This is a genomic window from Pseudomonas simiae, from assembly GCF_900111895.1.
GTDB lineage: Bacteria > Pseudomonadota > Gammaproteobacteria > Pseudomonadales > Pseudomonadaceae > Aquipseudomonas > Aquipseudomonas simiae.
The window spans coordinates 57,371-115,041 of record NZ_FOKB01000009.1; the positions used below are offsets into that span (position 1 = coordinate 57,371).

At 61.7% G+C, this 57,671-nt stretch carries 49 protein-coding genes (1 of these 49 cut by a window edge); 36 read left to right on the forward strand and 13 right to left on the reverse strand.

Going from position 1 to position 57,671, the window contains the following annotated elements; all coding sequences use genetic code 11:
* Nucleotides 1-5: 5 nt before the first annotated feature.
* The 3 genes from BMZ57_RS23825 to BMZ57_RS23835 form a co-directional block, all read right to left on the reverse strand.
* Nucleotides 6-377 carry a translation initiation factor Sui1 gene (locus BMZ57_RS23825; RefSeq protein WP_069672791.1) on the reverse strand — a complete coding sequence of 124 codons (372 nt, stop codon included), beginning with the start codon at nucleotides 375-377 and terminating at the stop codon, nucleotides 6-8.
* Between the two features lie 182 nt (nucleotides 378-559).
* Nucleotides 560-1,096, reverse strand: coding sequence for an NUDIX hydrolase (locus BMZ57_RS23830; RefSeq protein WP_010213483.1), 537 nt, complete (start codon nucleotides 1,094-1,096; stop codon nucleotides 560-562).
* Between the two features lie 2 nt (nucleotides 1,097-1,098).
* Nucleotides 1,099-2,166, reverse strand: coding sequence for a DUF2333 family protein (locus BMZ57_RS23835; protein WP_010213485.1), 1,068 nt, complete (start codon nucleotides 2,164-2,166; stop codon nucleotides 1,099-1,101).
* 298 nt (nucleotides 2,167-2,464) lie between these two features.
* Between BMZ57_RS23835 and BMZ57_RS23840 the strand changes: the two genes are divergently transcribed.
* From BMZ57_RS23840 to BMZ57_RS23900, 13 genes are all read left to right on the forward strand, one after another.
* Nucleotides 2,465-4,135: a response regulator gene (locus BMZ57_RS23840; RefSeq protein ID WP_010213486.1), complete on the forward strand. Its 1,671-nt coding sequence runs from the start codon at nucleotides 2,465-2,467 to the stop codon at nucleotides 4,133-4,135.
* Nucleotides 4,136-5,106: 971 nt separating this feature from the next.
* Nucleotides 5,107-6,150, forward strand: a complete 1,044-nt coding sequence (locus BMZ57_RS30280) for a methyl-accepting chemotaxis protein (protein ID WP_370737451.1) — start codon at nucleotides 5,107-5,109, stop codon at nucleotides 6,148-6,150.
* Between the two features lie 314 nt (nucleotides 6,151-6,464).
* The gene (gene aroQ, locus BMZ57_RS23850) at nucleotides 6,465-6,920 is read left to right on the forward strand and encodes a type II 3-dehydroquinate dehydratase (protein WP_010213488.1); all 456 of its coding nucleotides are present in this window, start codon (nucleotides 6,465-6,467) and stop codon (nucleotides 6,918-6,920) included.
* Between the two features lie 24 nt (nucleotides 6,921-6,944).
* A complete protein-coding gene (gene accB, locus BMZ57_RS23855) occupies nucleotides 6,945-7,409 on the forward strand; it encodes an acetyl-CoA carboxylase biotin carboxyl carrier protein (RefSeq protein ID WP_010213489.1) in 465 nt (154 codons plus the stop codon).
* 17 nt (nucleotides 7,410-7,426) lie between these two features.
* The gene (gene accC / locus BMZ57_RS23860) at nucleotides 7,427-8,788 is read left to right on the forward strand and encodes an acetyl-CoA carboxylase biotin carboxylase subunit (RefSeq protein ID WP_010213490.1); all 1,362 of its coding nucleotides are present in this window, start codon (nucleotides 7,427-7,429) and stop codon (nucleotides 8,786-8,788) included.
* A 279-nt stretch (nucleotides 8,789-9,067) separates the two neighbouring features.
* Complete coding sequence (prmA, locus tag BMZ57_RS23865; protein ID WP_010213491.1) at nucleotides 9,068-9,946, forward strand: 50S ribosomal protein L11 methyltransferase; 879 nt, start codon at nucleotides 9,068-9,070, stop codon at nucleotides 9,944-9,946.
* Nucleotides 9,947-9,976: 30 nt separating this feature from the next.
* Nucleotides 9,977-11,191 carry a DUF3426 domain-containing protein gene (locus BMZ57_RS23870; RefSeq protein WP_010213492.1) on the forward strand — a complete coding sequence of 405 codons (1,215 nt, stop codon included), beginning with the start codon at nucleotides 9,977-9,979 and terminating at the stop codon, nucleotides 11,189-11,191.
* Between the two features lie 185 nt (nucleotides 11,192-11,376).
* A complete protein-coding gene (gene dusB / locus BMZ57_RS23875) occupies nucleotides 11,377-12,390 on the forward strand; it encodes a tRNA dihydrouridine synthase DusB (protein ID WP_010213494.1) in 1,014 nt (337 codons plus the stop codon).
* A complete protein-coding gene (gene fis / locus BMZ57_RS23880; RefSeq protein WP_002555375.1) occupies nucleotides 12,387-12,707 on the forward strand; it encodes a DNA-binding transcriptional regulator Fis in 321 nt (106 codons plus the stop codon). The genes dusB and fis overlap by 4 nt, the downstream gene beginning before the upstream one ends.
* An 82-nt stretch (nucleotides 12,708-12,789) precedes the next feature.
* Complete coding sequence (gene purH, locus BMZ57_RS23885) at nucleotides 12,790-14,397, forward strand: bifunctional phosphoribosylaminoimidazolecarboxamide formyltransferase/IMP cyclohydrolase (RefSeq protein ID WP_010213495.1); 1,608 nt, start codon at nucleotides 12,790-12,792, stop codon at nucleotides 14,395-14,397.
* Between the two features lie 174 nt (nucleotides 14,398-14,571).
* Nucleotides 14,572-15,864 carry a phosphoribosylamine--glycine ligase gene (gene purD / locus BMZ57_RS23890; RefSeq protein WP_010213497.1) on the forward strand — a complete coding sequence of 431 codons (1,293 nt, stop codon included), beginning with the start codon at nucleotides 14,572-14,574 and terminating at the stop codon, nucleotides 15,862-15,864.
* A gap of 100 nt (nucleotides 15,865-15,964) precedes the next feature.
* A complete protein-coding gene (locus tag BMZ57_RS23895; RefSeq protein WP_010213499.1) occupies nucleotides 15,965-18,736 on the forward strand; it encodes a hybrid sensor histidine kinase/response regulator in 2,772 nt (923 codons plus the stop codon).
* 163 nt (nucleotides 18,737-18,899) lie between these two features.
* Nucleotides 18,900-19,496, forward strand: coding sequence for a MarC family protein (locus tag BMZ57_RS23900; protein ID WP_003217330.1), 597 nt, complete (start codon nucleotides 18,900-18,902; stop codon nucleotides 19,494-19,496).
* On the opposite strand, the gene BMZ57_RS23905 is transcribed toward BMZ57_RS23900, so the two are convergent.
* The 5 genes from BMZ57_RS23905 to cobG all read right to left on the reverse strand — a co-directional run bounded on the left by BMZ57_RS23905 (nucleotide 19,493) and on the right by cobG (nucleotide 24,842).
* On the reverse strand, nucleotides 19,493-20,272 hold the full coding sequence (locus tag BMZ57_RS23905; RefSeq protein WP_069672792.1) for a hypothetical protein: 780 nt from the start codon (nucleotides 20,270-20,272) through the stop codon (nucleotides 19,493-19,495). The two genes, BMZ57_RS23900 and BMZ57_RS23905, sit on opposite strands and share 4 nt — an antisense overlap.
* A gap of 236 nt (nucleotides 20,273-20,508) precedes the next feature.
* Nucleotides 20,509-22,146, reverse strand: coding sequence for a precorrin-3B C(17)-methyltransferase (gene cobJ, locus BMZ57_RS23910; RefSeq protein WP_069672793.1), 1,638 nt, complete (start codon nucleotides 22,144-22,146; stop codon nucleotides 20,509-20,511).
* Nucleotides 22,146-22,877 (reverse strand): precorrin-2 C(20)-methyltransferase, encoded by a 732-nt coding sequence (locus tag BMZ57_RS23915; protein ID WP_010213504.1) that lies wholly within the window; start codon nucleotides 22,875-22,877, stop codon nucleotides 22,146-22,148. Before BMZ57_RS23915 ends, cobJ begins: the two co-directional genes overlap by 1 nt.
* Nucleotides 22,877-23,503, reverse strand: coding sequence for a precorrin-8X methylmutase (locus BMZ57_RS23920; protein WP_042570885.1), 627 nt, complete (start codon nucleotides 23,501-23,503; stop codon nucleotides 22,877-22,879). The genes BMZ57_RS23915 and BMZ57_RS23920 overlap by 1 nt, the downstream gene beginning before the upstream one ends.
* Nucleotides 23,496-24,842 (reverse strand): precorrin-3B synthase, encoded by a 1,347-nt coding sequence (gene cobG, locus BMZ57_RS23925; protein WP_069672794.1) that lies wholly within the window; start codon nucleotides 24,840-24,842, stop codon nucleotides 23,496-23,498. Before cobG ends, BMZ57_RS23920 begins: the two co-directional genes overlap by 8 nt.
* 38 nt (nucleotides 24,843-24,880) lie before the next feature.
* Here cobG and BMZ57_RS23930 point away from each other — a divergent pair, with 38 nt between their 5' ends.
* The 11 genes from BMZ57_RS23930 (at nucleotide 24,881) to BMZ57_RS23980 (ending at nucleotide 37,070) form a co-directional block, all read left to right on the forward strand.
* On the forward strand, nucleotides 24,881-26,086 hold the full coding sequence (locus BMZ57_RS23930) for a bifunctional cobalt-precorrin-7 (C(5))-methyltransferase/cobalt-precorrin-6B (C(15))-methyltransferase (RefSeq protein WP_021493217.1): 1,206 nt from the start codon (nucleotides 24,881-24,883) through the stop codon (nucleotides 26,084-26,086).
* Complete coding sequence (locus tag BMZ57_RS23935; RefSeq protein ID WP_021493218.1) at nucleotides 26,083-26,802, forward strand: cobalt-precorrin-6A reductase; 720 nt, start codon at nucleotides 26,083-26,085, stop codon at nucleotides 26,800-26,802. The genes BMZ57_RS23930 and BMZ57_RS23935 overlap by 4 nt, the downstream gene beginning before the upstream one ends.
* Before the next feature lie 262 nt (nucleotides 26,803-27,064).
* The gene (locus BMZ57_RS23940; RefSeq protein WP_010213512.1) at nucleotides 27,065-27,460 is read left to right on the forward strand and encodes a DUF2946 domain-containing protein; all 396 of its coding nucleotides are present in this window, start codon (nucleotides 27,065-27,067) and stop codon (nucleotides 27,458-27,460) included.
* A 47-nt stretch (nucleotides 27,461-27,507) separates the two neighbouring features.
* Nucleotides 27,508-27,990, forward strand: coding sequence for a copper chaperone PCu(A)C (locus BMZ57_RS23945; protein ID WP_010213513.1), 483 nt, complete (start codon nucleotides 27,508-27,510; stop codon nucleotides 27,988-27,990).
* 11 nt (nucleotides 27,991-28,001) lie between these two features.
* A complete protein-coding gene (locus tag BMZ57_RS23950; RefSeq protein WP_069672795.1) occupies nucleotides 28,002-28,391 on the forward strand; it encodes a DUF2946 domain-containing protein in 390 nt (129 codons plus the stop codon).
* A gap of 93 nt (nucleotides 28,392-28,484) precedes the next feature.
* Nucleotides 28,485-30,554, forward strand: a complete 2,070-nt coding sequence (locus BMZ57_RS23955; protein WP_069672796.1) for a TonB-dependent copper receptor — start codon at nucleotides 28,485-28,487, stop codon at nucleotides 30,552-30,554.
* Nucleotides 30,555-30,669: 115 nt separating this feature from the next.
* On the forward strand, nucleotides 30,670-32,052 hold the full coding sequence (locus tag BMZ57_RS23960) for a PepSY-associated TM helix domain-containing protein (RefSeq protein ID WP_021493221.1): 1,383 nt from the start codon (nucleotides 30,670-30,672) through the stop codon (nucleotides 32,050-32,052).
* Between the two features lie 152 nt (nucleotides 32,053-32,204).
* Nucleotides 32,205-34,313 carry a TonB-dependent receptor gene (locus BMZ57_RS23965; RefSeq protein ID WP_069672797.1) on the forward strand — a complete coding sequence of 703 codons (2,109 nt, stop codon included), beginning with the start codon at nucleotides 32,205-32,207 and terminating at the stop codon, nucleotides 34,311-34,313.
* 23 nt (nucleotides 34,314-34,336) lie between these two features.
* Entirely contained in the window at nucleotides 34,337-35,119 is a 783-nt protein-coding gene (locus BMZ57_RS23970; protein WP_069672798.1) for an ABC transporter ATP-binding protein, read from the forward strand.
* On the forward strand, nucleotides 35,116-36,063 hold the full coding sequence (locus tag BMZ57_RS23975) for an ABC transporter substrate-binding protein (protein WP_021493224.1): 948 nt from the start codon (nucleotides 35,116-35,118) through the stop codon (nucleotides 36,061-36,063). Before BMZ57_RS23970 ends, BMZ57_RS23975 begins: the two co-directional genes overlap by 4 nt.
* Nucleotides 36,060-37,070 carry a FecCD family ABC transporter permease gene (locus BMZ57_RS23980; RefSeq protein ID WP_010213524.1) on the forward strand — a complete coding sequence of 337 codons (1,011 nt, stop codon included), beginning with the start codon at nucleotides 36,060-36,062 and terminating at the stop codon, nucleotides 37,068-37,070. Before BMZ57_RS23975 ends, BMZ57_RS23980 begins: the two co-directional genes overlap by 4 nt.
* A 40-nt stretch (nucleotides 37,071-37,110) precedes the next feature.
* On the opposite strand, the gene BMZ57_RS23985 is transcribed toward BMZ57_RS23980, so the two are convergent.
* Nucleotides 37,111-43,005, reverse strand: a complete 5,895-nt coding sequence (locus BMZ57_RS23985) for a DUF4329 domain-containing protein (RefSeq protein ID WP_074900653.1) — start codon at nucleotides 43,003-43,005, stop codon at nucleotides 37,111-37,113.
* Between the two features lie 321 nt (nucleotides 43,006-43,326).
* Here BMZ57_RS23985 and urtA point away from each other — a divergent pair, with 321 nt between their 5' ends.
* The 11 genes from urtA (at nucleotide 43,327) to ureC (ending at nucleotide 53,381) form a co-directional block, all read left to right on the forward strand.
* Nucleotides 43,327-44,592, forward strand: coding sequence for an urea ABC transporter substrate-binding protein (gene urtA, locus BMZ57_RS23990; protein ID WP_010213527.1), 1,266 nt, complete (start codon nucleotides 43,327-43,329; stop codon nucleotides 44,590-44,592).
* A gap of 166 nt (nucleotides 44,593-44,758) precedes the next feature.
* Nucleotides 44,759-46,261 (forward strand): urea ABC transporter permease subunit UrtB, encoded by a 1,503-nt coding sequence (gene urtB / locus BMZ57_RS23995; RefSeq protein ID WP_042570876.1) that lies wholly within the window; start codon nucleotides 44,759-44,761, stop codon nucleotides 46,259-46,261.
* Complete coding sequence (gene urtC, locus BMZ57_RS24000; RefSeq protein WP_010213530.1) at nucleotides 46,261-47,328, forward strand: urea ABC transporter permease subunit UrtC; 1,068 nt, start codon at nucleotides 46,261-46,263, stop codon at nucleotides 47,326-47,328. Before urtB ends, urtC begins: the two co-directional genes overlap by 1 nt.
* The gene (gene urtD, locus BMZ57_RS24005; protein ID WP_029529256.1) at nucleotides 47,325-48,158 is read left to right on the forward strand and encodes an urea ABC transporter ATP-binding protein UrtD; all 834 of its coding nucleotides are present in this window, start codon (nucleotides 47,325-47,327) and stop codon (nucleotides 48,156-48,158) included. Before urtC ends, urtD begins: the two co-directional genes overlap by 4 nt.
* A gap of 12 nt (nucleotides 48,159-48,170) precedes the next feature.
* Nucleotides 48,171-48,869, forward strand: coding sequence for an urea ABC transporter ATP-binding subunit UrtE (gene urtE / locus BMZ57_RS24010; protein WP_010213533.1), 699 nt, complete (start codon nucleotides 48,171-48,173; stop codon nucleotides 48,867-48,869).
* A gap of 31 nt (nucleotides 48,870-48,900) precedes the next feature.
* Nucleotides 48,901-49,740, forward strand: coding sequence for an urease accessory protein UreD (locus BMZ57_RS24015; protein ID WP_010213534.1), 840 nt, complete (start codon nucleotides 48,901-48,903; stop codon nucleotides 49,738-49,740).
* Between the two features lie 161 nt (nucleotides 49,741-49,901).
* Entirely contained in the window at nucleotides 49,902-50,204 is a 303-nt protein-coding gene (locus BMZ57_RS24020) for an urease subunit gamma (RefSeq protein ID WP_010213535.1), read from the forward strand.
* A 9-nt stretch (nucleotides 50,205-50,213) separates the two neighbouring features.
* A complete protein-coding gene (locus BMZ57_RS24025) occupies nucleotides 50,214-50,726 on the forward strand; it encodes a GNAT family N-acetyltransferase (protein ID WP_010213536.1) in 513 nt (170 codons plus the stop codon).
* Nucleotides 50,727-50,731: 5 nt separating this feature from the next.
* Nucleotides 50,732-51,265 carry a GNAT family N-acetyltransferase gene (locus BMZ57_RS24030; protein ID WP_042570875.1) on the forward strand — a complete coding sequence of 178 codons (534 nt, stop codon included), beginning with the start codon at nucleotides 50,732-50,734 and terminating at the stop codon, nucleotides 51,263-51,265.
* The gene (locus BMZ57_RS24035) at nucleotides 51,262-51,567 is read left to right on the forward strand and encodes an urease subunit beta (RefSeq protein WP_042570874.1); all 306 of its coding nucleotides are present in this window, start codon (nucleotides 51,262-51,264) and stop codon (nucleotides 51,565-51,567) included. The genes BMZ57_RS24030 and BMZ57_RS24035 overlap by 4 nt, the downstream gene beginning before the upstream one ends.
* A 113-nt stretch (nucleotides 51,568-51,680) precedes the next feature.
* Nucleotides 51,681-53,381: an urease subunit alpha gene (gene ureC / locus BMZ57_RS24040; protein WP_044286564.1), complete on the forward strand. Its 1,701-nt coding sequence runs from the start codon at nucleotides 51,681-51,683 to the stop codon at nucleotides 53,379-53,381.
* A gap of 73 nt (nucleotides 53,382-53,454) precedes the next feature.
* Here the strand turns inward: ureC and BMZ57_RS24045 are convergent, their stop codons facing one another.
* Nucleotides 53,455-54,393: a DnaJ C-terminal domain-containing protein gene (locus tag BMZ57_RS24045; RefSeq protein ID WP_021493229.1), complete on the reverse strand. Its 939-nt coding sequence runs from the start codon at nucleotides 54,391-54,393 to the stop codon at nucleotides 53,455-53,457.
* Between the two features lie 238 nt (nucleotides 54,394-54,631).
* On the opposite strand from BMZ57_RS24045, the gene BMZ57_RS24050 reads away from it, so the two are divergent.
* Nucleotides 54,632-55,900 (forward strand): Hsp70 family protein, encoded by a 1,269-nt coding sequence (locus BMZ57_RS24050; RefSeq protein WP_044286563.1) that lies wholly within the window; start codon nucleotides 54,632-54,634, stop codon nucleotides 55,898-55,900.
* Nucleotides 55,901-56,034: 134 nt separating this feature from the next.
* Here BMZ57_RS24050 and BMZ57_RS24055 read toward each other — a convergent pair whose 3' ends face one another.
* From BMZ57_RS24055 to BMZ57_RS24065, 3 genes are all read right to left on the reverse strand, one after another.
* Complete coding sequence (locus tag BMZ57_RS24055; RefSeq protein WP_010213545.1) at nucleotides 56,035-57,048, reverse strand: AI-2E family transporter; 1,014 nt, start codon at nucleotides 57,046-57,048, stop codon at nucleotides 56,035-56,037.
* A 193-nt stretch (nucleotides 57,049-57,241) separates the two neighbouring features.
* Nucleotides 57,242-57,544 (reverse strand): PsiF family protein, encoded by a 303-nt coding sequence (locus tag BMZ57_RS24060; RefSeq protein ID WP_010213547.1) that lies wholly within the window; start codon nucleotides 57,542-57,544, stop codon nucleotides 57,242-57,244.
* A 71-nt stretch (nucleotides 57,545-57,615) separates the two neighbouring features.
* A protein-coding gene (locus BMZ57_RS24065; RefSeq protein WP_010213548.1) for an AraC family transcriptional regulator crosses the window boundary here: on the reverse strand, nucleotides 57,616-57,671 show its final stretch. It continues 733 nt past the right edge of the window; the window shows 56 of its 789 coding nt (coding positions 734-789); the start codon falls outside the window, past its right edge; its stop codon occupies nucleotides 57,616-57,618.

Sequence of the window (57,671 nt, forward strand, 5' to 3'; positions counted from 1 at the left end):
GGCTTTCAGCCGCCGGACTTCTTGGCCTTGTACCCGAGCTTGATCAGCTCGGCCAACAGCGACTCGACGTGATCGCCCTGAATCTCAATGACGCCGTCTTTCAACGCGCCACCCGTGCCACAGCGTTTTTTCAGCGTCGTGGCCAGTTCCTTCAGGGCCTCTTCGGCCAACGGCACGCCGGTGATGGTGGTCACCGTCTTGCCGCCACGGCCCTTGCTCTCGCGTCGCACGCGGGCAATACCGTCGCCTTCAGGGATCAGGGTCTGTTTGCAGGTACACGAATCCACGGGCTGACGACAGTCCGGGCAGTGTCGACCTGCGTCGGTGGAAAATACCAGGCCACCAAGGGCGGCGAAGGATGCGGCTTTTTTGGCCACCGGCAATCCTCTTGGGAGGATGAAGACTGATCGGCACCCGCAAAGGGGAGTACCGACCGCGAAGCCCCACTCAGGCAGGGGCAGCGCTACCGAACCGCCAAGGTGGTTCGGGTGAAAAGTCGCGCAGTGTAACCACAAAAAGCCGACTTGCTAAGAGCCAAATGGCGCCAATTTATGCAACTTTAGCGACGCAAGGCCAGATAACGGCGCAACCCTTCCTGGGCATCCGGGCAGTAAGGCTTTTGCGCAGCCTCCTGCAGGACTGTTTCAAGGGGTAAAAAGCGCGCTTCCATGACTTCTTCAGGCTGCAAACGCAGCGGCCCGTCCCAGACGGCGGAGTAGGATTTACACCAGAGCCGGCTGTCGCCATCTTCGAAGTAGAAGTGGTCATGTTCGACCAATTCCACTCCGCTGACACCCAACTCCTCTTCCAGCTCGCGAGCCGCCGACAAGGCATACGACTCACCCGCGGCCACCATCCCGCCCGCCGCCGTGTCCCAGAAACCCGGGTACAAGGCTTTGCTCAGGGTGCGCCGATGCACACACAGCTCACCGTTGGAATTGAACAGGAATATGAAGGTGCAACGGCCGATCAGACCACGCTGGCGAAGATCGGACCTGACGAGGTGACCGAGCAGGTTGTCCTGCTCGTCGACCCAACAGATCAATTCAGCATCGGAAGCCGCGCGGTGCGCGGCCTCCTTTTGAGTAGCGTCCATCATCAACCCTGGTTGAGGAGCTGACGCAAGTCGATCACCGCAGCGTTTGCCCGGGAAATGTAGTTGGCCATCACCAACGAATGGTTCGCCAGTACGCCGAAGCCACTGCCATTAAGGATCATGGGGCTCCAAACCGGCTCCTGCGAGGCTTCCAGCTCACGAATGATCTGGCGCACGCTGACCGTGGCATTCTTCTTGGCCAGTACGTCGGCAAAGTCGACTTCGATGGCACGCAACAAGTGCGACAAGGCCCAAGCCTGGCCACGGGCCTCGTAAAACACGTTGTCGATCTGCATCCATGGGGTTTCCACCACTTCCTCATCGACCTGCGGCACTTCACCCGGCGCCAGGGCTTCGGTTTTCAATGCCGTGTTCAGCTTCACCCGGCCCACGCTGGCCGACAAGCGTTGCGACAACGAACCCAAGCGCGTGGCGACGTCGCCCAGCCAGTTGTTCAGGTTGTCGGCACGCGCATAAAACAGCGCACCGCGCTGGTTAGGGTCAGACAGACGTGCTTCGTAGCGACTCAGGGAGTTGATGCCTTCCTGGTATTCCGACTCACTGGACGGGAGCACCCAGCTCTTGTTGTCGAAGTTGAAACGTGGCTCGGCCTTGGCCAGATCCGCGTCTTCGGCCGACTGCGATTGAGAGCGGGCAAAGTCTTTACGCAAGGCGCGGGTCAGGTCACGCACCTGCACCAGCACGCCGTATTCCCAGCTCGGCATGTTGTCCATCCACAGGCCTGGCGGGAAGCGATCGTTGGAAATGTAGCCACCGGGCTTGTTCAGCAAGGTGCCGACTACGGTCTTGAGGGTTTCGACCGTGGTATAGCCCACCACCATCTGCTTGCCTTCCTTCTCGGCGGCAAGCTGCGCATTCTGCTGCACCGGAAACAGCGCCGGCTCTTCGCTCCAGTACCAGCCCAGGGCGCCGGTGACCAACAAGTACAGGCCGAGCACGCTGAGCACGGCACGGCTCATCAGCACGGTACGAAAATAGCCGCGGTTGGTCGACTTGGGCTCAGGCGCGGGGCCTTTGGCGCTGCCTGCACGGTTTTTCCAGTCCAGCATGGCGATATCCTTTCAATCACTTGAGTTCATGCACTTGAATTGATGGCGTGCGTTCAAACACTCCGACCACAACCCTACCCCATCGTGCCCGCCCATGCGGGGCTTTTCGCCAAACTGGCGCACTGAGGCTGTTCGACTATAAAGGATGCACGCGTTTTACGCTGCGCGACCACCCAGTCAGCAACTGAATGCGACGGGCACGCAGTTTATTGACGTATGACACTCATCCCATTGAAAAGAGGTGCTAGCATAGAGCCATCAGTCGACCTCAGCATGCGCCCTAACTAGTAGTCAGGATATGACCGAGCCAGAAGACCCCAGCCGTGAGCGCCTCAAGCAGCATTTTGCCCAGCGGGTAATTCATCAGGCACGTCAAATTCTTGAGATCTGGCAGCGCCTGCAACGCAGCGAATGGTCCAGTGCAGACCTCGCCGAACTCAGCGAGGCCAACTTGCGCCTGCTGCGCTTTGCCGAGCGCTTCGAACAGCCGGAACACAGCCAGTTGGCGCGACACATCGGCGACTCCCTCAAGGCTGTGGACGAGAACCGTGGCCGCCTGAGCAGCCACCTGATCACCGAACTCAATCGCTTGATGCAGCGCCTGTCCCGCACCGGCCTGCGCCAGGGCGACCAGCTCGAACAAACCTTTCTGCCGCCAATGCGCAAGCCGATCTACGTGATGCTGGCCGATCACGACCGCGCCGAGCGCCTGGCCAAGCAGCTGGAATTCTTTGGCATGAGCGCCCAATCCCTGGACAGCGTGGCGGCGTTCCGCGCATCGATGGCCGAGCGCTTGCCTTCGGCCATCGTGATGGATGTGGATTTCTGCGGCACCGGCCTGGGCCTCAAACTCGCCGCCGAAGCCCAGGAAGGCCTGGAGCACAAGCTGCCGCTGCTGTTTTTCAGCCTGCACGAAACCGATACTCCCACCCGCCTCGCCGCCGTGCGTGCCGGTGGCCAGGAATTTCTTACCGGCACGCTGGAAGCCTCAAGCCTGCTGGAAAAGATCGAAGTGCTGACCTGCGTCGCCCAGTACGAACCGTACAAAGTGCTGATCATCGACGACTCACGGGCCCAGGCGCTGCACACAGAGCGTCTGCTCAACAGTGCCGGCATCGTCACTCGCTCCCTGATCGAGCCGATTCAGGCCATGGCCGAACTGGCGGATTTCCAGCCCGACCTGATCATCCTCGACATGTACATGCCCGCGTGCACCGGCACCGAGCTGGCCAAGGTCATCCGCCATAACGACCGTTATGTGAGCGTGCCGATCATCTACCTGTCGGCCGAGGACGACCTGGACAAACAGCTGGACGCCATGAGCGAAGGCGGTGACGACTTCCTCACCAAGCCAATCAAGCCGCGTCACCTGATCACCACCGTGCGCAACCGTGCGGCACGCGCGCGCCACCTCAAGGCACGGATGGTGCGCGACAGCCTCACCGGCCTTTACAACCACACCCACATCCTGCAATTGCTCGAAGACTGCAGCTTCCGCGCACGCCGCGAGAACAAGCCGCTGAGCTTTGCCATGCTGGATATCGACCACTTCAAGCGGGTCAATGATAGTCATGGCCACCCCATGGGTGACCGTGTGATCAAGAGCCTGGCGCTGTTTCTCAAGCAGCGCTTGCGCAAGACTGACTATATCGGGCGCTACGGCGGCGAAGAATTCGCCATCGTGATGCCCGACACCGATCTGGAATCGGCGTGCCAAGTGCTGGATGAAATCCGCGGGCGCTTTGCCGAAATCCACTATCCCGCCCAACCCCAGGATTTGTGGTGCACCTTCAGCGCTGGGCTGGTGGAGCTGTGCGACGGCTCCGACAGCCTGATGATGGCGGCCCAGGCCGATGAGGCGCTGTACCGCGCCAAGGATGCCGGACGTAACCGCGTGCAGGCCGCGCGCACATCAAAGCAAAGTGCCATCTTTTCACCAGAATCCACCGATTCCGTCATAACCTTGTAATGAAAACGCAATAACTTCAGGCACTTATCTTTTGTCGTCGGTTGAAACCACGCATGCGCCTGAAGCTGCTGACCAATCTCAATACCCTTCTGTTGGTGGCCGTGTGCCTGGCGCTGGGGGCGACGCTGTGGTGGTCGCAGCGCGCGCTGGAGCGGCCTTATCTGCTGATGGAGCGCTACCTGGGTCTGTCGCAGACCTTTCAGAACCAGGCTGCGCGCAATATCGACGACTACCTGGCCAGTGGCGACGCCCTACGCCTGAGCAGTGCCAGCCAGAGCCTCGAAAGCTTGTTGCAGCAGCTGGATGAGCTGCCAGCGGACCTTGCCCAAAACCTGCGCCCCAGCCTGGTGGACCTGGATGCGTTCAGCAAGACCGCCTTGCTGGCAGCCGGCAAACTGGCAGGCGACCCGCAAGCCTTGCTGCTGCAGGCCGAGCGCGAATTGGGCGCGAACCTGGAGCAGTTGAGCCAGTACGCCATCAGCGTGAACTCTCCCGAGGCCGCCCGCTATCTACCGCCTTTGCTGGCAGCGTCCCAGCACCTGGGCAAACTGTCTCTGGCCCGCGACAAACTGGTCACCAGCGGGCGCGCGGAACTGGCCGACGATGTGGAACGCGAAGTCAGCAACATTCGCAGCCAGGCTGACCTGCTGGAACAACTGCCGTTGCTGGGCGTGAAAGCCAGCGCCGAATCCAGCGCCGACGACTTTTCCGCGCTGATGGGCCTGGAAAACACCGGAAAAACCGAAGCCCAGGACACCGGCGTCGACCTCAAGCGTGAGCTCAACAGCCTGCTGACCCGTTACCCGGCCGAACTCAAGCGCACCCGCGAACAGATCCAGCAGCGCACCGACCTGGCCGCCCAGACCCACCAGAAAATCGACACCGTGCAACACGCCATCGCCGGACTGGAACCTGTGGTGCGCGCGCAGCATGGCAAGATCCAGGGCGAAGTGCGCCTGATGCAAGGCGTGATGATCGGCCTGATCCTGCTGATCGCACTGCTGATCGACACCCTGCAACGCCGCTTGGCACGTGTACTGACCAACCTGGCACCGGCCCTGTCGACCTGGGCAGAGGGCGATTTCAGCCAGCCGATCGCCCTGGGCAAGACCAATCGCGAACTGCACGATATTGAAGCCTCCCTGAACCGTCTGCGGGCTTACCTGGTGGACTTGGTCGGCACCATTCGTGGCAATGCCGAGGAAGTTGTCGGCAGCAGCCGTGCGCTGGCCGAACTGAGCAGCGGCCTGCACGACGGCGCCGAACGCCAGGCCGGAGATACCGCGCAGATTCGTGATTCGCTGGGTGAACTGGAAGCAACCATCCAGCAAGTCGCGGGCGATGCCAGCCAGGCAGCAGGCGCCAGTCGCAGCGCCGGTCAGGCGGTGGAACAGGGCCAACGCGTGATCGGCCTGAGCCTGACCGGGCTGCATGCCCTGGTGGGCGAAGTGCAGCAGAATGCGCAGATGATCGAAAAACTCGCCGAAGAATCCGCCACCATCGGCGGCGTGCTGACGGTGATCCGTTCGATTGCCGATCAGACCAACCTGCTCGCCCTCAACGCCGCCATCGAGGCGGCCCGTGCCGGTGAAGCAGGACGTGGTTTCGCCGTGGTGGCCGACGAAGTCCGCTCCCTGGCCCAACGCACCGCTGGCGCTACCGCAGAGATCCAGAGCCTGATCGCCGGCCTGCAAAGTGCCGCCCATCAATCGGTCCAAGGCATGCGCGCCCAGGTCGAACACGCCGAAGCCACTGCCCAGCAAGCCCAGGCAGCAGACGGCGCGCTGGATGAGATCGTCGGCGCGATACAGACCATTTCCGAGACTGCCGTGCGCATCGCTGATGTGACGGCGCAACAGAGTGGGGCTGTGAGTGAGATTCGCGATAACAGTGAGCGGATTCATCAGATGGGTGAGGACAACCTGCTGCGGATTGGCCAAGGGCGTAGCCAGGGCGAGCATCTGTTGGTGCTCGGTGGGCAGCTCAACACTGCGGTGCAGGCCTTCCGCGTGTGACCCGACTTCCCGCCTCATCAATCACAAGCCATGCGCAGATCAGAACTGTGGGCGCTGGCCTGCCTGCGATCGCGGTGGGCCAGTTAACACATCCGGTACTGACACACCGCCATCGCAGGCAGGCCAGCTCCCACATTGAATCTCCATCAGCTTCGAAGACGTGCCACCAATGACCAGATCCTACGACTTGGTCACATACTTTGCGCTATCCTCGCTAATCGTGCCGCCTACTGCATAGAACTGGACAGTCACAAAGGCTTTGCGGCATAGTCGCCGGGTTCTGCCGTACCCACATCAATAACAAGGAACAGCCGATGGCGACCTTACTGGTTCTTCACGGACCCAACCTGAACCTGCTCGGCACCCGTGAACCGGGCGTCTACGGGGCAGTCACCCTGGACCAGATCAACCTCGACCTGGAACGCAGGGCGCGTGAAGCCGGCCACCATCTGCTCTACCTGCAAAGCAATGCCGAGTACGAATTGATTGATCGCATCCATGCCGCGCGTGGCGAAGGCGTGGACTTTATCCTGATCAATCCCGCCGCTTTTACACACACAAGCGTTGCATTACGTGACGCATTGCTGGCGGTGAGCATCCCATTCATCGAAGTGCATTTGTCGAACGTGCACAAACGCGAAGCTTTCCGCCATCACTCCTACTTCTCCGACGTTGCGGTAGGTGTGATCTGCGGCCTTGGCGCCAGCGGTTACCGACTGGCCCTGGAGGCCGCCCTGGAACAACTTGAACAACCGGCCAAGCGCCCCTGACCGACCCTTGGGAGTTGATGATTCATGGATATCCGTAAAGTTAAGAAACTGATCGAACTGCTGGAAGAATCCGGTATCGACGAGCTGGAAATCAAGGAAGGCGAAGAGTCCGTACGGATCAGCCGTCACAGCAAGACCCCGGCCCAACAGTTCTACGCGCCACAGATGCAAGCACCGGCCCCAGCCGCTGCTGCGCCGGCCGCCGCACCTGCTGCTGCCGCGGCACCTGCCGCCCCGGCTGCTCCTGCGCTGAACGGCTTCGTGGTCAAGTCGCCAATGGTCGGTACGTTCTACCGCACCCCGGCACCGACCTCGCCAGCCTTCGTTGAAGTCGGCGCAACCGTGAAAGTGGGCGACACCATCTGCATCGTTGAAGCGATGAAAATGATGAACCACATCACCGCTGAAAAAGCCGGCGTCATCGAATCCATCCTGGTAGAAAACGGTCAGCCGGTTGAGTACGACCAGCCGCTGTTCACCATCGTTTGAACCGCGGAGCGCCTTCGATGTTGAAACCTGCGAAGAAACTGCAAAAAGTCCTGATCGCCAACCGCGGCGAGATCGCGCTGCGTATCCTGCGCGCCTGTAAGGAAGAGGGCATCAAGACCGTCGCTGTTTACTCGACGGCCGATACCGAATTGATGCACGTGAAACTGGCGGACGAAAGCATCTGCATCGGCCCGCCACTGGCCACGAACTCGTACCTGAAAGTCTCGAACATCATCGCGGCCGCGGAAGTGACCGGCGCCGATGGCATCCACCCTGGCTATGGCTTCCTCGCGGAAAACGCCGATTTCGCCGAACAGGTGGAAAAATCCGGGTTTGCCTTCATCGGCCCGAAAGCCGAAACCATTCGCCTGATGGGCGACAAGGTTTCGGCCAAGGACGCCATGATCGCGGCGGGCGTGCCAACCGTGCCAGGCTCCGACGGCCCGCTGCCTGAAGACGAGGAAACCGCTTTGCGCATTGGTCGCGAAGTCGGTTACCCGGTGATCATCAAGGCCGCCGGTGGCGGTGGTGGTCGCGGCATGCGCGTGGTGCACAAGGAAGAAGACCTGATCGAAGCCGCCAAGCAGACCCGCTCCGAAGCGGGCGCCTGGTTCGGCAACCCGATGGTCTACCTGGAGAAGTACCTGACCAACCCACGTCACGTGGAAGTCCAGGTACTGTCCGACGGCCAGGGCCACGCCATCCACCTGGGCGACCGCGATTGCTCGCTGCAACGTCGTCACCAGAAGGTCCTGGAAGAAGCGCCAGCACCGGGCCTGGACGAAAAAGCGCGCCAGGAAGTACTGGCTCGTTGCGTCAAGGCGTGCATCGACATCAACTACCGTGGCGCGGGCACTTTCGAGTTCCTGTACGAGAACGGTCGTTTCTATTTCATCGAGATGAACACGCGCGTGCAGGTAGAGCACCCGGTGTCGGAAATGGTCACCGGTATCGACATCGTCAAGGAGATGCTCAGCATCGCCGCCGGCAACCCGCTGTCCTTCACCCAGGACGACGTGAAGATGCACGGCCACTCCCTGGAGTGCCGCATCAACGCTGAAGACCCGAAAACCTTTATCCCGAGTCCAGGCCTGGTCAAGCACTTCCATGCTCCGGGCGGCAACGGCGTTCGCGTCGATTCGCACCTGTACAGCGGCTACAAGGTTCCGTCCAACTACGACTCGCTGATCGGCAAGCTGATCACCTGGGGCGCGACCCGCGACGAGGCCATGGCCCGTATGCGCAACGCCCTGGACGAAATCGTGGTCGACGGCATCAAGACCAACATCCCGCTGCATCGGGATCTGGTTCGCGATGAAGGCTTCTGCGAAGGTGGTGTGAACATTCACTACCTGGAACACAAACTGGCCAACCAGTAAGTGCTCCGCTCAACAAAGCCGCCTTCGGGCGGCTTTGTTGTTTCTGGATCACCTGGATTTTGTGGTCACACACTCTAAATGTGGGAGCGGGCTTGCTCGCGAATGCGGTGGGTCAGTGATGAGTTTGTCGACTCACACGCCGCATTCGCGAGCAAGCCCGCTCCCACATTTGAACCCTGTGCAGTCAGTGGTGTCGTCTTCTGCCCGCCGCTCGCGTAAACTTGCGCCCTTTCGCAGCCCCACCCCGCTGCACACTCATTTTTTTCAAAGGTGCCCGCCATGCCTTGGCTGCAAGTCCGTCTCGCCATCAGCCCAGAACAAGCCGAAACCTATGAAGACGCTTTCCTCGAAGTAGGCGCTGTCTCGGTCACCTTCATGGACGCCGAAGACCAGCCGATCTTCGAGCCGGAGCTCAACACCACGCCGCTGTGGTCCCACACCCATTTGCTGGCCCTGTTCGAAGACGGCACCGATGCCGCCGCCGTACTGGCCCATATGGAGTTGCTGACAGGTGGGCCGTTGCCGGAGCATCACAGCGAAGTCATCGAAGACCAGGACTGGGAACGCAGCTGGATGGACAACTTCCAGCCGATGCGTTTCGGCCAGCGCCTGTGGATCGTGCCAAGCTGGCATGCCGCCCCGGAGCCGGACGCCGTCAACCTGCTGCTCGACCCAGGGCTGGCATTCGGCACCGGCACCCACCCCACCACCGCGCTGTGCCTGGAATGGCTGGACGGCCAGGACCTGACCGACAGCCACGTGCTGGACTTCGGCTGCGGCTCGGGGATCCTGGCAATTGCCGCCCTGTTGCTGGGCGCCAAGGAAGCCGTGGGCACCGATATCGACGTGCAGGCCCTGGAAGCCTCCCGCGATAACGCCGGGCGCAACAACATCCCTGAGGGCAAATTCCCACTCTACCTGCCGGAGCAATTGCCCCAGGTGCAGGCCGATGTACTGGTCGCCAACATCCTCGCCGGCCCGCTGGTGTCCCTGGCACCGCAACTGTCGAGCCTGGTCAAGCCGGGCGGCCGCCTGGCGCTGTCAGGTATCCTGGCCGAGCAAGGCGAAGACGTTGCCGCCGCCTACGCGAAGGATTTCGAGCTGGATCCGATCGCCAACCGTGATGGCTGGGTACGCATCAGCGGGCGTCGGCGCTAGAATGAGCGCTTGCCTGAATCGGATGGCCGCATGACCGACAGTTTCGTCACCCAGTGCCCGCACTGCCAAGCACGCTTTCGCGTCAACCACGCTCAACTGAGCGTGGCCCGTGGCGTGGTGCGCTGCGGTTCGTGCCTGCAAGTGTTCAACGCCGCTCGTCAATTGCTGGAGCAGCGCGGCAAGGCGTCCGCGCCGGAGCCAGAGGCGCCGCTGGCGCTGACGCCTGAGCCTGCGCGGGCCATCAGCCAGAAGCAGTGGACCGCCGAAGAGCTGGACCTGGACAACCTGGACCTGGACGAAGAACTGGCCAAGCTGGAACGCCGCGAGATTCAGCACACGCTGCCGGCTGGCGCAGATCGTCGCCAGCCCGGCACCGACCGCCGCCAAAAGGAAGAATCCTTCAGCGCCAGCCGCGACACGGTCAAGGCCGAAGAGGAAAAATGGGCGTCGAGCCTGTTCAGCGAGCCGCCTGAAGAGCGCCTCCACGTCACTGAGGACGAGCCTGAACCTGCGACCAGGCAGCGCACCGAACCGTCCATGTCGTTCCACACCGACGAACTCGACGAGGAGCCGCCACTGCGCTCAACGCCAGTCGATGATGACATCGACCCGCCGTTCACCCCGCTGACCAAAGCGGCCGAACCCGAAGATCGCCTGCAACCTCGCCGCAAACGCCCGCGCCCTGAGGCCGGTGTGCATGACGATGTGCTCCAGGACCTGGAAGACGACCCGCTGCACCTGTACGCGCAAAAACGCCCATCGGGTTGGGGCCGCCGCCTGGTCTGGCTGTTGCTGGTGTTGATGGCTGCCGGCGGCCTGGCGGGTCAGTACATCGCTTATCAATTCGACGACCTGGCTCGCCAGGACGCCTATCGTCCGTGGTTCCAGCAACTGTGCCCCACACTGGGCTGCACGGTGCCATCACGGGTCGATATCGCCCACATCAAGAGCAGCAACCTGGTGGTGCGCAGTCACCCGGACTTCGCCGGGGCCTTGGTGGTGGACGCGATCATCTATAACCGCGCGACCTTCTCCCAGCCCTTCCCGCTGCTGGAGCTGCGTTTTGCCGATTTGAATGGCAGCCTGATTGCCAGTCGTCGCTTCAAACCCGCCGAATACCTCAGCGGTGAATTGGCCGGTGTAAGCGAAATGCCATCGCAAACCCCGATCCATATCTCCCTGGATATCCTCGACCCGGGCAATAAAGCCGTGAATTACAGCCTGAGCTTTCACTCGCCCGAGTGAATCGGTGCATGGGTTGAGATTTGACGGCAGGTTATTGACTTTCCCCTGCGCAACCAAACCGGTAGCGATAAAGAAATAACTGTTCAGATTTTATCCAATTCAGCCTTTATCCAGTCATCGAGAGCGGGTATCATGCCAACCCTTTTTCGAACTCTAATGATCCGGCCCCACAACAGGGAAGTCCTATGTCGGCGGTACGCATCGGCCCATATACATTACAGAATGGCTTGATTCTCGCCCCGATGGCGGGCGTCACCGACCAACCCTTTCGTCAGCTGTGCAAGCGTTTGGGCGCGGGCCTAGTTGTCTCGGAAATGGTCACCAGCGACATGAGCTTGTGGAACACCCGCAAATCGCGGATGCGCATGATCCACGAAGGTGATCCCGAGCCCCGCTCGGTCCAGATCGCCGGTGGAGATGCACAGATGCTGGCGGATGCGGCCCGCGCCAACGTGGAGTTGGGGGCGCAGATCATCGACATCAACATGGGCTGCCCGGCCAAGAAGGTCTGCAACAAGGCCGCCGGTTCCGCCCTGTTGAAAGATGAGCAGTTGGTTGCCGAGATCCTGCAGGCCGTTGTCGCCGCAGTGGATGTGCCGGTCACCCTGAAGATTCGTACCGGTTGGGACCGGGACAACAAGAACGGCCTGACAGTGGCGAAGATCGCTGAACAGGCAGGCATTACAGCGCTGGCGGTGCATGGCCGCACCCGCGCCGACCTTTACACCGGTGAAGCCGAGTACGACACCATCGCTGCGATCAAGCAGGCAGTGTCGATGCCGGTGTTTGCCAATGGCGACATCGACTCCGCCGAGAAAGCCCGGCGCGTACTGCACGCCACCGGTGCCGATGGTTTGTTGATTGGCCGGGCAGCCCAGGGGCGGCCATGGATTTTCCGTGAGATCGAGCATTTTCTGCGTACCGGTGAAGTGTTGCCGGCACCGGAGCTGGTCGAGGTGGAACGTATTCTGCTAGAGCATCTGGCCGCCCTGCACGCCTTCTATGGAGACGTGATGGGAGTACGCATTGCTCGCAAGCATGTCGGCTGGTATCTCGCAACCCTGCCGGGCGCCAGGGAGTTTCGCGCCCACTTCAATCGTTTGGATGATACGGAAGCACAGTGCGCCAACGTTCGAGAGTTCTTCAGCGAGCGTTACAAGAGCCTGGGGACAGGGGACGGAGAGGGGGTGGCCGCATGACGATGATGACCGAGACTTTAGTGAGTGGAACAACACCCGTGAGCGACAACGTCAATTTGAAACAGCACCTCAACACGCCGAGCGAAGAAGGCCAGACCCTTCGCGGGAGTGTCGAGAAGGCGCTGCACAATTATTTCGCCCACCTTGAGGGCGCTTCCGTCACGGACGTGTACAACCTGGTGCTCTCCGAAGTCGAGGCGCCCTTGCTCGAAAGCGTGATGAACTACGTCAAGGGCAACCAGACCAAAGCCAGTGAGCTGCTGGGCCTCAACCGTGGCACCTTGCGCAAAAAGCTCAAGCAGTACGATTTGTTGTAAGCATTCAATCAAACCAGAAAGGCGCCCGCGTAAAAAACGGTCGCCTTTTTTGCTGACTCCTTTGCTTTTGATGGAAATTGAAATGACCGACCAGACTACCCGCCTGCCGATCCGCCGCGCCTTGATCAGTGTCTCCGACAAGACCGGGATCCTCGAATTTGCCCGGGAGCTGGAAGCCCTGGGCGTGGAAATCCTCTCCACGGGCGGGACCTTCAAACTGCTGCAGGACAACGGCGTGGCCGCAGTGGAAGTGGCGGACTACACCGGTTTCGCAGAGATGATGGACGGTCGGGTCAAGACCCTGCACCCGAAAATCCACGGCGGCATCCTCGGCCGTCGCGGCACCGACGACGCGATCATGGCCGAGCACGGCATCAAGCCGATCGACCTGGTAGCCGTTAACCTCTACCCGTTCGAAGCCACCATCAACAAGCCAGGCTGCGACCTGCCGACCGCCATCGAAAACATCGATATCGGCGGCCCGACCATGGTGCGCTCGGCTGCCAAGAACCACAAAGACGTGGCCATCGTGGTCAACGCCAGCGACTACGCCAATGTGCTTGAAAGCCTGAAAGCCGGCGGCCTGACCTACGCCCAGCGTTTCGACCTGATGCTCAAGGCGTTCGAACACACTGCCGCCTACGACGGCATGATCGCCAACTACATGGGCACCGTTGACCAAACCGCTGAAACCCTGTCGACGTCCGGCCGCAGCCAGTTCCCACGCACCTTCAACAGCCAGTTCATCAAGGCCCAGGAAATGCGCTACGGCGAGAACCCGCATCAGAGTGCGGCGTTCTACGTGGAAGCCAAGCCAGCCGAAGTGGGCATCGCCACCGCGACCCAGTTGCAAGGCAAGGAGCTGTCCTACAACAACGTGGCTGACACCGACGCCGCACTGGAATGCGTGAAGAGCTTCGTCAAGCCAGCCTGCGTGATCGTCAAGCATGCCAACCCATGCGGCGTGGCTGTAAGCCCGGACGCTGAAGGCGGTATCCGCCAGGCCTACGAGCTGGCCTACGCCACCGACACCGAATCGGCGTTTGGCGGCATCATTGCCTTCAACCGTGAACTGGATGCCGAGACCGCCAAAGCGATCGTCGAGCGTCAGTTCGTTGAGGTGATCATCGCCCCTTCCGTCAGCGAAGAAGCCCGCGCCATCGTGGCGGCCAAAGCCAACGTGCGCCTACTGGCCTGCGGCGAGTGGTCGGCTGAGCGTGCCGCTGCCTGGGACTACAAACGCGTCAACGGCGGCTTGCTGGTACAGAGCCGTGACATCGGCATGATCGGCAGCCAAGACCTGAAAGTCGTGACCCAGCGCGCCCCGACCGAGCAAGAGATCAACGACCTGATCTTCGCCTGGAAAGTCGCCAAGTACGTTAAATCCAACGCCATCGTCTACGCCAAGAATCGCCAGACCATCGGCGTCGGTGCCGGCCAGATGAGCCGCGTGAACTCGGCGCGTATCGCCGCGATCAAGGCCGAACACGCGGGTTTGCAAGTGGCGGGTTCGGTAATGGCTTCCGACGCATTCTTCCCGTTCCGTGACGGCCTGGACAACGCCGCAAAAGCCGGCGTCACCGCCGTGATCCAACCGGGTGGTTCGATGCGTGATGCTGAAGTCATCGCTGCCGCTGATGAAGCCGGCATCGCCATGGTCTTCACCGGCATGCGCCACTTCCGCCACTGATTGATTAGATCGCCTGTGGGCACCGGCTTCATGTGGGAGCTGGCTTGCCTGCGATAGCATCACCCGGGTCTGACTGCACGACCGAGGTGCCTGCATCGCCGGCAAGCCCAGCCCCCACAGAAAAGCACCGTCCACAGTGCTCTCCCTGATTCAGCGTCATCCGAGGTTTTTGAAATGAATGTTTTGATCATTGGCAGCGGTGGCCGTGAACACGCCCTGGCCTGGAAAGTTGCCCAAGACCCGCGTGTCCAGAAAGTGTTCGTTGCACCCGGCAACGCCGGTACCGCCATTGAAGCCAAATGCGAGAACGTTGCTATCGACGTGCTGGCCCTTGAGCAACTGGCCGATTTTGCTGAAAAGAATGTATCCCTGACCATCGTCGGTCCGGAAGTGCCATTGGTTGCCGGCGTGGTAGACCTGTTCCGCAGCCGTGGCCTGGACTGCTTCGGCCCAACCGCGGGCGCTGCGCAGCTGGAAGGCTCCAAGGCGTTTACCAAGGATTTCCTGGCACGCCACAAGATCCCGACCGCCGACTATCAGAATTTCACCGAGATCGAGCCGGCCTTGGCTTACCTGCGTGAAAAAGGTGCGCCGATCGTGATCAAGGCCGATGGCCTGGCCGCCGGCAAAGGCGTGATCGTCGCCATGACCCTGCAGGAAGCCGAAGACGCCGTGCGCGACATGCTTGCCGGCAACGCATTCGGTGACGCCGGTTCGCGCGTGGTGATCGAGGAATTCCTCGACGGCGAAGAAGCCAGCTTTATCGTGATGGTCGACGGCAAGAACGTCTTGCCGATGGCCACCAGCCAGGACCACAAACGCGTCGGCGACGGCGACACCGGCCCTAACACCGGTGGCATGGGTGCCTACTCCCCTGCCCCGGTGGTCACCGCCGATGTGCATCAGCGCGTCATGGACCTGGTGATCTGGCCAACCGTGCGTGGCATGGCCGACGAAGGCAACGTGTACACCGGTTTCCTGTACGCCGGCCTGATGATCGACAAAGCCGGCAACCCGAAAGTCATCGAGTTCAACTGCCGCTTCGGTGACCCTGAAACCCAACCGGTGATGCTGCGCCTGCAATCGAGCCTGGTGCTGCTGGTGGAAGCCGCCCTGGCCCAGGCCCTGGACAAGGTAGAAGCACAGTGGGATCCGCGTCCGAGCGTTGGCATTGTGCTGGCGGCCGGTGGCTACCCTGCCGATTACGCCAAGGGTGACGTGATTGAAGGTCTCGACGCGGCTGCTACGCTGGAAGGCAAAGTCTTCCATGCAGGCACTGCGCTCAAGGATGGCCAGGTCGTGACCGCCGGTGGCCGTGTGTTGTGCGCCACCGCCATGGGCGCCAGTGTCGACGCCGCGCAGCAACAGGCTTATCAGTTGGCTGCGAAGATCGACTGGAAAGGCTGCTTCTATCGCAAGGACATTGGCTATCGCGCCATTGCTCGGGAGCGTGGCGAGAGCCAGTAAGCAGCTATCCGTTCGGCTAGGCAAGGGCCTCTGGCCCTTGCCGTATGCAGGTCTACCCGCGCATAGTTAACTGTGCATCAACCTACGAAGGGATTTCGCCGTGCGCTGGCTCAGGATCGCCATAGGTTTCACTGTCAGCCTGCTGACACTGCTCTGCTTGTTCCCGGCCCAGGCCGCCGCGCAAGGCAGTGGCTGGGCAGTATTGCTTGACGAACAGGCCGACCTGCAACTGAGCGACATCCGTTCCTCGCGCTACACCAATCAATTCAGCCCCACCGAACTGGACCGCATTACCGCCGCGGAACCGGACGGTGCGTTGTGGGTGCGTTTCAAACTGCAACCCGGCAAGCACGAACAAGTGCTGCGGGTCTTTGCCCCGGACCTGTCCCACCTGAGCCTCTATGTACTGGACGGCGACACCCTGGTGGAACAACAGAGCACCGGCACACGTCAGCCCCAGGCCGAGCGTCCGTTGCCCAGCAGCGACTTCATGCTGCCCATGCCCCAGAGCCAGAAGCCTTTAGAGGTCTACCTGCGCCTGGTCTCGGAACACGAACTGCGCCCCTATATCACCCTGGAACCGGCCGTGCTCGCCGCCGCCGACCAGACCCAGACGCTGATCTACGGCCTGCTGTTCGGCTGTCTGCTGATGCTGATCCTGCACAACCTCACCCGTTTCGCCTACCACCGCTCGCGCAGCAGCCTGTGGTTGGCCGCCTGCGAAATCCTGCTGATGCTCAGCCTCGCGCTGCTGCTGAACCTGATCGGCCCGTGGCTGCCGAACTGGCACGCGATCCAGACGCCGGGCGCCTACCTGGCGCTGCTGCTGACGGCGCCGTGCGGATTGATGTTTGCCTATCGGTTCTTCATGCCTTTGGGCCCACATCCGCTGAACAAGCTGTTGATGGCGGATATCCTGTTCATCGTGCTGTGCGGCCTGCTGCTGTTGTTCGTCAACACCCTGCCGCTGAACATCATCACCTATGCCCTGGTGGCTCTGGCCGGCTTGAGCATGCTGTTCGTCTCGGCTTATCACTGGCAGAAAGGCTACCGTCCGGCGCGCCTGTTCGTGGCGGCGATGGTGGTGTTCAACATCGGTACGTTGATCATCCTGCCGGCGCTGCTGGGCCTGACGATGGTCTCGCCCCAGGGCCTGATCGTCACGCTGCTGGCGTTTATCTGCCTCAGTGGTCTGTTGATGAGCCTGGCGCTGGGCGAACGCCAGCGCGCAATTGTCGAAGCGCGCTTCAGCCTCAGCCGCGACCTGGCGGCAAGCAATGCCGAGATTGCCGCCAAGGCCGAGTTCCTGGCCAAGATCAGCCACGAAATCCGCACCCCCATGAACGGCGTGCTGGGTATGACCGAGCTGCTGCTGGGCACGCCCCTCTCGGTGAAACAGCGTGACTACGTGCAGACCATCCACAGCGCCGGCAATGAACTGCTCACGCTGATCAACGAAATCCTCGATATCTCCAAGCTGGAATCCGGCCAGATCGAATTGGATGACGTGCAGTTCGACCTCAATGCACTGATCGAAGACTGCCTGAGTATCTTCCGCGCCAAGGCTGAACAACAGAACGTCGAGCTGATCAGTTTTATCCAGCCCCAGGTGCCTCGCGTGATCAGTGGCGACCCGACGCGCCTGCGCCAGGCCATGTTGAGCCTGCTGGAAAACGCCCTGCAAAAGACCGACGAAGGTGAAGTGCTGATCGTCGTCGCGCTGGACGACCGCAGCACCAAGCCGCGCCTGCGCATCGCCGTGCAGGACAGCGGTTTGCCGATGGAAGCCGCCGAGCGTGACGCTCTGCTGCACAGCGAACTGCACAGCAAGAACTTCTTCTCCGCCACCCGACTGAACGGCCACCTGGGCCTGGTCATCGCCCGCCAATTGATCCTATTGATGAACGGCGAATTCGGCATCAAGAGCGGCAGCCACCAGGGCAGCACCTTGTGGCTGACCTTGCCGCTGGACCCGGAACGCCTGGAACACCCCACCTCCGACCTCGACGGCCCACTCAAGGGCGCACGGGTGCTGGTGGTGGACGACAACGACACCTGTCGCAAAGTATTGGTGCAGCAATGCTCGGCCTGGGGCCTCAACGTCAGCGCCGTGCCTTCGGGCAAGGAAGCCCTGGCGTTGCTGCGCACCAAGGCGCACCTGCGCGATTACTTCGACGTGGTGCTGCTGGACCAGAACATGCCCGGCATGACCGGCATGCAACTGGCGGCGAAAATCAAGGAAGACCCAAGCCTGAACCACGACATCCTGCTGATCATGCTCACCGGCATCAGTAATGCGCCGAGCAAGATCATCGCGCGCAATTGCGGGATCAAGCGCATCCTCGCCAAGCCCGTGGCCGGCTATACGCTCAAGACCACCCTGGCCGACGAACTGACCCAGCGCAGCAAGGGTAACGTCCCACCACGCCCCGTCCTCAACACGCCGGCGGCGATCACCGTGCCAACGGATTTCCGCATCCTGGTGGCAGAAGACAACAGCATCTCCACCAAGGTGATCCGTGGCATGCTCGGCAAGCTCAACCTCAACCCGGACACCGCCAGCAATGGTGAAGAAGCCCTGGAGGCGATGAAGGCCCAGCGCTATGACCTGGTGTTGATGGATTGCGAAATGCCGATCCTCGATGGTTTCTCGGCCACCCAGCAATTGCGCGCGTGGGAAGTCAGCCACCAGCGCGTTCGTACGCCGGTGGTGGCGCTGACGGCGCACATTCTGTCCGAGCACAAGGAGCGCGCACGCCAGGCCGGGATGGACGGGCACATGGCCAAGCCCGTTGAGTTGTCACAGTTGCGTGAGCTGGTGGAGTTCTGGGTGGCGCAGCGGCAACAGCGACCAGAGCACGCCCCCTCCTGACGTGTAATGCAGACCCCATGTGGGAGCGGGCTTGCTCGCGAATACGGTGTGTCAGTCAATGCATCCTTAACTGATCCATCGCATTCGCGAGCAAGCCCACTCCCACATTTGGTCTCTGCCGCCTGATAGACTCTCAACACTTCCTCCGCCGCGAGCCGCCCCCATGCTCCACGTGTTATTCAGCGTCTACCTGAAAATGCTGGTGCTCTACAGCCCGTTCTTCGTGCTGTCCTGCTTTATCAGCCTCACCCGTGGCTACTCCAGCAAAGAGCGGCGGCGCCTGGCGTGGAAGGTGGCGTTGGCAACCCTGGTATCGAGCGTGTTGCTCTACCTGTTCGGCCGCGTCATTTTCAGCGTGTTCGGCATCACCGTCGACGCGTTCCGCATCGGTGCCGGCAGTGTGCTGTTCATTTCCGCCTTGGGCATGGCCCAGGGCAAGTCCGCAGTGCAGACCGACAACGTACAGCAGGACGTGACCATCGTACCGCTGACCATTCCCCTCACCGTCGGCCCCGGCACCATCGGTGCGTTGCTGGTGATGGGCGTGAGCCAGCCGCATTGGGATGACAAAATCACCGCCATCCTCAGCATCGCACTGGCCAGCCTCACGGTGGGCGTGGTGCTGTACCTGTCCAACCGGATCGAACGCATCTTGGGCGACCAGGGCTTGCAGATTGTCAGTCGGTTGATGGGGTTGTTCGTGTGTGCCCTGGCCGCGCAAATCATCTTCACCGGTGTGCGCGGTTACCTGGTGCCTTAAATCCGGTACTTGGCGATCGCCAATTGCACCTTGTCACCCGCACTCTCGCGCATCAGTTGGATCGTCTTTTCGTTGACTACCGAGGTGTTCAGCACCAGGCACGTCTGCCCGCTGAAGGCCTCGAATGAGGAACTGTCCCATTCCAGAAATGGCAACCCTACCTGCTTGCTCACTCCCTGGGTGCTGTAGGTCACCAGCACCATCATCAGTTCCCCCTCTGTTTGCGCACAGGACGCCAGGCCGAAGTCGCCGCCCTGGTGTACGGCACTGTTGCGTTTGAACAGCTCGAAAGTCCCAGGTGTCTGCTTCAACGCCTCCACTGCATCGGCCGCCAGTTTCGGCAATACGCTGAGCAAGTGCGCAGACAACGATGTCGACGCCAGCAGGGCCGCGATGATATTCAGCGCCGCCGATTGCACGGTCAGGCCCTTGCCGGAACGTGAAATCCGTTCGAAGCGGCTGCGCACCGGCAACCACCCCAGGCTGACCATCACCCTGATGAATTCGTCGTACCAACGTTCGGTGCCGCGTGGGACTTTCAACACATCGCTGACATAGCTGCTGGCCAGCAAATAGCTCTTACGCACGTATTCTCGATTTAAACCGGACAAGCCTTCGGCAAACGAGATGACGCTGTTGTTGACCACCGCGGCGTTGAAGTCGTCCTCGATGTCCAGCGGCAAGGCCGCGCGCTTGCCTGACGCTCCCGGTAGTGTGTAGGCGGCAATCAACTTGCGCCTTTTTGTACTGCTGATCCTTCTGTGATGTCGCTCCATTTTAGTTCTCCACAAGCACCCCGACTCGGGGCTTATGTCCACCCTAGTTCACTGACTGAAGCGTTTTCCAGACGACAAACATTCCTTGGCGCAGCGCATCAAACCGTACAGCCCAGCAATAACGCGGCGCGCCTGGCGGGCTTCCGGATTTCGCCGTAGAAAGAAGAAAAAGCCCCGGACAACGCCAGGAAAATCCCTGGGTCATTCGGAGCTTTCAGGCACCTGAGGGGCGGTTTTCAGGAGGCCGGTTTCTCGCCGTACCAGCGCGGCGTGTACACCCACTCACCGCCACCGGCACGCGGGAAGGTGACGGTGGTGGACGAGCCGATCAGCACCATGGTGCGCATGTCCACCTGATCCGGCGTCAATTGCCCCAGCGTGGTGACACGCAGCGTCTGACCCGGCCGACCGATATCACGGCCCAGCACCACCGGCGTTTCAGGCGTGCGATGCCGCGCGACGATTTCCAGGGCACGCCCCAGCTGCCACGGCCGCGAGCGCGAGATCGGGTTGTAGAACGCCAGCGCCAGGTCGGCCTGGGAGGCAAGGTCCAGGCGTTTTTCAATGATCGACCAAGGCTTGAGGTTGTCCGACAGCGACATCACGCAAAAGTCATGGCCCAACGGTGCACCGGCCTGAGCGGCGGTGGCGAGCGACGCTGAGACCCCTGGAAGGATTTGCAGGTCGACCTGATGCCAGGTCGGGTCGCTGGATTCGTGCAGGGCTTCGATCACGGCAGCGGCCATGGCGAACACGCCCGGGTCGCCGGACGACACTACGACGACCGAGCGACCTTGGGCCGCCAGCTCGAAGGCATGGCGGGCACGCTGCATTTCTTCGCGGTTATCGGTGCAATGCTGCACCTGGTCGTCTCGGAACGGGCCGGCCATGCGCACGTAGGTTTCGTAGCCGAGCACATCGGTGCAGCGCGCCAGTTCGGTTTTTACCGCAGGCACCATCAACTCGGCAGCGCCAGGTCCCAGGCCGATCACGGCAAGGCGGCCACGCACGCGACCGACTTGCGACAGGTCCAGGGGGAGTTCGGCAACATTGATGACGATATCCGCGTCCTGGGCCACGCTGGCAAAACGCAGCGGTACACCCAATTCCAACGCTGCTTCATGCAATGTGGCTTCGGCCATCTGCGTATCACTGGCCAGCAGGCACGCGAGGGATTGCAGAGCGATGCCCGCCTCATGCAACGCCGCGCGCACCCGTTCAGCCAGTTGCGCGCCTGGCTTGCAGCTCACGCTGACGTTCTTCGGGTAGATCAACAATTCATGGGCGGTAGGCGTGCGCTCGGCACTGCCCACATGAATCGCCAGGCGTGCCTGTTGATCCTGGGGCAGATTGGCCTGGTCCAGCCACGGCGCAGCGCCTTCGATGCGTACGCTTTCGCCGGCCAGCAAGTCAGAGACGAAACGCTTGCCCAGTTCCAGATCGGCCAGCTCATAACCCGCAGGCGGCTTGAGCAGGCAGGTGCCGAAGCGCAGCTCGCCACTGGTGGTGATCGCAGCAGCCACGTTCAACGCAGCGGCGATTTCGCGAGCCATCACGTTCACACCGCCAAGGCCGCCAAGCAACGGCACCACGGCGCTACCGTCTTCGGCGACGGCCAGCACGGCGGGCTCTTCGCCTTTTTCCAGCAGCAGCGGCGCCAAGGTACGAATAACGATACCCGCGGCGCACAGCGCGATCAGCGGTGTGCCTTGCTGATACAACTGACGCAGGGTCGCGCCGAATTCACCGTAGACCTGGTCCGCCCCGTCGACCCGTCCGGCCAGGCCGTGGACCGTCGCGTCGGGGTACACACATTGGATCTTGCGTGCCATGGCCAGGCTGCCCTGACCCAAAATAACAATCGCCGGGCTCATCAACCTTGCCACCGTTCACCGGGCACGATGATCAGCGAGAAGTACGGGGACGACGCTGGATCCACCTGATCCAGCGGCACGATCTTTTGATTCGCCATGGTGGCGCGTTCGACATACAGCGCTCGCTCGGCCAGGCCGAGTTCTTCCAGCACCTGGCGCACTTTCGGGAAGTTGCGGCCCAGCTTCATGATCACTGCCGCGTCGGCATCCGCAAGGCGGCGCTTGAGGTCGTCATGGGGCAACACGCCCGAGAGTACCGAAAGGCTCTGATTGCGATAGACCAGCGGGGCGCCCAGCACCGAGGCGCCGCCGAGCATCGAACAAACGCCCGGAATCACGTGGGCTTCATAGCGCTCGGCGAGGCGGTCGTGCAGGTACATGTAGGACCCGTAGAAGAACGGGTCGCCTTCGCAGATCACCGCCACATCACGACCGGCGTCCAAATGTGCGGCGACATCCACGCTGGCGGCGTCGTAGAAATCGCTGATCACCTGCTCGTAGGACATTGGCGCCGGCAACACTTCGGTGGTCACCGGGTACACCAGCGGCATCAAGGTCTGTTGCGGCACCAGATGGTCTTCGATGATGCCGAAGGCGTTGCCCTTCTTGCCCTTGGCCACGAAGTACGCCACCACTGGCGACTCGCGCAACAGGCGCAGGGCCTTGAGGGTGATCAGTTCCGGGTCACCGGGGCCTACGCCCAGGCCGATCAAACGTCCACGTGCCTGCATTATTCGACCTCCGTGGCCAGCGCATTCACCGCAGCGGCGGCCATGGCGCTACCGCCCAGACGGCCCTGCATGATCACGAACGGTACACCGCGACTGTCGGCGGCCAGCATCGCCTTGGATTCGGCGGCGCCGACAAAACCAACCGGGAAACCGAGGATCAACGCCGGTTTCGGTGCGCCGGCGTCAAGCATTTCCAGCAGATAGAACAAGGCCGTCGGAGCGTTGCCGATCACCACCACACTGCCTTCCAAGTACGGGCGCCACAGCTCAAGGGCGGCAGCGGACCGGGTGTTGCCCAGCTCACGCGCCAGCGCCGGTACGCTGTCATCGCGCAGGGTGCAGATCACTTCGTTGTTGGCTGGCAGGCGTGCGCGGGTCACACCTTCGGAGACCATCCGCGCATCGCACAGGATCGGCGCACCTGCGGCCAGCGCATCGCGCCCAGCCTTGCCCGCCCCTTCGGAGAACTGCAGGCCGTCGATCGCGTCGACCATGCCGCAGGCGTGAATCACCCGCACCGCGAGTTTTTCCAAATCAGCCGGGATACGGTCCAACTTGGCTTCCGCGCGAATGATGGCGAAGGAGTTGCGATAGATCTCCTGACCGTCGCGGATGTAATCAATCATCGGTGTTGCTCCGTGGGCGAGCGCGCAGCAGGGCGCCCGTCGCTTCAATAGAAAGGTTGCGCGCGTGCAGCCTGCCGAAACCGGGCTGGGCTGCCTCGCGAAAGTAGAGGTCGTAGTGGCCGGGGCTCACGGCCAGCAAGGTGACCGGCGCCGTGTGCGCGGCGGCGCAGGAGCGCGGGCAGCCGGACAGGTGCACGTCGTGACCGGTGTCCAAAGCGGCGAGTTGCACCGCGTCGGCCTTGGTGTCGGCCAGGGCTTTGCCGCAGCCGCTGGAACCGGTGCAGGCGGTCATGCGCGCCAGGGGCTGGTCGATTGAGCAGAGGAAGCCCAATTGCGCCAGGCGTTCGGTGACGGCGTGAGGTTTTTCAACGCTGGGCAACAGCACGCCCTGCCAGGGGGTAAAACGCAAGGTGCCGTCGCCGTATTCGCTGGCCAGTTGTGCGGCGCCCTTGAGCATCGTCGCATCGAGGCGACCCAAGGGTGCAATGGCGGCGACGTAGAACTGATTCTTTTGTGCTTGTGGATAACTGCCGAGGTGCAACAAAGCGCCGCTGGGCGGGCGTTTGAAGCCATCCGCCGGCAGCAGCGGCAGTTTTAGACGACTCAACACGTTATCCACAGGCAGGTGGCGCATGCGGGTCTGTTCAGGGGTGGCGATGTCCAAAAACCCTTCCAGCACAGCCACCACCAATGCATGCCCCTGGTCCAATGGCACGGCGGCCAGCGGTGCATCCAGACCCGGACACCCGGCCAGGCCAAACGCGAGGAGTGTTTCGCCCTTGCGCACGAACGCCGACAGCCACAGGTCATGGTGATGTTCGAGCATTGCCAGCGCCTCGCCCCCGTCCAGCTGCACCGCGAACTTGGCCGACAGTTCATGGAAACGCGGGTGATTCTGCAGGGTGGCGAGGATCTGCTCCGCCAACGGCCGGGTGTCGAACAGCATTTGCGGGTCGATACCGGCGCTGGGGCTGAGCATCAGGTTGCGCACGTCGTCGCCGGCAGCGTTGTTGGGGCCCAGATCGGCAGCCAACAGCATGGCAATCAACGCGCCCTCTTCGGCGCCGATCCCGCGAATCTGCAAATTGGCGCGGTTAGTCGCCTCGATCACCCCGCCCGCATACGTCTGGGCGGCGTCCGCCACTGCGCAGGCTTGGGCGGCGCTGATCGAACCACCGGCCAATTTGATCCGACAAATGCCACCGTCCAGCGCCTGGACAATACGCAGCAACCCCGGACAAGCCGAGGGGCGCAAGGTATTCACAGCGGGCGTTGGGTTCACGGGGCTACCGGTTGATGGGTAAAGGCGCGGTATTATGCCTGCTTTGTCCGGCGGCATGAAAAGCCTGCCCGTCGGATGTCGTTCAAGGAATATTTATGTCGCCCTGGCTGACGGTTGTAGGCATCGGTGAAGACGGCTTCAAGGGGCTGGGCAGGAATGCCCGGCATGCCCTGTTGCGCGCCACGCGGATTATAGGCGGCCAGCGCCAGTTGGACCTGCTGCCGGTGTGTATTCGGGGTGAGCGCGAGTTGTGGCCGAGCCCGTTTTCCCTGGAACCGGTGCTGGCGCGGCGTGGCGAGTCGGTGTGTGTGTTGGCCAGTGGTGATCCGATGTTCTATGGCGTGGGCGCGAGCCTGGCGCGGCAGGTGGCGGCTGAAGAGTTGCTGGTCTTGCCGGCGCCTTCGTCGGTGTCGTTGGCGGCGGCGCGGCTGGGCTGGCCGTTGCAGGAGGTGGTGACGTTATCCGTGGTGGCCCGGCCGCTGGCGGCGCTGAATGCGCATCTGGCCAGTGGGGTGCGGCTTTTGGTGTTGAGTAATGACGGCCGAAGTCCGGCGTTGATTGCTTCTTTGCTGGCTGAATCCGGTTTCGGCCCGAGCCGGCTGAGTGTGTTTGAGCACCTGGGCGGCACGGATGAGCGACGCATCGACGGCGTGGCGAGTGATTGGCGTCCGGCTTGCGTCGCCGATTTGAATCTGGTCGCCATCGACTGCGTGGCCTCTGGCGATACGCCCCGTCTGTCGCGTCTGGCGGGCCTGCCAGATTCAGCTTTCAAACATGACGGCCAATTGACCAAACGCGATGTGCGCGCCCTGACCCTGGCCCGTCTTGCGCCGATGCCCGGCGAACTGCTGTGGGACGTGGGTGCAGGCAGCGGCTCCATCGGTATCGAGTGGATGCGGGCTCACCCGAGCTGCCGGGCAGTGGCGATTGAAGCGGATGAAGGTCGCCAAGGCCTGATCGAACACAACCGCGACGCCCTTGGCGTGCCGGGCCTGCAACTGGTTCGCGGCAAAGCGCCGGATGCGCTCGACGGCCTGGAAGCCCCGGACGCCATCTTCATCGGCGGCGGCGTCACCCGTGACGGCGTGCTCGACACCTGCTGGCACCATCTGCGGCCGGGCGGGCGGTTGGTCGCCAACGCCGTGACGCTGCAAAGCGAAATGACCTTGATGGACTGGCGTACGCGCTATGGCGGAGAACTCACGCGTATCCATGTCGCCCAGGCCCAGCCGCTGGGAGCGTTCGACACGTGGCGCCAGGCATTGCCGATCACACTGCTGGAAGTGGTCAAGCCGCGATGAAACGCATCCTGCTGCTGGGCGGCGTGACTGAAGCGCTGGCCATCGCCCGTACATTGGGCCCGGAACATATCTACAGTTTGGCCGGTGTTGGGCGCGTGCCGACTGACTTGGCGTGCCAGGTACGGGTCGGTGGGTACGGCGGGGCCGAGGGATTAGCACAGTTTGCTCGACATGAGCAGATCAGCCTGATTCTCGACGCGACCCATCCGTATGCGGCGCAGATCAGCCGCAACGCGGCCGAGGCGGCAAGGATTTGCGGGGTGCCTTGCTGGGCGCTACGACGCCCGGCCTGGCAGCCACAGGCGGGGGACGATTGGCGAGAAGTCAGTGATTGGGCCTCGCTGATTGAAGCACTCAAACCTTTCAAGCGCCCGCTGTTCACGCTGGGCCGTGAGCCGTTGCAGCACCTTGATGAAATTCCGCCGGAGCAGTTCTGGACACTGCGCGCCCTGGATGTGTATCCGGGGAATGAGCGTTGCGAAGTGATTGGCGCGCGAGGCCCGTTTCTGATCGAAGACGAACGTGGGTTGTTTGAACGACGCCAGATCGACGTGTTGATCAGCAAGAACAGCGGCAGCACAGCCACCGAACCGAAGCTGGAAGTGGCACGGGAGCGGGGCGTGCCGGTGTTGGTATTGAAGAGGCCAGTGTTGGCGCCGGTAGATCGGGAGTTCACCACCTTGACGACGCTGCAACAGGCAATCACCTCTCTTTAAGCTCCATCGTTCCAATGTGGGAGCGGGCTTGCTCGCGAAAGCGGAGTGTCAGTCACCGGATGAGTTGGCGGGTCTTTCGCCTTCGCGAGCAAGCCCGCTCCCACATTTAGAGCTGCGTTGCCATTTGAGATCTGCAACCGCTCAGTTCCCGTCTATCCTCAAACCCAGCACTGCGACACCAAACCACACCCACCCTTTTTACTTATCCCCACCGATCAGGCTAAATACCCCCCTGATCGTTTAACCCTACGGATTGTCCGCCATGGCCCGTCAACGCTTCGCAATTGCCTGGATCGCCTGCCTTGCAGTGCTGTTCAACGCCTTTGTCATGCCGATGGCCGGTGCGATGCAACAGTCCCAGGACCCGGTGCAGCAATTGTTATGGGGCGGTTTCTGCTCCTCCAATGGTGCGAGCCTGAAGACCATTGCCCTGGGCAAGCTGGAGATTCCGGCGCCACAACAGGACGATCATTCCACCATGCAGCATTGCTGGTGTTGTTCGGGTGCTGCGCCGTTGGTGGCGTTGCCGGGGCATGTGCCACAGTTGTACCTCACCCAATTCAATACCTCACAGCGCTTGCCGCCCGCCCAGCTGCAAAGCCCTACTCCGCGCCAGCAATGGCCGAGCCTCAACCCGCGCGCCTCTCCCACGGTCTGATGTCTTCGCAAGTGAACTGCGTTTTAGAACCGTTCTGGAGAACTGCCATGCTCAAATCTTCCCTGCTTCTGGCGGCGTTGCTGCTGCCGGTGTTCAGTGCTGCCAACGCCGAGGACTACAAGGCCGGTGACCTGATGGTCAGCGAACCCTGGTCCCAGGAGTTGCCGCCGAATGCGCCGACTGTCGCGGCTTATTTTGTGATTCATAACAGCAGCGAAACCCCGGACCGCCTGCTCAGCGTAGAGACGCCCGTGGCGGACAAGGCCGAGTTGCATGAACACGTCATGCAAGGCGACCTGATGAAGATGCAGCAAGTACCGAGCGTCGCCGTGCCGGCCAAGGGTGATCTGACCTTCGCGCCGATGGCGTACCACGTGATGCTGTTGGGCATCAAAGACCGCAGCCTGTTGGCCGACGGCAAGCAATTCCCGCTGACCCTGACCTTCGAAAAAGCCGGCAAGGTCGAGGTGGAAGTGTCGGTACAGAAAGTGCCGCCAATGGCCGGCCACGGGCACAAGCACCCTCAGTAGACTGACAGTCGATGGGCGCCCCACGCGCCAGGTGCTCCCCACGCGCGCGCGTAAGACGCGGCGGTTGGATCAGCCTGTTCGCCATGCTGATGATCTTTATCGGTCCGCTGATTTCCCAAGCGATGCCGATGGATTATCACGCAGGTATGTCGATGGACATGCCGATGGACCATGGCGAATCCCATCACAAAAAGGCCCCTGACGAACACCACGCCCTCTGGTCCAAGTGCGGCTATTGCGACCTGCTCTACAGCTGCCCCGCCCTGCCCGGCGGCGTTTCAACCTTCACCCTGAGCAGCCCGCCCCCCGCCAACGCCCTCACCCCCGACACGCGCCTGGGCCATGCCCGGCAGAGCATCTTCCCCGGCGCCCGCAGTCGCGCGCCGCCCATCGCTTCGTAAGCACTTCACAGCGTTACTTCACCCCGGCCGACTTTAGACAGACAGCCGCAGGCTGCTGGCCGTGTTGTTTACGATTGATTGATGGAATTTGTCATGTCCAGGTTTTCTGCTGACACCCGTTTGGGATATACCCCTGTGCTCGCTGCCTTTTGCGGCGCGCTGCTTGCCCCCCATGTTCAGGCCGATGAACACACCGAGCATGAGCTGACGCCCACCGTGATCACCGCGATCGCCCCCAGCTCACCGCTGACCGTGATCACCAACCCGAAAGACCCACGCCAACCGGTACCCGCCAGCGATGGCGGCGATTACCTCAAGACCATCCCCGGCTTCGCCCTGGTGCGCAATGGCGGCACCAATGGCGACCCGGTGCTGCGCGGCATGTTTGGCTCGCGCCTGAATATCCTCACCAACGGCAGCATGATGCTCGGCGCCTGCCCCGGCCGCATGGACGCGCCTACCTCGTACATCTCACCGGAAACCTACGACAAGCTCACCGTGATCAAAGGCCCGCAGACCGTGCTCTGGGGCCCTGGTGCGTCAGCCGGCACCATCCTGTTCGAGCGCGAGCCAGAACAGTTCGGCGAGCTGGGCACACGCCTCAACGCCAGTGTGCTGGCCGGTTCCAACGGGCGCTTCGACAAAGTCATCGACGCTGCCGCCGGTGGTCCGCTGGGCTACGTGCGGGTGATCGGCAACCAAGCCCACGCCGACGACTACAAGGACGGCAATAACGACACAGTCGCCTCGCGCTACGACAAATGGAACGGCGACGTGGCCGTCGGCTTCACCCCCGACGCCGACACCCTGCTGGAGCTCACCGCCGGCCGTGGCGATGGCGAAGCGCGTTACGCCGGGCGCGGCATGGATGGCTCACAGTTCCTGCGCGAAAGCCTGGGACTGCGTTTCGAAAAATCCAATATCGGCGACGTGCTGGACAAGGTTGAAGCCCAGGTCTACTACAACTACGCCGACCACGTGATGGACAACTACAGCCTGCGCACGCCCTCGGGCACCGGCATGATGGCCGGGCCCATGGCGTCCAACGTCGATCGCCGCACCCTCGGCGCGCGGATCAAGGCAACCTGGCGCTGGGCCGACGTGCAATTGATCAGCGGCCTGGATGCACAGACCAACGAACACCGCCAGCGCAGCAGCATGGGTATCGATACCTACAAGGACCTGCCACGGGTCAAGGACGCCAACTTCCACAACTATGGCGTGTTTGGCGAACTGACCTGGTACGCCGCCGACCGCGACCGCCTGATCAGCGGCGCCCGGCTGGACCGCGCGTCGGCCAAGGACTTCAGGCAAACCAGCGGCTCCGGAATGATGAAGCGCCCCAACCCAACCGCCGACGACACGCGTGCCGACACCTTGCCCTCGGGCTTCGTGCGCTATGAGCACGACCTGGCCGACAGCCCCACCACCCTCTACGCAGGGCTGGGCCACTCAGAACGTTTCCCCGATTACTGGGAGCTGTTTTCGCCCAACACCGGTGCGACCGGTTCGGTGAATGCCTTCGACGGCGTGAAGCCGGAGAAAACCACCCAGCTCGACTTCGGCGCGCAGTACAAAGCCGACGATCTTGAAGCCTGGGCTTCGGGCTATATCGGCCGGGTGCAGGACTTCATCCTGTTCGACTACAGGCCCGGGATGATGGGCACCACGTCCCAGGCCCGCAACGTCGACGCGCGCATCATGGGCGGTGAACTGGGCGCGGCGTACAAGCTGACCCAGAACTGGAAGGCCGACGCCACCCTCGCTTACGCCTGGGGCAAGAACAGCAGCGACGGCAAAGCGCTGCCGCAAATGCCGCCGCTGGATGCTCGCCTGGGCCTCACCTACAGCGAGGATGACTGGAGCGCCGGCGCGCTGTGGCGTGTGGTCGCCGCTCAAAACCGCATCGACCAGAACAAGGGCAACGTGGTCGGCAAGGACTACGACAAAAGCAGCGGCTTTGGTGTGTTCTCGCTGAATGCGGCGTATCGCGTCAATAAACACTTCAAGGTCAGCACCGGCGTCGACAACCTGTTCGGCAAGGCCTATGCCGAGCACCTGAACCTGGCCGGCAACGCTGGGTTCGGCTACCCGGCCAGTGACCCGCAAGCCATCAAGGAGCCGGGGCGCACCCTTTGGACCAAGGTCGATATGACCTTCTAAAAACATCGGGGGCAAGCCCCCCCACACTTGAAATGCATTCCAACTGTGGGAGGGGGCTTGCCCCCGATGGCGGCCTACCAGACACAAAAAAACCAAAGCCTTGCGGAGCCCAATGATGACCCCTCAAAAGATTTCCTTCTACAACCTGGCCTGGCGCTGGCACTTCTACGCCGGCCTTTTCGTCGCCCCCTTCATGGTGCTGCTGGCCCTGACCGGCATCATCTACCTGTTCAAACCTCAGTTGGACCCGCTGATGTACGGCGACCTGCTCAAGGTCCAGACCGCCGAGCACGCCCTGAGCGCCGACGAGCAACTGCAGCGCGCCAAGGCCGCGTATCCCAAGGCCGCGATCAGCAAATACCTGCCGCCTGCCGACAGCACCAGCAGCGCGCAATTCGTGATGCACAACCAAGGCCGCGAAGTGACCGTCTTCGTCGACCCGTATCGCGGCAACGTCCTCGGCGAGCAGGACGCCAAATACAACCTGCAAGCCATCGCCCGCGCCCTGCATGGCGAGTTGATGATCGGCACCGTCGGCGATCGCCTGGTGGAACTCGCCGCCGGTTGGGGCGTGATGCTGGTGGTGTCGGGCCTGTACCTGTGGTGGCCGCGCGGCAAGTCCTCGGCGGGGGTGCTGTGGCCGCGCTTCAACAGTCGCGGCCGGGTGTTCTGGCGCGATATGCACGCGGTCACCGGTTTCTGGGGAGCATCACTGCTGCTGGTGATGCTGCTCAGCGGCATGACTTGGACCGGCTTCTGGGGCAAGCAATACGCTGATGTGTGGAACACCTTCCCGGCGGCGATGTGGAACAACGTGCCGCAGTCCGACCAGCAGGCACGCGTGCTCAATACGGCCCGCCAGCAGACCGTGCCCTGGGCCATGGAAAACACGCCGATGCCGATGTCCGGGGACCATGCCGAACACATGAACCACGGCGCCATGCACTCGGCTCCAGCTGCGCCCACGCTGCGCCTGCAACAAGTGGTCGACCTGGCCACCGCACGCCACGTCGAGCCCGGCTACAGCATCACCTTCCCCACCACCGCTGAAGGCGTGTTCACTGTCGCGGTGTTCGCCAACGACCCGCGCAATGACGCCACCTTGCATGTGGACCAGTACACCGGCAAGGTGCTCGCCGATGTGCGCTGGGAACACTACAACGCGGTCGCACGGGCCACCGAGACCGGTGTGATGCTGCATGAAGGCAAGATGTTCGGCTGGGTCAATCAACTGATCGTGCTGCTGATCTGCCTGATGATTCTGCTCAGCGCCGTCAGCGGCGTGGTGATCTGGTGGAAGCGTCGGCCTCAAGGCGGACTTGGTGTTCCGCCGCTGCGCCATGACTTGCCAAAGTGGAAAACCGCGATGGCGATCATGCTCGCATTGGCGATCATTTTCCCTCTTGTGGGCGCCTCTTTGATCCTTGTGTGGGCGTTGGATCGCCTGGTGCTATCTCGCCTTTTGGGGCAACGTGAATCCGCCTCAGGTTCAGCATGAAACAGGCGAGATGCCCGGCACAGAGCCGTTCTGTAGCCTTGCGCGGACTTTTTCCGCGCAGCGAATAAGTGTTAACTTATAACACTTTCTGCGTTATCGTTGCTCGCCGCGCCCTGCGGCGAGCACCTCCCCAAGAAGCGATTGATCGACCGATGAACAAGTACCTTGCGTCCGGCCTGTGCCTGCTCGCCCTGCACAACAGCGCCCAGGCCCTGACCCTGCCCGCCAGCCCAATCACCGCGCCTGCGATGGATGACGAACGCGTCGACCTGAACACCCCGACCACCGCCGGCTCGCGCCTGAACCTCAGCGCCCTGCAAACCCCCGGCAGCGTCGAAAGCCAAACCGGTACGCAGATCCGCGAACGTGGCGATGCCAGCGTGCAGGACGCGATTGCCCGCGCTACCGGTATCAGCCGCACCGGCACCCCGGGGGATGGCGGCACTTCGTTATCGGCGCGTGGTTTTACCGGCCAGGGCTCGGTGATGCAGCTGTATGACGGCAACCGCATGTACATGGGCATGGGGACTTCGACATTTCCGGTGGACACTTGGTCGGTGGAGCGCGTGGACGTGCTGCGTGGCCCGGCCTCGGTGCTGTACGGCGAAGGTGCTACCGGCGCGGTGATCAATACCGTGGCCAAAAAGCCGTTTGAAGGCGAGATCGAAAACCACATCCGACTGGGCTACGGCACTTATGATCGCCAGCAACAGGCCCTGGACAGCGGCGGCTCGCTGACTGACACCCTGAGCTATCGCCTGAACCTCAACCGCCTGCACAGCAACGGGTTTATCGACCGTGGCGACTCCAGCAGCGACTTCGTCAGCGGCGCCCTGCGCTGGCAAGCGGCGGACAACCTGAGCTTCACCCTGGCCAGCGACTACGGCGACCAGCGCCCTCAAAACTACTTCGGCACCCCGCTGATCAACGGCCAATTGCACAAGGGCCTGCGCGACAAGAACTACAACGTCAGCAACGACACCCAGCACTACAACGACCAGTGGACGCGCCTGACCAGCGCGTGGCAGATCAACGACAACATCAGCGCCACGAATGAACTGTACTACCTGAAAAACCAGCGTCGCTGGCAGAACGCCGAGAACTACAACTTCACCAACGGCCAGCTTACCCGCAGCGGCAACTTCGGCATCAAGCACAACCAGGAGCAGGTGGGCGACCGCCAGACCTTTACTTTCAAGCACACCCTGTTCGGTCTCGACAGCCAGACCCTGGCCGGCGTGGAATACAACCGCATCCGCTTCCGCCTGGCCAGCAACTCACCGTTCAACGATGTGTTGGCGGGCGGTCAGCCGATCGACATCCTTCACCCGGCACCCGCCGCGTTCAACAGCCAGAACGCGTTCGCACCGCTGTTTTCTACCACCACTAAAACGGTCGCCGGCTTCGCGGAAAACCGCCTGCAACTCACCGATAAACTGTCGCTGGTCACCGGAATCCGCCGTGACTACGCCCATGTCGAGCGTGATGATTTGCGCAACGGCGGCCAAACCGACAAGACCCTCACCGGCAATAACGGGAAGGCCGGCCTGGTCTACGCGATCACGCCTGACACCTCGATCTATGGCCAGTACGCTACCAGCACCGACGGCGTCGGTGGCCTGATCTCCCTGAGCCCAGGCCAGCAGCAGTTCGACCTGTCCACCGCCAAGCAGACCGAGATCGGTATCAAGCAAGCCTTCTGGAACCAACGGGGCGAATGGACGCTGGCGGCCTACCACATCGTCAAAAAGAAACTGCTCACCGACGTGCCGGGCGACCCGGACCTCAAGCAACAAGTCGGCCAGCAATCCTCTAGGGGCCTGGAAGCCAGCCTCGCCCTGCAACTGCCGGATGCCTGGCAACTACAAGCCAACGCGGCCATCGTCCACGCGCAGTACGACGACTTCAAACAGGACGTCGGTGGCGTGCAGGTTTCCCGCGACGGCAACCGCCCGGTGGATGTGCCGCGCCGTACCGCCAACCTGTGGCTGAGCAAGGCCGTGACCGACGATATCCGCGCCGGGGCCGGGGTGCGCTATGTCGACGCACGTTACGCCGACATGGCCAACCAAAATGAGCTACCGAGCTACACCGTGGTCGACGCCACGGTGTCGTGGAAGGCTATGCGCAACACCACCCTGGGCCTGCAACTGAACAACCTGTTCGACCGCACCTACGCCGTCAGCCAATACAACGACGGGCAGCAGTGGATTCTGGGTGAGCCGCGCTCGTTCTTTGTCACTGCGGACTACACCTTCTAACGGTGTTGGACTTGAGAGACTCGATGACTTCGCTAACCCTCACCGACCTCACCTGGTCCCCCGCAGGCCACTGCCATCACCAATTCCACCTGCGTGACGCCAACCTGCAGGTCGGTGCAGGCGAGTTTGTAGGGCTCATAGGGCCCAATGGCAGCGGCAAGACCAGCCTGTTGCGCTGTGCGTACCGTTTCAGTAAGCCGGCGCGCGGTGACGTGTTGCTCGACCACCAGAATGTGTGGAAGCAAAACGCGAAGTGGTGTGCACAACGCGTCGCCGTGGTGCTGCAGGAATTCCCCGAGGCGTTCGGCCTGCGTGTCGATGAAGTGGTCGCCATGGGCCGCACGCCCCACAAGGGGTTGCTCGATGGCGATACGTTGCACGACCAGCAACTGATCCAGCAGGCACTGGAATCGGTCGGCATGCAAGGCTTCGAAGACCACGCCTTCGCCACCCTTTCCGGCGGAGAAAAGCAGCGTGTGATCCTCGCCCGCGCCTTGGCCCAGCAGCCGCAACTGCTGATCCTCGACGAACCGACCAACCACCTCGACCCGCGCTATCAGCTTGAGCTGTTGAAGTTGGTCAAGCGCTTGAACATCGGCACCCTGGCGAGCATTCACGACCTCAACCTGGCTGCCGCATTCTGTGATCGCTTGTACGTGATAGACCACGGGCGCATCGTTGCCAGCGGCACGCCCCATCAAGTGCTGACCGCCGAGTTGCTGCGTGACGTGTTTGACGTGGACGCGTTGATCGACACCCACCCCTTGTCCGGCTACCCCCGAATTACCTGGATAACCCAACCATGATCCTGCGCGCCCTGCTGCCCCTCGCCTTGCTGTTCGGTACTGCACAAGCGTTCGCCGAAGCGACGCATTACCCGGTCACTATCAAGAGCTGCAACCGCGACGTGACCTTCCAGGAAGCGCCGAAGCACGCGGTCAGCCACGACATCAACATGACCCAAATGATGCTCGCCCTGGGCCTCAAACCGCGGATGGCCGGCTACAGCGGCGTCACCGGCTGGAAGTCGGTAACCCCGGAAATGGCCGAGATCCTCGCCGGCCTGCCGGAACTGGCCAGCAAGTACCCTTCGGTGGAAACCCTGCTCAACGCCAACGTGGACTTCTTCTTCGCCGGCTGGGACTACGGCATGCGCGTGGGCGGCGACCTCACGCCGAGCACCCTGCAACCGTTGGGCATCAACGTGTATGAGCTGACCGAGTCCTGCGCTTTCGTGATGAAGCGCCCGGCGGCCACCCTGGAAGACACTTATAACGACCTGCGCAACCTGGGCAAGATCTTCGACGTGCAGGACCGCGCCAGTACCTTGATCGCGCAGATGCAGGCGCAGGTCGACGAGGTGCAAAAACACCTGCCCGCCGACAAACCTCGCGTGTTCCTCTATGACAGCGGTGAAGACCGCGCCATGACCTCCGGGCGCCTGGGTATGCCGCAAGCGCTGATCGACGCCGCCGGTGGGCGCAATATTCTCGATGACATAGATGCCAGCTGGACCCGAGTCAATTGGGAAACCGTGGTGGAGCGCAACCCGCAGGTGATCGTGATCGTCGACTACAGCGAAGTCACCGCCGAACAGAAGCAAGCGTTCCTGATGAACAACCCGGCATTGCAAGCGGTGGACGCGATCAGGAACCAGCGCTTTATCGTGATTCCCTACGTGCAGGCCACGCCGGGCATCGATAACGTGCTCGCAGTGGAGACCCTGGCGAAGGGGTTCCACGGCGAATGATTACGCGTCGCTACGCCTTACTACTCGCTGCCCTGGGGGCGGTGTTGCTGGTCTCTTGCGTCCTCTCACTGGGCTTTGGCCCGGCGCGGGTGCCGGTAGAGGTGGTGTGGCGAATCGTGTTGTACAAGGCCTTCGGGGTCGGCGAAGTGAATTGGCCGGCCGGGCAGGAACATATCGTCTGGCTGATCCGCGTGCCACGCATGCTGCTGGGGGCGCTGGTCGGCGCCGGGCTGGCGCTGATCGGCGCGGTGTTGCAGGCGGTCACGCGCAACCCGCTGGCCGACCCGCACCTGCTGGGCGTGACCTCCGGCGCCACCCTTGGCGCGGTGATCGTGGTGCTGCACGTGGGTGAAGTCATCGGCCTGCTGACCTTGCCCCTCGCTGCCTTCATCGGCGCGCTGCTGAGTATGCTTGTGGTGCTGGCGGTGGCCAGTCGCAATGGCCGGCTGGAGAGTGATCGCCTGCTGCTCTGTGGCGTGGCGGTGTCCTTCGTGATGATGGCGGCGGCCAACCTCTTGCTGTTCATGGGCGACCATCGTGCGGCGTCGGCGGTGATGTTCTGGATGCTCGGCGGCCTGGGCCTGGCGCGCTGGGAACTGCTGGCGGTTCCCACCGCCACCGTGCTGTTGGGCTTGGGGTTGCTGCTGGGCATGGCGCGGCCCTTGAACGCGTTGATGGCCGGCGAGCAAACGGCTGTCACCTTGGGGCTCAATGCGCGCAACGTGCGGCTGAAGGTGTTCCTGGTCGCCTCCTTGATGACGGGCGTGCTGGTGTCCATCAGCGGCTCCATCGGTTTTGTCGGGCTGATGGTGCCGCACATTGCCCGTCGCCTGGTGGGTGCCGAACATCGCCGTCTGCTGCCGGTGTGCGTGTTGCTCGGCAGCCTGTTCCTGGTGTGGGTGGATGTCGCAGCGCGCACGCTGATCGCCCCCGAGGACTTGCCGATTGGCGTGGCCACGGCGGCGATTGGCGGGCTGTTTTTTATCGGGCTGATGCGCAGGCGCTGACACGTCTTCAGCTGACAGAAGGCCCCCCTCACCCTGCTAGTTAGAGTTCGTCTTTGTCTCGACCGTACTGAACAACCTGCGGATCAGGTGCGGCTTGCACGTCCTTGACTTGCCACTCGGCCCCCAGCGTCCCCCGGCGCGTCCAAAAACTGTCGGTTTCCAGAACGGAAAGCTTACCGGCCTCTCGCAAACCACTGACCAACACAGTGGGCAGAGGTGACGAGTCGACGCTCAGCAAAAGCGTCTCGCCTGCCGTAAAACCCGGCACGTACTTGAGCAGCGCGCCGCCTCGGCACGACAGGTACAGGCTCTCGGCAACCGGACGGTTATTCTTCACGATCGTTATGTAGGAACGCAGATCATCCTTGGAGGCAAAATTCCCCAGCAACTGCAAGTCAAGCGACATCGGGTTACCGACCCTGGGAGCCACTTTGTAAAATGCGTGGACCGCGTTGAGGGTGTAGAGGAACAGCGGATGTACGGACGTGACATCAAGCCCGATACCGTGAAACAAGAACACTGACGAAACCGTACTCTCCCAAAAGGTGCGTTGGTCCAGCACAGGATCAAGCCCCACAAACCCTGGAATACTAGGCGGCACCAATACCGCCCCAAGGTATTCCTGCCCCATGAACCCACCCAGCTGTTTTTCGGTCCAGCGCGCGGCGTCGTCGGCATGACTGAACAACGGCCCACAGAATGAAAGAAGGTGTGGGTTGTCAGCGAAATCCCAGGGAGTGAGCTTGGGCCGCCACTGCGCCGTTACGGCTTCCTCCCTGGCCCATACGGTGCTCCTGACACGCACGTAAAGTTCGCCCCTGGCCGCGAGCCCCCGCACGTAGTAAGCGACGGTCAAGGACCCATCGAGCAACTTCGGTTCGATGGTTTTCATCTCGGAGTTCAAGGCATGCAGCGATTGCGCTCCGTTTTTTCTGAATAAGTACCTGAGCAGCGCACCGTCGGCACACAGCAGGTAAAGGGGCAGCACACCGTTTTTGGCCATATTGCTGACAAAATTGACGCCCATCGCCAGAGACACGGGGGAGAAGAAACAGGTCGCCATTTCATCGCTTGCTGGAGCAATCGCCAACGTGGAGGCGCACAAGTACAAGCCATCCAAGGCATAACCCTGAGGCAACTGCCCCTCGACAAACACCTGCTTGAAATCGGAATAATCGGCGCGCATCAACGGCACGGTGGTCATGTAAGCATTACGTTTTACCGACTTGAGCACATACCCGAACTGCACCTGCGCCTGGGGCGATGACAAACGCTGCGCATACCGTACCGCGTCACAGGCTTGGGTAAAGATCGGGCTGCAGGGCGCATCGGCAAAAACCTGCTTGATCTCCAGGGCCGGCGCGCGCGTCACGTACGGTACGAACGGCCCACTCAGTGGCCGTGCGAAGCCCCACAGCGCATCGCCCTTGACCACCTGCAAATCGCCGGCCTTGGCCACCTGCGTCACGAAGTCGACTGGCAGCAGGGTGCCGGCGCGCAGTTGTCGTTCAATTTCATTGTCAGCGGCATCCCCCCTGGCCAGGTTCAACGGCGCCAACTGCTGCTTGAGTTCCTCCTCTTCAGCGGAACCGCTCAATTGGTAACGCAGGATCAAACCCTCTGGACCAAACAGGTATTCGCGCTTGACGTGAACTTCCCGGCGCAACAGGTTCGACAGCACGTGGGTGGGCAACATGCTCTGGTAGACCGCTTTTTGAGTGACCGACAACAATATCTGCGTCTCTTGCCTGACCACCGACCGGTAACGGGCGACGATGGTACTTCCTGGCGGATACAGCCCTTGCGCAATCGCCGCATCAGGGTAAATCCAATTCAGTGCAAAACCCTGGGGAGGCACCACCAGCGGATCAGTCGCCGCAAAACTGCCACCGGGCAGCCGTAGCAGCACACCGCCATAGGTACGATGACGGCCCTCTCCGACAATGGCCGCCGCATACCGAGCAGCATCGTCCGGGTTGGCAAAGGCGGGGCCCACATGTCGCCGGCTCAGGTTTTCGTAGCCGGACCACGTGCGCGGCACCAGCCCTAGTTTGTCCCAGCATTGGCTGGTGCGTACCACGCTGAGTTCACCCGCGTTGGCCCAGTCCCTGACAAACTCTTGCGGCGTTTTTTTACCTGAGGCCAGCGCGACCTCGATCTCTTCGAACGCGTGGTCTACCAGGCCGCCGCTTCCCACGTTGAATGGCAGCGGCAAGTACCTCAACAAGGCTCCCTCTTCAGTTGAAAAGTAGATCGGCAGGTTGTTCCCGTTGTTGTATTTCGCCCCCCTGTGCTTGCTGTCCACAAGCGCACCATACAAAACCATGGGCATCACAAAGTAACGGGTTAACCAGGTGCTTGAAGCGGGTAACCCCACCGGTTGCCACTGCTGCGAACGAAACAATCCGCAGAGTACAAACCCATCCGGAAACCGGTAGCTATTGTCTTCTGTCGCTGCAAACACGCTGTTGAGGTTGAACAGCTTGACGCGCTCATTGACGCCCACCACCTCGCTGGCGAGGTAATGGGCCTTATCCTTGTGCTTGAGAATAAAACCAAAGTAGGCCTGTTCCGCAAGATTGCGGCCATGAACCCTGGCGTGAAGGTCGCGGGCAGCTTCATCGGCGCTGCTGAACACGGCCCCGTAGGTGGCATAGTCGGGCGGGCCGAATCTTGGTGCATAAGCAAAATTGGGGGTCCAGTCGGCGTACACCGGCGAGCGCGGTCCCCACAAAGGGTTGCCCTGAACAATCCGCAAGTCTCCCGCCTCGGCCAAGATGACAACCCACTGCGCGGGCTTCATCAGTCCGCTGTCGAGCCGCATCTGGGCCAGGCTGCCGCCAGTCTGTGGCGCCGTGCCGTTCAGCAGCAATGCCTCCTGACTGGACGCGCTGGGCGTGTACGCCAGTAAACAGTCTTCACTCCCCGACAAATACGCCGGACGCTGCTGTTGGATCACGGCGCGGATCTCTTCGACAGTAAAAGCCTGCAGGTTGATTTCGGCCTCTTCACGCGTCCAGCGTCGCTGTGCGACCCATCTCGGCTCGACCATGGACAAGGCCGGGTGAGAACCGTAACGCCCATGGATCATGTAGGGTTCGGGGGGGATCAACGGGTTTAGATCATCCGCTGGAAAAAACAGCGCCGCCGCAAAGGGGTTGGTTCCGGCCTCCATCGGCTCAGTGACGATAAAGCGGCCATCCTCACCCTTGAGGATGTAACCGCCATAAGCGCGGTCGCGCCGCTCGCCGATTTTCTCGTGGGCATACACCGCCGCGTCGGTGGCCGAGAGAAACGCCGGGCTCAGCACCGCTCGATGAACCGGCGCAAGCAGCGGGGATCGACTGTCCACACGACCGGAACGACGCCAGACCTGACCGGAAACCACCACCGACAGGTCCCCTGCCGCCAAGACCCGCCTGACATAGTGACGGGGTGTCAGGGTGCCGGCCCTCATCGCAGCCTGGGCACCGTTGTCATCCAGAACGCCGGGGACGGTTTCGTTGACCAGCTCGGTGACCGTCTGCGCGTCGGGCAATTTAAACCGCAACACCGCATCGTCCTCAGACAACAGGTAGAGCGCCAGGCCACGGGCCTTGTCTTGCAGCTCAAGCGTCGCCCGCGCTTGAGTAATGGCGTCGGTTATTTGTGCCGGAGAGAAGAACAAAGGCTGCAACCAGCTTTCATGGGCAGGAGCGTCGGCTGTAGCGGATGTTGAGCGGCAGTAGATCGCCTCCAGCCGAAAGTTGGAGGGCAGCCTCAGCTTGCCCGGTGCTCGTTCAGGAAATAGCCCTGCTGGAGCAAATCGTAACGGGCCCGGTGGCTCGGGATAGGTCGCAACATAACTGTCGCTTTGGATGTGTTTGAGCACAAAGCCGAATGCTTGCTCGGAGGTTGGCAGAGCAAGCGCGGCCAGTATCGCCAACTCAACGCGTTCAAATACCGGTGTAAAAAACGGCTGCTCCTCTGTCACTTGCGTCACGGCCGCGTTGACTTTCCAACCTTGTTTTACCCGCCCGCGTACGCCGCCCCAGCGAGCGTTGGGTACCACCACCCGCAGGTCGCCAGCCTCGGCAGCCATCCAGATCAATGACTCCCGATGCTCGGACGCCGGGAATGGTGCCTCGCCAAGAATGCGCTTTCTCAGCAGGACCTCAGTCGCCGAGCCACTGCTCACGTACTTGAGTAACGAGCCCTCGGGGCCGCACAGGTAATGAGCGGGCACCGAACCTCGATGTTCGATGATAAAACTCAGGTCTGCGGGCGAAAAAAAACTGATCATCATCCAGGCATGATCATCGCTGATCCCCGGATTGCTCAGTTTTACCTGTTCGACGTGTGCCGGATGGGAATGGTAGAGCGCCTCGCAGGTGTAACCGCCGGGCGCGATGAAGTTGTCGTCGGCATCGGTAGCCAGCATGATCCGATGATCGAAGGTGAGTTGCTCGCCAGCTATCGGCGTCGTAGCAAAGTAGCGACTGTCTTTTTTTAGGATCGCGCCGCCGTACTCTTTGTCAGCCTCCAGAAGATTGATCCACTCGTGGGCCCATCGAGCCGCATCGTCGGCCGTGATAAAAGGGGGGCCCAGCGTCGGTTGCGGGATCTTGCTGAAGGGACGCCATTGCGGTCCCACTTCCCCGACCTGATCCCAGAGGCGGCTGGTGTCGATGACTGACAGTTGCCCCGCCGCCGCGACCTGCAACACAAAGTCATGGGGGGTCAGCGTGCCAGCCATCAGCGCGGCCTGTTGACCGTTGTCGGTTACCGGACCGCCCGGCGCCTGGGCAAACAGCTGGGATTCGAGCGCCGAGCCAGAAAAGCGGTAGCGCAGCAGCGCTTGATCGCGCATACGAATGTACAGCGTTGTTCCCGCCCTGGGTTGTGGGCTGTAGCGGCGAAACTGCGCAATGTGAGTCGCCAGCTCAAGCGGGCTGATGAAGTTCTGATACAGCCACGATTCCACGGTGGGATATTGCGAGGGCGAGGGCTGAGCATGGAAATAGACACCCTCCACATGAAAGCCAGGAGGCAGCCGCGAAAGCAGCCCCCCACTCGGCCAGCCGCTGAGTTCGGCGAGTTGCGGTTCACAGGTGACGTATCGCCCCTGAACAGCACCTTGCAGAATCAACACGTGCAGCCTGTTCTCAGGCTGGCGCTTGATACGAGTGGCTGCGTGGTTGAGTACTTGGTCCCTGGAGGGAAACACTGGCCCGCAGTTGAGTTGCATGGGGGGCGCCTTGAACGGCTTGTAAGGTTCCCAATCACCAGGAACATCGCCCACCGATCCACCCCATGCAGCGTTGGATAACACAAAGCGTATCGAACCCACCGAAGCCAACGCTTTGTAAGCGCCCTCCTCTGTGCCTTCAGCGTCGTACACAGAGGTCCATCCGCCCTCTCCGCGAAGCCAGCCCACGCGCTGGTCTTCGGCGTTGGAGAAACGGGTTTGGTACCTGAGCAATTCTCCGTTGGGACCCGACAAATAAGCGAGCGGCAGCTGAACCCCGACGCGATAATTGACGATGATGTCGTCCGTAGAAAAAAAACCCATGAAGGCCTTTACCTGCTGTGGCGACCACGTTGGGTTCGCCCGTTGGGTTCCGGCAAAATCATCGGGGTGCGAATGCAGCGCCCCGACGAGTTTATAGCCCTGAGGCTCTACAAACTGGAAAGTGCTGCCTCTTTCACGCTCAAGTATCAGGTTGAGATCGAAATTCTTTGCCTGCCCCAGAGCCGGCTCAGTCGCCACGTACAACTGATCCGAAAGGCGCTGCATGATCACACTGCCGTACTCGATATCCCCCGTAGTACCGATGCGCTCATGTACATAACGCGCGGCATCATCGGCGCTGATAAACGCCGGCGTCAGTGGGGGGAGCTTGGTGTGACCTGGAGGGATGGCGGCACGCTTGTCGCGGTTTGAATGTTCATCCATGAGTGCACCTGCTAATCAGAATTTGATGAATCGGTCAGTGCCAGTGAAGGCCGAACACTGAAGATTCATCATCTTCAAAGGGGGACGCTCCTCAGGGGTGCTACATATTGTTGAAGCACCGCTAAAAAACAGGCACCACAACAGCACACCGCCGTGCCCCGCCCCGCAATCAAGCATCACATTGGTGCAAGGCGCCGTTTCCGACGCCTATCCATCCCCGTCCCTCCAAGGCTTTGAGACTTCGGCACACCCCTTGCAATCAGCTCTGCAACGTCCCTCACCTGCCACCCATAAAAAAATACCGGTCACGGAGATCGCACCATGAAGCGTCGCAGCTTGATCAAGGCTTTCACACTCACCGCATCGATTGCCGCCATGGGCATGACCTGGACCGCGCAGGCCGCCGAGACTATCAAGGTCGGCATCTTGCACTCGTTGTCCGGCACCATGGCGATCTCCGAAACCTCGCTCAAAGACATGGCGTTGATGACCATCGACGAGATCAACGCCAAGGGCGGGGTGAACGGCAAGATGCTCGAAGCAGTGGTGGTCGACCCCGCGTCAAACTGGCCGCTGTTCGCAGAGAAAGGCCGACAATTGCTGACCCAAGACAAGGTCGCCGTGGTGTTCGGCTGCTGGACCTCGGTGTCGCGTAAATCGGTATTGCCAGTATTCGAAGAACTCAACGGCCTGCTGTTCTACCCGGTGCAATATGAAGGCGAAGAGATGTCGCCAAACGTGTTCTATACCGGTGCAGCGCCGAACCAGCAGGCCATCCCCGCCGTGGAATACCTGATGAGTGAAGAAGGCGGCAGCGCCAAGCGCTTCTTCCTGCTTGGCACCGACTATGTGTACCCGCGCACCACCAACAAGATCCTGCGCGCGTTCCTGCACGCCAAAGGCGTGGCGGATAAAGATATCGAAGAGGTCTACACCCCGTTCGGGCATGCCGACTACCAGACCATCGTCGCCAACATCAAGAAGTTCTCGGCTGGCGGCAAGACCGCGGTGATCTCCACCGTGAACGGCGACTCCAACGTGCCGTTCTACAAAGAACTGGCCAACCAGGGTTTGAAGGCCACCGACGTTCCGGTGGTGGCGTTCTCGGTGGGTGAAGAAGAGCTGCGCGGCATCGACACCAAGCCGCTGGTGGGCAACCTCGCGGCCTGGAACTACTTCCAGTCGGTGGAGAATCCGGTGAACACAAAATTCGTCGCAGACTGGAAAGCCTACGCCAAGAAACACAACCTGCCGGGCGCGGACAAGGCCGTGACCAACGACCCGATGGAAGCCACCTATGTAGGCATCCATATGTGGGCGCAGGCGGCGGAAAAAGCCAAGTCAACCGACGTCGACAAAGTGCGCGAAGCGCTGGCCGGCCAGACTTTCGCCGCACCGTCCGGTTTCACCCTGACCATGGACAAGACCAACCACCACCTGCACAAGCCGGTGATGATCGGCGAGATCCAGGCCGACGGGCAGTTCTCTGTCGTGTGGCAGACCCAGGAGCCGATCCGGGCGCAGCCTTGGAGCCCGTACATCCCTGGCAATGACAAGAAGCCGGATTACGCCGTGAAGAGCAACTGAGCCCCACCGAACCCAGATGTCGGGCGCGGTCAATGTGGGCGCTGGCTTGCCTGCGATGCAAACAACTCGGTGTACCTGACACACCGCAGCGATGCTATCGCAGGCAAGCCAGCTTCCACACAGAGCCAGTGCCCACACCGTCCGCGCATGATCAGGACATTTTTTTATGCTCACTGCCCTCTACCGATACATCCTCGCCGCCCTGCTGTTGCTGCCCTTAGGCGCGCACGCCAGCGACGCCGAAGACTTCATCAACGCCAATCCGACGCAACAAGCCAAGCTCCTCCAGGACTGGGCCGCCCAACCTGACCCGGCACGCATCGAGCTGGTGGACGCTCTGCAACAAGGACAACTCATCGTCAACGGTGAAACCAAAACCGTACGCCTGAACAACCGTCTGCGCGGCCTGATCGACAACGTACACGCCAGCCAGCAACTGCTCGCCGCCGACCCCAAGGTGCGCCTGGCTGCCGCACAGACCCTGCAAAAAAGCGCACAACCTGCGCAACTGAAATTCCTCGACCAGCGTGTCGCCGCCGAAACCGACGAAGGTGTCCACACCGCCCTCAGCCTGGCCCTGGCCAACCTGCAACTGGTGGACACCGACCCAGTGGTGCGCCTGGCCGCTGTGCGGTTGCTCGGCAGCACCGGCGACCCGCTGGCGCGCACGCGGCTTGAAGCCTTGCTCGCCCCCGGCGTTGAAACCGATGCCGCCGTGCACACCGCCGCGGAAACCAGCCTGGCCCAGGTCAAACGCAAATTGCTGGTCGGTGAAATCCTGGGCCAGGCCTTCAGCGGCATGTCCCTGGGCTCGATTCTGTTGTTGGCGGCCCTGGGCCTGGCAATCACCTTCGGCCTGCTCGGCGTGATCAACATGGCCCACGGCGAGATGCTGATGCTCGGTGCCTACTCCACCTATATGGTGCAGTTGCTCATGCAGCGCTACATGCCGCAGGCCATCGAGTTCTACCCGCTGATCGCGCTGCCGGTGGCGTTTTTTGTTACCGCCGCTATCGGCATGGCGTTGGAGCGCACGGTGATCCGTCACCTGTACGGCCGGCCGTTGGAAACCCTGCTGGCCACCTGGGGCATCAGCCTGATGTTGATCCAGTTGGTACGCCTGGTGTTCGGTGCGCAGAACGTCGAGGTGTCCAACCCCGAATGGTTGTCCGGCGGCATTCAAGTGCTGCCCAACCTGGTGCTGCCGTACAACCGCATCGTGATTATTGCCTTCGCGCTGTGCGTGGTGGTGCTGACCTGGTTGCTGTTGAACAAGACGCGCCTGGGCCTCAACGTGCGCGCCGTCACGCAGAACCGCAACATGGCCGCGTGCTGCGGCGTGCCTACAGGACGCGTGGATATGCTCGCCTTTGGCCTGGGCTCCGGTATCGCCGGGCTGGGCGGCGTGGCACTGAGCCAGATCGGCAACGTCGGCCCGGACCTGGGCCAGAGCTACATCATCGACTCGTTCCTGGTGGTGGTGCTCGGCGGGGTCGGCCAGTTGGCCGGCAGCGTGATGGCGGCGTTCGGTTTAGGCATCGCCAACAAGATTCTCGAACCGCAGATCGGCGCCGTGCTCGGCAAGATTCTGATCCTCGCGCTGATCATTCTGTTTATCCAGAAACGCCCGCAAGGACTCTTCGCACTGAAAGGACGGGTGATCGACTGATGAACCAGCCATTGATGCTTACGGCCGCGCAAAAGGCCGGCCCCAAGGTGACGATTGCCCTCGGCGCGCTGATCCTGATCGTGCTGCTGGCGCTGCCGCTGTTGTCGTTGTTGCCACCGGACAACGCCTTTCATATCTCGGCCTACACCCTGACGCTGGTGGGCAAGATCCTCTGCTATGCAATCGTCGCCCTTGCGTTGGACTTGGTGTGGGGTTATGCAGGCATGCTGTCCCTCGGCCACGGCCTGTTCTTTGCCCTGGGCGGTTATGCCATGGGCATGTACCTGATGCGCCAGGCGTCCGGTGACGAGTTGCCGGCGTTCATGACCTTCTTGTCATGGACCGAGCTGCCCTGGTACTGGGTCGGAACGCAGCACTTCGTCTGGGCCATGTGCCTGGTGGTGTTGGCACCAGGCTTACTGGCGCTGGTGTTTGGTTTCTTCGCCTTCCGTTCGCGGATCAAGGGCGTGTATTTTTCGATCATGACCCAGGCCCTGACCTTTGCCGGAATGCTACTGTTTTTCCGCAACGAGACCGGCTTTGGCGGCAACAACGGCTTCACCAATTTCCGCAGCATCCTCGGCTTCGGTATTACTGAACCAGGCACCCGAGCGGTGCTGTTTGTCGCCACAGTGGCGCTGCTGGTCGCGAGCCTGTTCATCGGCTGGCGCTTGGCACGCAGCAAGTTCGGCCGGGTATTGACCGCCTTGCGTGATGCGGAAAATCGCCTGATGTTCTGCGGCTACGATCCGCGTGGCTTCAAGCTGTTCGTGTGGGTGTTGAGCGCGGTGCTGTGTGGTTTGGCCGGGGCGTTGTATGTGCCGCAAGTTGGCATCATCAACCCCAGCGAAATGTCGCCGACCAACTCGATTGAAGCCGCGGTGTGGGTGGCCTTGGGCGGGCGTGGCACGCTGATCGGCCCGCTGCTCGGCGCCGGAGTAGTTAATGGCATGAAGAGCTGGTTCACCGTGGCTTTTCCGGAATACTGGCTGTTCTTCCTTGGGGCGCTGTTCATCATCGTCACCCTGTACCTGCCCAAGGGCGTCATCGGCCTGCTGAAGAAATGAGGAACGTCATGCTTGAACCTATTTTCGATGCAGGCGCCGGCCGCGATGCCATCGGCCTCGGCCAGGCCGCCGGCAAGGGCCTCGACACCCGCCACGGCACCATCCTGAGCCTGGAAGACATCAGCGTCAGCTTCGATGGCTTCAAGGCGCTCAACAACCTGAACCTTTACATCGGCGTCGGTGAGCTGCGTTGCATCATCGGCCCCAACGGCGCCGGCAAGACCACGCTGATGGACGTGATTACCGGCAAGACCCGGCCCAGCCACGGCACCGCCTGGTTTGGTGAAAACCTGGACCTGACCAGCCTGAGCGAAGTGCAGATCGCCCAGGCCGGCATCGGCCGTAAGTTCCAGAAGCCCACGGTGTTCGAAGCCCTCAGCGTGTTCGAAAACCTGGAACTGGCGCAGAAGACCGACAAGTCGGTGTGGGCCAGCCTGCGTGCACGCTTGAGTGGCGAGCAGAAAGACCGTATCGATGAAGTCCTCGACACCATCCGCCTGACCGCTTCGGCACAGCGCCAAGCGGGGTTGCTGTCCCACGGCCAGAAGCAGTTCCTGGAAATCGGTATGTTGCTGATGCAGGACCCACAACTATTGCTGCTGGACGAACCGGTGGCGGGCATGACCGACGCGGAAACCGAATTCACCGCCGAACTGTTCAAACGCCTGGCGGGCAAGCACTCGCTGATGGTGGTGGAACACGACATGGGGTTTGTCGGCTCGATTGCCGATCATGTGACCGTGTTGCACCAAGGCAGCGTACTGGCCGAAGGGTCACTGGAACAGGTGCAGGACAATGAGCGGGTGATCGAGGTTTACCTCGGCCGCTAAGGAGAACCGAACATGCTGCAAGTCGACAAGTTGCACCAGTACTACGGCGGTAGCCACATCCTGCGCGGGCTGTCTTTTGACGTGAAGGTCGGCGAGGTCACCTGCCTGCTCGGCCGTAACGGCGTGGGCAAGACCACCCTGCTCAAATGCCTGATGGGCTTGCTGCCCTCCAAGGAAGGCGCGGTGAACTGGGAAGGCAAGGCCATCACCGGGTTCAAGCCGCACCAACGTGTGCAGGCAGGGATCGCCTACGTGCCACAGGGCCGGGAGATTTTCGGGCGGCTGACGGTGGAAGAAAACCTGCTGATGGGGCTCTCGCGCTTCCCCGGTTCGGAAGCCAAGGAAGTGCCCGCGTTCATCTACGAGCTGTTCCCGGTTTTGCTGCAAATGAAGCACCGCCGTGGCGGCGATCTGTCCGGCGGGCAGCAGCAACAGCTCGCGATCGGTCGGGCGCTGGCCAGCCGCCCACGCCTGCTGATCCTCGATGAGCCCACGGAGGGCATCCAGCCGTCGGTGATCAAGGAGATCGGCGCGGTGATCAAGAAGCTCGCGGAGCGCGGTGATATGGCGATCCTGCTGGTGGAGCAGTTCTACGACTTTGCCGCCGAGTTGGCCGACCACTACCTGGTGATGTCCCGTGGTGAGATCGTGCAGCAAGGCCGAGGTGAAAATATGGAAAGCGAAGGTGTACGCGGCTTGGTAACCATCTAATCTGTAGCCTCCTAACGATAAGCACTCTGCCATGAACCTGCCCGTTACTCCTGCGCTGTTCACCCCCAGCTGGCATGCCGAGCTGGAGCTCGGCTATGCGCGTTTCGGCGACACCACGCGGCCAGTGATGCGTCGCCACCTCGGCCCCTTGCGCGTGCAAAAGCACCTGTATGCCGAAGGCCCCGAGGTGTGCCAGCACATCATTGTGCACCCGCCCGGCGGCATTGCCGGCGGTGATCGCCTGGACATCAGCGCCCATGTCGGCGCAGGTGCCTGGGCGCAACTGACCAGCCCCGGCGCCGCCAAGTGGTATCGCGCCAAGGGTCCTGCGTTTCAGCAGTTGGACCTTACCGTGGAAGCCGGCGCTACGCTGGAATGGCTGCCCCAGGAAACCATCGTATTCAGTGCCGCCCAGGCTGAACTCACCACGCGCATCGAGCTGCACGGCGATGCACGCCTGTTCTACTGGGACGTGGTCGCCCTCGGCCGCCCCGCCAGTGGCGAGCGCTTTGACCAGGGCCACTTTCAATCCCACTTGGATATCCGCCGCGACGGCCAATTGCTCTGGCATGAACGCCAGCGCATTGTGGGTGCCGACGGTTTGCTCGACTCTCCCATCGGCCTGGACGGGCAACCGGTGTTTGCCACGTTGCTGCTGACGGCTGATATCGACCCTGAGTTACTCGACACCTGCCGCGCCCTGCCCCACGCGGTGCGCGGCGACCTGACCCAACTGCCAGGCTTGCTGGTCGCCCGTTGCCTGGCCAGCGAAGCGCTGCTGGCGCGAGGTTGGTTGATTGATCTATGGAAACTGCTACGCCCAGCCGTACTTGAACGCGCAGCTGTTCCACCCCGAATCTGGAGCACATGAAGATCAAAATGTGGGAGCGGGCTTGCTCGCGAAAGCGGCGGATCAGAAACAGATGCATTGACTGACGCACTGCATTCACGAGCAAGCCGGCTCCCACATAAACCCATTCAACATTGATCTCTGGTGTTTTTAAGCATGCAATTTATGAAGGACCTTGAACCATGGACCTGACCCCACGGGAAAAAGACAAACTGCTGATCTTCACCGCAGGCTTGGTGGCCGAGCGTCGCCTCGCACGCGGCGTGAAGCTCAACTACCCGGAAACCATCGCCTACATCTCCGCCGCCCTGATGGAAGGTGCCCGCGACGGCCGCACCGTGGCCGACCTGATGCACTTTGGCACCACGCTGCTCAGCCGCGAACAAGTGATGGAAGGCATCCCCGAAATGATCCCGGATATCCAGGTGGAAGCCACTTTCCCCGACGGCACCAAGCTGGTCACCGTCCACCAGCCGATTGCGTGAGGCCTGATGATGATTCGTGACGCGACCCAAAATGATTTGCCGGCGATCCGCGATATCTACAACGACGCAGTGCTGAACACGACCGCGATCTGGAACGAACAACCGGCGGACCTGGGCAACCGCCAGGCGTGGTTCAGTGCGCGACATGCCCTGGGCTATCCGATCCTGGTATCGGTAGAAAACGGTGAAGTCACTGGTTACGCCTCGTTTGGCGATTGGCGGCCGTTCGAAGGTTTTCGCTACAGCGTCGAGCACTCGGTGTACGTGCGCAGCGACCAACGCGGCAAGGGCCTGGGCCCGTTACTGATGGAGGCGTTGATCGAGCGTGCACGCGCTTGCGGCAAACACGTGATGGTCGCCGCCATCGAGAGCGGCAACCAGGCCTCGATCCGACTGCATGAGCGCCAGGGATTCATCACCACCGGGCAGATGCCCCAAGTGGGTATCAAGTTCGGCCGCTGGCTGGACCTGACCTTCATGCAACTGGCGTTGAATCCGGGCGCCGAACCGCCCAAGGAGTGACACCAATGAATAGCGCGCAAGTGCGTCGAGTCAATGCGGAAAGTTTTGCCCACTATCGTCTGGGCTTGATCGAGTTGTTGCTGGACGCGGTCAGGCACGGCGCTTCCGTCGGCTTCATGGCCGACTTCGACGAGGCCCAGGCCCGCGAGTATTTGCGCGGCGTGCAGGCCAGCATCGAAGACGCCGGCCTGTTGCTCTGGGTGGTGGTGCGCGACGAACACGTGATCGCCAGTGTGCAATTGGCGCTGTGCCAGAAAGCCAACGGAGTCAACCGCGCCGAAGTGCAAAAGCTGCTGGTACACAGCAGCGCGCGACGCCATGGCCTCGGCCAGCAACTGATGAACACCCTGGAACTCGCCGCCCGCCAGCACAAGCGCGGCTTGCTGTACCTGGACACTGAAGCCGGCTCACCCGCCGAAGCCTTCTACCAGTCGCTGCGCTATATCAAGGTCGGTGAACTGCCCGACTACTGCCAAAGCCCGGACGGGCGCTACAGCCCGACCGCCATCTACTTCAAGACCCTGGGGCAACCTGCATGATTCCTGGCGAATATCAGATCCAGCCTGGCGACATCGAACTCAACGTGGGCCGCCGTACGGTCACCCTCAGCGTGGCCAACAGCGGCGATCGGCCGATCCAGGTGGGCTCGCATTATCATTTTTTCGAGACCAATGACGCACTGACGTTTGATCGTGCCTCAAGCCGTGGCATGCGCCTGAATATTCCAGCGGGCACGGCGGTGCGGTTTGAGCCGGGGCAAAGCCGTGAGGTTGAGTTGGTGGATTTGAGCGGCGGTCGCCGGGTGTTCGGGTTTGCAGGTCGAGTCATGGGTGATCTTTAGGCCCTCTTCGTGAGCAAGCCCGCTCCCATATTTAGTAGGCATTTCAACATGTGGGAGCGAGCTTGCTCGCGAAAGCGGATTCACATTCAACACACATTTCTCAGGGCACACACATGAAAATCAGCCGCCAAGCCTATGCCGACATGTACGGCCCCACCGTCGGTGACAAGGTCCGCCTGGCCGACACAGAGCTTTTCGTCGAAGTCGAAAAAGACTTCACGGTCTACGGCGAAGAAGTCAAATTCGGCGGCGGCAAGGTCATCCGCGATGGCCAGGGCCAAAGCCAATTGCTCGCCCATGAGGTGGTCGACACGCTGATCACCAACGCGCTGATCATCGACCACTGGGGCATCGTCAAAGCCGACGTGGGCCTGAAGAACGGCCGTATCCACGCCATCGGCAAGGCCGGCAACCCGGACATCCAGCCTGGCGTGACCATGGCCATCGGCGCCAGCACCGAAGTGATTGCCGGCGAAGGCATGATCCTCACCGCCGGCGGGATCGACAGCCACGTGCACTTCATCTGCCCGCAGCAGATTGAAGAGGCGCTGACCAGCGGCGTCACCACCATGATCGGCGGCGGTACCGGCCCGGCGACGGGCACCAACGCCACCACCTGCACCTCCGGCCCGTGGCACCTGGCGCGCATGCTCCAGGCCAGTGACTCGTTCCCGATGAACATCGGCTTCACCGGCAAGGGCAACGCCAGCTTGCCGGAGCCTCTGATCGAACAGGTGAAGGCCGGCGCCATCGGTTTGAAACTGCATGAAGACTGGGGCACCACCCCGGCGAGCATCGACAATTGCCTGAGCGTTGCCGATCAATACGATGTGCAGGTAGCGATCCACAGCGACACCCTCAACGAGTCCGGTTTCGTCGAGACCACCCTGGCCGCGCTCAAGGGCCGTACCATCCACACGTATCACACCGAAGGTGCAGGTGGCGGTCACGCACCGGACATCATCAAGGCCTGCGGCTTCCCGAACGTGCTGCCGAGTTCCACCAACCCGACGCGGCCCTTCACTCGCAACACCATCGACGAACACCTCGACATGCTGATGGTCTGCCACCACCTGGACCCGAGCATTGCCGAAGACGTGGCCTTCGCAGAAAGCCGCATCCGCCGCGAGACCATTGCCGCCGAAGACATCCTGCACGACCTCGGCGCGTTCTCCATGATCAGCTCCGACAGCCAAGCCATGGGCCGGGTCGGTGAGGTGATCACACGTACCTGGCAGACCGCCGACAAGATGAAAAAACAGCGCGGCGCCTTGCCTGGCGATGGTCCCGGCAACGACAACTTCCGCGCCAAGCGCTACATCGCCAAGTACACCATCAACCCGGCGATTACCCACGGTGTGAGCCATATCGTCGGTTCGATCGAAGTGGGCAAGTGGGCCGACCTGGTACTGTGGCGCCCGGCGTTCTTTGGCATCAAGCCGACCCTGATCCTCAAGGGCGGCGCGATTGCCTCAAGCCTGATGGGCGACGCCAACGCTTCGATCCCCACGCCGCAGCCGGTGCACTACCGCCCGATGTTCGCCAGCTTCGGCGGCTCGTTGCATGCCACCAGCCTGACCTTTATCAGCCAGGCTGCGCAGGATGCCGGTTTGCCCGAAGCCCTGGGGTTGAAGAAACAGATCGCGGTGGTCAAAGGGTGTCGCGACGTGCAGAAAACCGACCTGATCCACAACGATTACCTGCCGGATATCGAGGTGGACCCGCAGACCTACCAGGTCAAGGCCGATGGGGTGCTGCTGTGGTGTGAGCCGGCGGATGTGTTGCCGATGGCGCAGCGGTATTTCCTGTTCTGACTCGAACCAACAGGCCACGACTTGTGGCGAGGGAGCTTGCTCCCTCGCCACAAGGACAGTGTTCGCTTTCGCCTTAGAACTGCTCTCGCGGATTAAAAGCAGCTTTCTGCGCCAGCTCCTGCCACAAGGCTTTCACCTCGTCATTGCCTGCCGGTGGCATCACGGCCTTGAGCTGCACGTACAGGAAGCCACGCTGCCCGGCCTTGTTCAACAAGCCATGGCCCTTGGCGCGCATGCGCTGGCCGTTCTGGCTGCCGGCTGGCACCTTGAGGTTGATCTTGCCGGTCAGGGTCGGCACGGCCACTTCCGCGCCCAGCGCCAATTCCCACGGCGCCAGCGGCAGGTTGATGATCAGGTTTTCGCCATCCACTTCAAACTTGGGATGCGGCGCAAACTTGACGATCAGGTACAGGTCACCGTTGGCCCCACCGCCAACACCTGGTGCGCCCTGGCCTTTGAGGCGGATACGCTCACCGTTGACGACACCGGCGGGGATCTTCACGTTCAAGCTCTTGGTGGTGTTGCTCACATGCCGGCCCGAGGCGTCGTATTGCGGCACCTGGAAGCTGATCTGCTTGGACTCGGTTGACAGCGTCTCCTCAAGGAACACCGACAGCTGCATCTCCACGTCCTGGCCTTTACGTCCGGCAGGGCGGCGCTGGCCGCCACCGAAGGCATCGCCACGGGAGCCGAAGATCGAACTGAAGAAGTCCGAGAAATCCTCACCGCCACCGCCGCCGCCAAAGCCGCCACGGCTCTGCCAGCCCGGTGGTCCCTGGAACGGCTGGCCATGCTGGCCGTATTTGCGCAGCTCGTCGTATTCGGCGCGCTTGTCGGCGCTTTTGAGCGCTTCATAGGCTTCGGACGCATCCTTGAACTTGGCTTCGGCGTCTTTCTCCTTGCTCACGTCGGGGTGATATTTGCGCGCGAGCTTGCGATAGGCCGCCTTGATTTCCTTGTCGTCGGCCGTCGGCTCTACGCCCAATATCTTGTAGTAGTCTTTGAAATCCATCGGCGGTTCACCATCCTTAATCGAGATCGCACAGTCCGGGGCACAACGTGCGCTGCATTGCACTTGTTGAGTCTTGTGGCCTGGGTATGCGTCAAAGTGTTATCGGCACTTGCCGTATGCAACAGATGTTGGGGCAAATACCCAACTTTCAAGCGCGATTTAGCGGATAGTCGGCCTACGCATCCGCCTTCGACTGGCATACACTGCGCGGCCGTTTTTCAACCGGAACCCGATAGACATGAAAAACCCATCCCCAGCCCGTGCCTGCGGTATCGACTTTGGCACGTCCAACTCCACCGTCGGCTGGATCCGCCCCGGCGAGGAGACGCTCATCGCGCTGGAGGACGACAAGATCACTCTGCCGTCGGTGGTGTTCTTCAACTTCGAGGAGCGCCGCCCGGTGTACGGTCGCCTGGCGCTGCATGAGTACCTGGAAAACTACGAAGGCCGGCTGATGCGCTCGCTCAAGAGCCTGCTCGGTTCCAAGCTGATCAAGCACGACACCAGCGTGCTCGGCACAGCGATGCCGTTCACCGACCTGCTGGCGCTGTTTATCGGCCAGCTCAAGTGCCGCGCCGAAGCCAATGCCGGCCGCGAGTTCGAAGAAGTGGTGCTGGGCCGCCCGGTGTTTTTCGTCGACGACGACCCGATGGCCGACCAGGAAGCCGAAAACACCCTGGTCGACGTGGCGCGCAAGATCGGTTTCAAGGACATCTCGTTCCAGTACGAGCCGATCGCGGCGGCGTTCGACTACGAGTCCACCATCCAGAAAGAAGAATTGGTACTGATCGTCGACATCGGCGGGGGTACCTCCGACTTTTCCCTGGTACGCCTGTCCCCGGACCGTCGCCACAACGACAACCGCCAGAGCGACATCCTCGCCACCGGCGGCGTGCATATCGGCGGGACCGACTTCGACAAGCAGCTCTCGTTGAACGGCATGATGCCGCTGTTCGGCTACGGCAGCCGCATGAAGAGCGGCGCCTACATGCCCACCAGCCATCACATGAACCTGGCCACCTGGCACACCATCAACTCGGTGTACTCGCAGAAATCCCAGCTGGCGCTGGGCAGTATGCGTTATGACATCGAAGACACCGGCGGCATCGACCGTCTGTTCAAGTTGATCGAGCAGCGCGCCGGCCACTGGTTGGCCATGGAAGTGGAAGAAACCAAGATCCAACTCACCCACGAAGACAGTCGCCATGTGCTGCTGGATCGGGTTGAACCGGGCCTGAGCGTGGAACTGAGCCGGGCGCTGTTCGAGTCGGCCATTGATGGCTTGCTGGAACGCGTGCGCAACAGCGTCACGCAATTGCTCAACGATGCGTCGGTGAGCGTGGCCCAGGTGGACACCGTGTTCTTTACTGGCGGTTCCAGCGGAATCCCGGCGCTGCGCCACAGCATCTCGGCGATGTTGCCGAATGCGCGGCATGTGGAAGGGAATATCTTTGGCAGTATCGGCAGCGGGTTGGCGATTGAAGCCAGTAAGCGCTACGGCTGCTGAGCGTTAGCTTGAACGGCGGTGCGCCCTTCGCGAGCAAGCCCGCTCCCACCTTTGGCTGAGTTCCAACGTTGGAACGCGTTCAAAGGTGGGAGCGGGCTTGCTCGCGAAGGGGCGGGCCCAAGCAACGTCAATCTCTAAACCATTCCCCCAAGCTTCAACTCACTCTTGAGATACGCGTAATAAATCGGCCCCGCCACCACGCCGGGTAGCCCAAACGCAGCCTCAAACACCAGCATCGCCAGCAACAACTCCCACGACTTGGCACTGATCTGTCCACCCACAATGCGCGCATTGAGGAAGTACTCGACCTTGTGGATCACGATCAGATACCCGAGTGCCGCCACCGCCACCCAGATCGACAGCGACAGCGCCACGATGGTGATCAGCGTGTTGGACATCAGGTTGCCGATGACGGGCAGCAAGCCGAGCAGGAACGTGAGGACGATCAGGGTTTTGGTCAGCGGCAGGTGAATCCCGCACAGCGGCAGCACCACGGCGAGGAACACGGCGGTGAAGGCGGTGTTGAGCGCGGCGATCTTGATTTGCGCGAAGACAATGTTGCGAAAGGCCTGGACCAACAAGTGCAGACGATCGAACAGCACGGCGGCCAGGGGTTTGCGCTTGGTCAAGTCGGGCACGCGCTGCAGGGCAATGATGGCGCCGAGCACCATGCCGATCAGCAGGGTGACAAACATGTGGGCGGCGTCTTTGCCGACCAGTTGCAGTTCACTCAGGTGCTTGCTCATCCAGTCGCCGATGGCCACGCGGAACTCGGCGGCGCTGGCGGGCAGGTAGGCATCGATGAACGGCGGCAACTGGCCGCGCGCGCGGTCGACCACGCCCATGAATTTGTCCAGGGAAGCCCCGGGGTTTTCCGCTTCGTGGAGCAGGAAGCTGATGGCACCGGCGAAGATCAGGGTCAGCACACTGACGATCAAGGTGCCGAGCAGCGCCACCGCCAGCCAGCGCGCGCGCCGGCCTTCGATCAGCCGTTGCAGTTGGGGGGTCAGCATGTTGACCAGCTCGAACACCAACAGACCGGCCAGCAGGCTGGGCAACAATTTGAGCGGCAGCACCAGCAGCAGTCCGCCGAAAATGATGATGTAGCTGGCCAGCAATATCACGTGACGCTGAGAAAACGTTGGCATACAGCCTCAAAACGAACGGCGTTAAAGGATGGGCAGTCTGCCAGCCTTGAAGGAATCAAGCGAGAGGTCTTGGTGTTGCAAACTTGTCAGCGTGGCAACGGGCTTGCTCGCGAAAGCGGGGGTTCAGTCACTGAGGTGTTGAACGAAAAACAGCTTTCGCGAGCAAGCCCGCTCCCACAGGGGATTCGCCTACTCAACTGCCTTTGAGGCAGGTGCTCATGAAGGTTTTGCGCGCATCGCCAGTCAGCGCCTTGGTTTTCGCCGACGCATTGCAATCCTTCATCTTCTGCTGCTGCGGCGTCAGGGTCTTGGCGTCATTGGCCGCCGGGGCGGACAGGCAGGTCTTCATGAAGGCCTTGCGCTCGTCCCCCTTGAGCGTCTTGGTGGTCGCTTCGGCATTGCAGGTGGTCATTTTATTTTGCTGGGCGGTGGCGGCAAAACCTTGGGAACACAGCAGCAGGCCCATCATCAACAACGGAATTCGCAGCATCTTCATGGAGTTTTCTCCCTGTTGCCGTGCAGGAGGGCACGGCCTACCGGGTAGTGTAGTCAAAGCCTGTTACATCTTCACCGACTACGGATATGCGTCCGCCGGTATTGCTCTGGGGTGCAGCCCGCCTGGC

Bases quoted from the DNA above. Each gene is read 5' to 3' on its own strand.
- BMZ57_RS23830 (WP_010213483.1), bottom strand. From the start codon at position 1,096: ATGGACGCTACTCAAAAGGAGGCCGCGCACCGCGCGGCTTCCGATGCT.
- BMZ57_RS23835 (WP_010213485.1), bottom strand. From the start codon at position 2,166: ATGCTGGACTGGAAAAACCGTGCAGGCAGCGCCAAAGGCCCCGCGCCT.
- BMZ57_RS23840 (WP_010213486.1), top strand. From the start codon at position 2,465: ATGACCGAGCCAGAAGACCCCAGCCGTGAGCGCCTCAAGCAGCATTTT.
- BMZ57_RS30280 (WP_370737451.1), top strand. From the start codon at position 5,107: ATGATCGGCCTGATCCTGCTGATCGCACTGCTGATCGACACCCTGCAA.
- aroQ (WP_010213488.1), top strand. From the start codon at position 6,465: ATGGCGACCTTACTGGTTCTTCACGGACCCAACCTGAACCTGCTCGGC.
- accB (WP_010213489.1), top strand. From the start codon at position 6,945: ATGGATATCCGTAAAGTTAAGAAACTGATCGAACTGCTGGAAGAATCC.
- accC (WP_010213490.1), top strand. From the start codon at position 7,427: ATGTTGAAACCTGCGAAGAAACTGCAAAAAGTCCTGATCGCCAACCGC.
- prmA (WP_010213491.1), top strand. From the start codon at position 9,068: ATGCCTTGGCTGCAAGTCCGTCTCGCCATCAGCCCAGAACAAGCCGAA.
- BMZ57_RS23870 (WP_010213492.1), top strand. From the start codon at position 9,977: ATGACCGACAGTTTCGTCACCCAGTGCCCGCACTGCCAAGCACGCTTT.
- dusB (WP_010213494.1), top strand. From the start codon at position 11,377: ATGTCGGCGGTACGCATCGGCCCATATACATTACAGAATGGCTTGATT.
- fis (WP_002555375.1), top strand. From the start codon at position 12,387: ATGACGATGATGACCGAGACTTTAGTGAGTGGAACAACACCCGTGAGC.
- purH (WP_010213495.1), top strand. From the start codon at position 12,790: ATGACCGACCAGACTACCCGCCTGCCGATCCGCCGCGCCTTGATCAGT.
- purD (WP_010213497.1), top strand. From the start codon at position 14,572: ATGAATGTTTTGATCATTGGCAGCGGTGGCCGTGAACACGCCCTGGCC.
- BMZ57_RS23900 (WP_003217330.1), top strand. From the start codon at position 18,900: ATGCTCCACGTGTTATTCAGCGTCTACCTGAAAATGCTGGTGCTCTAC.
- BMZ57_RS23905 (WP_069672792.1), bottom strand. From the start codon at position 20,272: ATGGAGCGACATCACAGAAGGATCAGCAGTACAAAAAGGCGCAAGTTG.
- cobJ (WP_069672793.1), bottom strand. From the start codon at position 22,146: ATGAGCCCGGCGATTGTTATTTTGGGTCAGGGCAGCCTGGCCATGGCA.
- BMZ57_RS23915 (WP_010213504.1), bottom strand. From the start codon at position 22,877: ATGCAGGCACGTGGACGTTTGATCGGCCTGGGCGTAGGCCCCGGTGAC.
- BMZ57_RS23920 (WP_042570885.1), bottom strand. From the start codon at position 23,503: ATGATTGATTACATCCGCGACGGTCAGGAGATCTATCGCAACTCCTTC.
- cobG (WP_069672794.1), bottom strand. From the start codon at position 24,842: ATGCCGCCGGACAAAGCAGGCATAATACCGCGCCTTTACCCATCAACC.
- BMZ57_RS23930 (WP_021493217.1), top strand. From the start codon at position 24,881: ATGTCGCCCTGGCTGACGGTTGTAGGCATCGGTGAAGACGGCTTCAAG.
- BMZ57_RS23935 (WP_021493218.1), top strand. From the start codon at position 26,083: ATGAAACGCATCCTGCTGCTGGGCGGCGTGACTGAAGCGCTGGCCATC.
- BMZ57_RS23940 (WP_010213512.1), top strand. From the start codon at position 27,065: ATGGCCCGTCAACGCTTCGCAATTGCCTGGATCGCCTGCCTTGCAGTG.
- BMZ57_RS23945 (WP_010213513.1), top strand. From the start codon at position 27,508: ATGCTCAAATCTTCCCTGCTTCTGGCGGCGTTGCTGCTGCCGGTGTTC.
- BMZ57_RS23950 (WP_069672795.1), top strand. From the start codon at position 28,002: ATGGGCGCCCCACGCGCCAGGTGCTCCCCACGCGCGCGCGTAAGACGC.
- BMZ57_RS23955 (WP_069672796.1), top strand. From the start codon at position 28,485: ATGTCCAGGTTTTCTGCTGACACCCGTTTGGGATATACCCCTGTGCTC.
- BMZ57_RS23960 (WP_021493221.1), top strand. From the start codon at position 30,670: ATGACCCCTCAAAAGATTTCCTTCTACAACCTGGCCTGGCGCTGGCAC.
- BMZ57_RS23965 (WP_069672797.1), top strand. From the start codon at position 32,205: ATGAACAAGTACCTTGCGTCCGGCCTGTGCCTGCTCGCCCTGCACAAC.
- BMZ57_RS23970 (WP_069672798.1), top strand. From the start codon at position 34,337: ATGACTTCGCTAACCCTCACCGACCTCACCTGGTCCCCCGCAGGCCAC.
- BMZ57_RS23975 (WP_021493224.1), top strand. From the start codon at position 35,116: ATGATCCTGCGCGCCCTGCTGCCCCTCGCCTTGCTGTTCGGTACTGCA.
- BMZ57_RS23980 (WP_010213524.1), top strand. From the start codon at position 36,060: ATGATTACGCGTCGCTACGCCTTACTACTCGCTGCCCTGGGGGCGGTG.
- BMZ57_RS23985 (WP_074900653.1), bottom strand. From the start codon at position 43,005: ATGGATGAACATTCAAACCGCGACAAGCGTGCCGCCATCCCTCCAGGT.
- urtA (WP_010213527.1), top strand. From the start codon at position 43,327: ATGAAGCGTCGCAGCTTGATCAAGGCTTTCACACTCACCGCATCGATT.
- urtB (WP_042570876.1), top strand. From the start codon at position 44,759: ATGCTCACTGCCCTCTACCGATACATCCTCGCCGCCCTGCTGTTGCTG.
- urtC (WP_010213530.1), top strand. From the start codon at position 46,261: ATGAACCAGCCATTGATGCTTACGGCCGCGCAAAAGGCCGGCCCCAAG.
- urtD (WP_029529256.1), top strand. From the start codon at position 47,325: ATGAGGAACGTCATGCTTGAACCTATTTTCGATGCAGGCGCCGGCCGC.
- urtE (WP_010213533.1), top strand. From the start codon at position 48,171: ATGCTGCAAGTCGACAAGTTGCACCAGTACTACGGCGGTAGCCACATC.
- BMZ57_RS24015 (WP_010213534.1), top strand. From the start codon at position 48,901: ATGAACCTGCCCGTTACTCCTGCGCTGTTCACCCCCAGCTGGCATGCC.
- BMZ57_RS24020 (WP_010213535.1), top strand. From the start codon at position 49,902: ATGGACCTGACCCCACGGGAAAAAGACAAACTGCTGATCTTCACCGCA.
- BMZ57_RS24025 (WP_010213536.1), top strand. From the start codon at position 50,214: ATGATTCGTGACGCGACCCAAAATGATTTGCCGGCGATCCGCGATATC.
- BMZ57_RS24030 (WP_042570875.1), top strand. From the start codon at position 50,732: ATGAATAGCGCGCAAGTGCGTCGAGTCAATGCGGAAAGTTTTGCCCAC.
- BMZ57_RS24035 (WP_042570874.1), top strand. From the start codon at position 51,262: ATGATTCCTGGCGAATATCAGATCCAGCCTGGCGACATCGAACTCAAC.
- ureC (WP_044286564.1), top strand. From the start codon at position 51,681: ATGAAAATCAGCCGCCAAGCCTATGCCGACATGTACGGCCCCACCGTC.
- BMZ57_RS24045 (WP_021493229.1), bottom strand. From the start codon at position 54,393: ATGGATTTCAAAGACTACTACAAGATATTGGGCGTAGAGCCGACGGCC.
- BMZ57_RS24050 (WP_044286563.1), top strand. From the start codon at position 54,632: ATGAAAAACCCATCCCCAGCCCGTGCCTGCGGTATCGACTTTGGCACG.
- BMZ57_RS24055 (WP_010213545.1), bottom strand. From the start codon at position 57,048: ATGCCAACGTTTTCTCAGCGTCACGTGATATTGCTGGCCAGCTACATC.
- BMZ57_RS24060 (WP_010213547.1), bottom strand. From the start codon at position 57,544: ATGAAGATGCTGCGAATTCCGTTGTTGATGATGGGCCTGCTGCTGTGT.